Here is a 57,671-nt window from a genome sequence, read left to right on the forward strand (position 1 = left end):
TTTCTTGACAATTTCCCCGACGCGTTAAATACATTTGACACTTTGATAACCGGCAACGTCATTTGGCAGAATCGGACGAAGGGCATTGGTATAATCTCGCGAAAAGATGCTATAGATTGGGGACTGACCGGACCCTGTTTACGAGGGTGCGGTGTCGAATTGGACCTTCGCCGACATAATCCCTACTCGGGCTACGAAACCTACGACTTTGACATCCCGACTGAACCTGATGGGGATGTGTGGTCGCGATTCCTGGTTCGCATGCGGGAGCTTCGCGAATCACATAAGATCGTACGGCAGGCTCTCGAACGGCTGAAGCCAGGCCCGATCAAGGCTGATGCCCCTAAAGTTGTGTTGCCCGACCGTGATGATATGCGAAAACATATGGATTCGCTCATACATCACTTTTTGATCGTTGCGGAGGGGTTCAATGTGCCCGAAGGTGAGGTTTATCACGCGATCGAAGCCTCAAAAGGCGAACTAGGTGTCTATATGAAATCAAACGGAGGCCCAAAACCTGAGCGAGTCCACTTCCGAGGCCCAAGCTTCGTTAATCTATCTGCTCTTCCAGTAATGAGCGAAGGTGAAATGGTCGCGGATGTCGTTGCGATAATCGGAAGTCTGGATATTGTTTTAGGAGAGATCGATCGTTAGGGGGGTCACAGAATTGAGACCGGCTATCGGACAAAGTTTGAATTCAAGCATCTTTAGGTATCTGGTCCCGATTTCCCATTGTTAGAAATGGCAGCAGCAACACCGACAAGCTATACAGACAAGATCGTGGTCACTGACGACGTGGCGGAATTCTCCTCAGAAGTGATCGACGAGATGAGGTCACACCTCGCTAAATATCCACCGGAACGCAGCCGATCGGCACTAATACCATTATTGTTCGTCATTCAGCGAGAGCGTGGTTGGATAGATAACCCGGGTGTAAATTTTTTGGCAAAGTTCCTGGATCTTGAAATCACGGATGTTTGGGAAACGGCGACATTTTACTCGATGTTTAACCTGCGTCCAGTCGGTCGACACCACATTCAGATCTGCAAGACACTCTCTTGCAAGATAATGGGTGAACCGAAGATAACCGATCATATCTGCTCGAAGCTCGGCATCAAGCCCGGTGAAACCACTGCGGACGGCAAGTTCACTGTGTCGCTGGTAGAATGCCTCGGAAGCTGTGGCACTGCCCCAATGATGCAGATCGGATTTGATTTTCACGAGGATTTGACTATCGAGAAGGTTGATCAGATCTTGGCGGATTGTAAATAAATGGAGATCAAAGCAATAGGCTGCGAACCGCTTTCGCTTAAGCGTGTCCATATCGCAAATGGCCACACGCTGCAGGTGTATAAAGACACTGGCGGTTACAAGTCAATGGAGAAAGCCTTTGGGATGACGCAGGATGCGATCATTCAGGAAGTAAAGGACTCGGCACTTAGGGGAAGAGGCGGCGCAGGCTTTCCCACCGGGATGAAGTGGTCGTTCGTTCCGCGTGATTCGCACAAGCCTAAATATATAGTCTGCAATGCCGATGAATCAGAGCCCGGGTCTTTCAAGGACAGGTATCTTCTGCAGTATGACCCGCATGCTCTCATCGAGGGAATGGTCATTGCGGGTTTTGCTCTCGGCGCCTCTGCCGGCTACATCTATTACCGGGGTGAATACAATTATCTTATTCACATAATGGATAACGCTTTGAGGGAAGCACGAGAGGCCAACCTGCTCGGAGAGAACATTCTCGGTTCAGGTTTCTCGATGGAAATTCACACTCATACCGGGGCCGGCGCTTACATTTGCGGTGAAGAGACTGCTCTTTTGAGTTCGCTCGAAGGCTATCGCGGCCATCCAAGGATGAAGCCTCCATTTCCGGCTGTTGAAGGTCTGTACGCCCCGACGAGAACCCGGCAATTGACGTCCGAACCGTTAACGCTTTCTACTTCCAAAGAAAGAGCACCATCATCAAGCAGGATGCGCGTTCCGGAACTGACCACCTGCGGAAGCTGAACGAAGTTGGTCGAAATGCGTGTGCCATTGCAATCTTTTTGTTCAGCTGAAATTATCACCTTCTCTCCGGCGATGAGTTCGATCGGTATCCCGTCCTTTAGTGCACCGGTTCGGATTTTTGGTCCGGAGAGATCAGCGAGAACAGAGATCGGGATTCCAAGTCGCTTAGACGCAGATCGGGCTCTTTCTAGTACCTGGGCGTGTTCTTCATGCGTGCCATGCGACATATTGATGCGAACGGCATTCATTCCGGCTTTTAGAAGCTGTTCGATCGTTAGTTCGCTGCTCGAAGCTGGGCCGAGCGTGGCTATTATTTTTGCTTTCCTCATTGGTAAAGTGACATTCTATCGCAGCGCGAACGCGAAGGGTATTTTTCGGCCCCCGATCTTAACTTACATTTCACGTGTAAGCTCGGCCCAACGGTCCTGAAAGGCCAACACGGTCGAAATGAAAGTTGAGTGTGACCAGGTCAAGGGCGAAACGGATACGTGTTCTCCTGTTTCAGGGTCCAATTGTTCAGCCAACACGCCTGATGTTAGAGCTTGGTCTGCTACCCATTCGATAAGAGAAAGGGCCATCTTCAGGTCGTCAGCGCTTTTTGCTCGGGCGATATAAAACTCGGCAAGCCAAAGAGTGCAGATGAACCAAGCATTCCCCGTAAAATTTCCGTTGCCCTTTTGATAACCGTCATTCTCAAACCGCGCGATACCGCCGCCGACCGAGAGTTTCGACCTGACGGCATCCATCGTATTGATGACCATGGGATCATCAGCCGAAAAACACCCAAAATAAAATAGCCCAAAAAGTGAAGCATCCACAGTCGGATCGGGGAAGGATTCTCCATTGTCCGAAGATTGAAGCGAACGGATGAACCTGCCTAGCTGCTCATCATAGAGATGTCCCTTCATTGCAGTGACCATCGAATCGGCAGCCTTTGAATATCTTTCTGCCCGTTCGTATTCGGCGAAAAGAACTGCAAAATTTGCTGCACCGCGCAGTCCGGCAACGACGGTCGCACATGTAAAGGTGTGAACGCCGTGCCTGTCTTCCCAGAGATTCCAGCTAGGAAGCGGGAGTCCTGTTTCTTCGTCGCGATAGGACAGCAGAAAATCGGCGCAGGGAAGGGTCATTGACGTGTACAGACGATGTGCGAATTCGATATCGCGAAACTTATCGTAGTGTTCCCAGAGTGCCCAAAGGACAAGAGCCGTCTCATCTTCCTGGATAGGAAGAAGCTTTAGTTTATGCCGTGTGTCCCAAGCGGGATGCCATCCGGATGCGACGGTGCCGTCCGGATTATATTTCTGCAGAAAGTAGCCTTCTTTATGAACGATGTCGCCACAAAAGCGGAAGAACTTCCGGGTAATGTGGGAATAACCTGCCGAATCCAGAGCGTGCGCAACAAAGGCGCCATCGCGTGTCCAAAGGTAACTGTAATGATCGGTTGCCCGTTCGGTTACATCGTGATCATTGGCCGCAAGGATCGCCCCGCCTTTATCGATCTGGGTATGGACGATCAAAAGCGAGCGTTTATAAAGATCAACTATTTTCTCCGGCAGTACACCAAAATCTACCTCGTTCTTATTTACCCACGCATGCCAATAATTGGCTGTGTAATCCAAAAATCTCTCGGGTTTTCGGTCTTTGATCATCCGATTCAGCCGAGAGACGCCTTCTATGTCTGTTGCCGCCGCGATCCAATAGTAAAAAGTAGTATCGGTTTCGGCATCGAGCGAAACGTGAACGGCAATGGTTGAATCGACCGACCCTTCGGACGTTGCACCGCCCTGCAGATCGCCATCCTCAGCATCGCGCCACGTTCCCTCTTTTCCTTGAAACGCCTTTCGGCCCGTAGCGAAAGAATCGAAATGAGGTTCAGTATTTATAAGGAAATATCTGTGCTTTTTGTAGTGTATGATCGAATGGGTGCTTGGGTCGTACATCGCCGTATCACCAACGCTGTTCTCATAGATCCTTAGATCATGATGAAAGAACAGCCGTATCGTACGAGGCTCACTATTTTCATTAGTAACTTTTATCCGTCGCAGATAAATATTTTCATGGCTTGCTACGGTATCGTTGCAGTTGATGCGGATACCAAGTTCCGAATTCCTTAGCTCAACATTTGTTACGAGGGTTTCCGGCAGATATTTGAGATCTCGCTCCCAAACCGGATCAGCGATCCAAGAGAATGCTCCATCTACCCAGATGCCGAATCTGCAAGGGAATCCGGATGTGTGATTCTCCTGTCCGACGTGAGGAAAATAGATATCCCGGATCTGGTATTTCCGATCGAAATTGACAAGCAGCGATCCATTTCCGACGCGTATGTCGCGCATAGGTTATAGATTCTCGAACATTGCGATACCTTTTCTTGCAATATTGCGTTCTGCCTCAAAGGCAAGCATCTCTTCAGCGACGGACGGCGAAACCCAACGTGCTTCGGCTACTTCGTGGTCATGATCAGCGACATCGCCTGAGACGTATTTCATCAGGAAAAAGTGCACATATTTGTGGATCCGGGTCCATACACCGTTCCGATCAGCAGAAAACCAATATTCGATCTGCTCGATCGGAGCGATAAGCCTGCATTCGATGCCCGCTTCTTCGCGAACTTCGCGGAGGGACGCCACCTCCGGTGTTTCTCCCGGATCAATTATGCCTTTCGGAAGCTGCCACCGCATTTCCGGAAGCATTTGGATGATAGCGACCTCGTATCCGTCCTTGCCATCGCGAACAGCCACGCCGCCGGCGGACCTTTGGATCGCGACCGGGGCAAATTCTGACCTTTCTTTTTCTGCGCTCATTTTGGTGTCCCGTGCTGAAATGATGTTCGCGGCTACTTTACTAATTGTTATTTTCCGTCGGCAATGGTCTCCGCTAGTGCAGCATCCAGCTGTTGTTGGATCTCGTCGTTGAACCCAACGAATTTCTTGACCAGCGTTCCGTTGCGATCCAGGATAGCGGTCTGCGGGATGGCCGTGTCGGTGCCAAAGATATAGGCAGAAAGTGCATCTTCCGGTGTGCCGAGCGGATAGTCTATCGAGAGCCGCTCGACAAACTCCGGAACCTTTGCACGATCTTCTTCTCCGCCAACGTGAAGGCCGATCACCTCAAGCTGATCTCCATATTGGGCCTTTAATGAACGTAAATGTGGTATGGCTCGAATGCATGGTTCGCAATAAGTTGCCCAGAAATCAAGGATAACGACCCTTCCTTTCAGATCTTTTACCTTCGTTACCCTATCATTGAATCCGGTCCAGCCCATCTCCGTAACCGGTTTCCAAGGGCGTGATTGAGCATCTTTCATCTGTCGGCCATTCACGGCAACCGGTTTTTCGCCGATCGCAACCGGCGTTGCTGCCGATCGGCAGCCGACGATCGATATAAATGCCATACCAATGGCTAAACTAGCAAGGTACCTCATTGTTGCTATTTTACATTGAATACCGGTGATGTCCGAAGACCGAGTATGTTTAGACGGGCACAGAGATGAACGAGCCGTGCTTTACTTAATCCAGCGTGGGGCCTATTTTTATTGAAATGCCCGTCTATCCCGAAAAGATCGCACAGATGCTTTCCACACTTCAGCATTGCGGTGCTCCAAAGGATATTGCCGATATAGGTCGCGCGGTCGATCTAAAGTGTGGCTGCGTTGTCGAATTTCACACAACCATACACGACACGGCGATCAGTTCGATTCGCTTCAGATCAAACGGTTGCGGATTCATGGTAGCTGCGGCTGAGATATTGGCCAAGAACTTTTCCGGTTCCGAATTGAAGGAGTTAGGCGGAGGCGAGATCGAAATACAACAATTACTTTTTGAATTGGAAATAGGCGAAGAATTTGGAGAACGTGTCATATGCGTGGAGACTGCGATAGATGCATTTCGTGCCGCCCTGGCTTCTCATCGTGAAAGAGTGTCGGCTGAATTCGTTGGAGAGAGCCCTCTTGTATGTACCTGTTTCGGAGTTACGGAGGAACAGATCGACGAAATGATCAGCAGTAATAATGTACGAACTTTAGAGGAAATAACGACATACTGCAGGGCCGGATCAGGCTGCGGCTCTTGCCGAATGCTTATCCAGGATCAACTGGAAGGACAAGTATTAAGAGCGCTTGAATGACTTACGTCAGGTTTTTCGAGTATGGTATAATCTGTGGTTAATAAAGATCGGCCTGTAGAGGTGGCCGATAAGAGGAGATGAGTTTACCGGCAGCGATCCGGCACAAAATATCGCCAGTCCATGGACGACCCCGCTAGTTTATCTTTCACCTTATTGTTTGCCGATAGTTCGGCATTGATCGAATCCCCTGACCCGATCTGGAGTATTTTGGGCTTGACGATAGTTGTTTCGCTGGTTCTGGCGAACGGGTTTTTCGTAGCAAGTGAATTTGCCCTTGTTGCAGTTCGGCGTTCGCGAATTGAAACGCAGGCTGCCGAAGGGAGCAAGTCCGCCGAGCGTCTGCTCGGGATGCTCGACAATTTGAATGCTTATATCTCTGCAACTCAGCTTGGCATAACACTTTCTTCACTCGGACTTGGATGGATCGGAGAGCCATTTGTTGCCAGCCTGCTTGACCCTCTTTTTATGTGGGCCGCGTCGGCCTCGGGAATCGCTTTGATATCGTCTCCCGCGGTCGTGCACACTATATCATTTATCGTAGCTTTCTCATTCATAACATTCTTGCACATTGTGTTTGGGGAGCTTGCACCTAAAACAGCGGCGCTCGAGATATCAGAAAAGGTTTCTTATTTCATCGCAGTACCTCTTCAAATCTTTTACAAGGTTTTCTATTATCCGATCCGGCTTCTGGATTGGGCCGGCACGCGCACCGCCAGAGCGTTTGGATTAGAGCCCTCGGGCGAGCACGGAGCAAGTTATACCGAAGAGGAGATCCGACGCCTGATAAACGCCTCCAAGGAAAAGGGCTTGCTTAATGAGGACGAGCAGAGGCTAATAAACCAAGTATTCGAATTTTCAGAAACCACCGTCAAGGAGGCAATGATCCCGCGGACCGAGATAGTTGCGGTACCCGAAACCAGCTCTCTTGAAGATATTGTGAAAACATTTCGCCAGCATGGTTATTCTCGATTACCAGTTTATCGGAATTCACTAGATGATATGGTGGGTTTTATCCACAGCAAAGATATTCTTGCCTATATTCTTCGACCGAAGGCTTTCAGGCTCGAACGCGTGCTCCAAAAGCCGATGTATGTTGTGGATACCGCGCGGCTTGAGGACGTTCTGAAACAGATGCAGCGTGAGAAATTCCATTTCGGCTTTGTCGTGGACGAACACGGCGGTGTCGAGGGAATTATCACGCTCGAGGATCTGCTGGAAGAGATCGTCGGTGAGATATCCGATGAGCACGACGAGGAGGTAAATGAACAGATCCACGAGCAGCCCGATGGTAGTGTATTGATCGACGGCAATACCGCTGTTCGCGATATAAACAAGCGATTGGGCCTTCATCTGCCTGTGTCAGAGGGCTACACGACTCTGGCAGGATTTTTAATGTCAGAATCTGGGCAGTTGCTTGCCGAGGGGGATACCGTTCCCTTCAATGGCCACAAGTTCACCATCGAACAGACTGCCAAAAGACGTGTATTAAAGGTTCGATTGACAGAGAATTCTGCCGAAAAGGTGATCGCGGTGGCTTGAAGCGAAACACAAAATTCGATCACAAAATATATTCGCTCTAGCAAAAGGGGGGCGAATAAGCAGCCTAGATATCCTTCTGTGCCAGTGACAAGTACTTTCATGAATCTTCCTATTGCGTCTATACGTTAAGTGTGGATTGCAAATGCTGTTGGGCAGGAATCTGTTCGACAATGGCTTTACCAATTTCAATCGAGGATGTTGCCGCCGGAGAAGGGGCATTACAAACATGAACAGAATTCTGTCCTTTAATGATCAAAAAGTCATCAACCAATTTGCCATCGTTCATCAAGGCTTGTGCCCGCACGCCCGCATGGGTGGGAACCAAGTCTTCCGATTTGACCTCTGGAATTAGGCGCTGCAAACTACGCACAAAAGCAGCCTTACTGAAGGAGCGAATGATTTCTTTCATCCCTTCATCGGCGTGTTTAGCAGCTAGCTTCCAAAAAGCTGGATAGGTCATGACCTCGGCAAAGTCGCGTAAATCGAAGTCGGTTTTTTTGTAGCCTTCTCGCTTCAGGCTCAAAACCGCGTTGGGGCCAGCATGAACACTGCCATCAATCATACGGGTAAAATGCACGCCCAAGAACGGGAATGCTGGATTAGGAACAGGATAAATCAACCCTTTCACCAAGTACCGCTTTTCCGGCACAAGCTCGTAGTATTCACCGCGAAACGGCACAATTTTAGCTTGAGGATCTACCTTACCAAGCTTGGCGACTCGGTCACTGTGTAAACCAGCGCAGTTGATTACAAACCGTGTCTCAAATGTTCCTTGGTTAGTCTCAAGAACTTGACCTTCTTCGGTTCTAATAATTTTCTCAACCTTAGTATTGAGGCGTAGATCACCACCTTGTTTCTGGATTAACTCTGCATACTTTTGGCAAACGCGCTTATAGTCAGCAATGCCTGTTGAGAATACGCGCACGCCCGCTAAGCAATTGACATACGGCTCGTATTCCTTTACTTCTTCAGCAGTGATCCGAGCTACTTTGATACCGTTTTGCAATCCTCTTTGGTAAAGATTCTCAAGCAACGGCAGTTCTCGTTCTTCTGTGGCAACAATGACTTTGCCACACACCTCATAGGGAATTTCATGCTGCTGGCAAAACTCCACCATTGATTGGCAACCATCACGGCAAAATTTTGCTTTGAAGCTGCCAGGCTTATAGTAAACGCCAGAGTGGATGACTCCACTATTGTTGCCGGTTTGGTGAAAAGCCCAGCGGCTCTCCTTCTCAAGCACTAGAATTTTGGCATCCGGATAACGATTACCCAGAGCCATGCCCGTAGAAAGACCAACGATGCCACCACCGATGATCGCAAAATCGTACATAGAGTTTGCCACCTTCAATTGAGAGACATAAACAACTTAGCCGACAATCGAAAATTTAGGACGTTACCACACCTTCCAGGGTGCCTTGCCACTCTTCCATAAATCTTCCAGGTAGTTTTTGTCCTTGAGGGTATCCATTGGTTGCCAGAAACCATCATGCCTGTAGGCAGAGAGGTGACCATCCTGAGCGAGTTTCCCGAGGGGTTCATGTTCCCACATCGTGGAATCGTCTGCAATGTAGTCGATCACTTCCGGCTCCAGCACGAAATAACCCCCGTTGATCCACGCACCATCCCCACCGGGCTTTTCATGGAATTGATGAATCTTGGTTTGTTCTTTGCCTAGAGAAATGGCTCCAAATCGTCCGGGAGGTTGTACAGCAGTCAGAGTGGCTAGTGAGCCTTCCTGCTTGTGGAACTCAACTAATTTAGTAACATCCACATTGCTGACTCCATCACCATAGGTGAAGCAGAAAGTAGAATTGCCGATATGTTCACGAACTCGCTTCAGTCGTCCTCCGGTCATCGTATTTTCCCCAGTATCTACCAAGGTTACGCGCCAAGGTTCAGCCTTACCAGCATGAATATTCATCTGGTTGAACCGCATGTCAAACGTAACATCCGACATCCGCAAGAAGTAGTTGGCAAAATACTCCTTGATCACGTATCCCTTGTACCCACAGCAAATAATGAAGTCATTGATGCCGTGGGCTGCATAGATCTTCATGATGTGCCAGAGAATGGGCTGTCCACCGACCTCGACCATTGGTTTAGGCTTGATAGACGTTTCTTCACTCAAGCGAGTACCCAGACCACCAGCTAGTATGACTGCTTTCATGCACCTACCTCTTTAAAGATGATGAATTTAGTGTGAATGTGTGCTGTAATCCTTGGTCAATGAAGCTCAAAACATGTCATCCGTAGAATTCCCTGAGCATTTACTGCAGCAACAGGTCTTTATTATTCGACTGGAATATTTTAAATGCGTGCGAAACTTAAACCCTAGAAAAGCTCAGTACACCTTGCTCTCATTCCGTTTCTGACAAATCAGTAGCAGCCAACAATGCTCCCTTGAATTGGAATAAGCCAGCATACAACCATATGACCTCTCCTTGTTTTCCCAGACAAACTGTTCCGAGCTTCATGACTCTTCTATAGAGACTAACAAGAAGCGCGTTAGCAAGCTGTAAAGGCGGGGTGAACAAAGTATTTTTCTCTATGAAAACTGCGTGAAAGCTTCCCCAAGCCCTAAACATTCCATTGTGGCTATCATTAGAATAATAGACGAATAGCTATAATTTCTTGGCTGGGCATAAACCGGCTACTAGATTGTATCGACGCGACACTATCCGTAGCAACGACAAGTGGTATGCTAAAGGTTTTCGCTAAATTGCGTAGAGAAATTGCTCTTTAGATTTGAATAAAGTGCAGTTGCATAAAGTTCAGTTGTATTACTGATATTCTCCAGAAATTTAGGCCAGGTTGAGCTATTTCCCCCCGCATCCTACCTGGTAACTGAGGTGCAAAACCGCAAAGTTACCTGATATATCATCCTGCCTGATGTATTGATAAACAGGAAGAACTGTTACTGCCGATTGTTCATTTCCGTACTATTGGAGTGAACTCTAGGCAAAGTAACAACTTTGCCTCGTGGCAATGCATTAGTTTGTCCAACCTCTAGCGAGTCATAAATATTGAGGAAATACGATGAAGCAAGTCCTTCAACAAGTAGTCAAGTCTTTTGGGTACGAAATTAAAAAAGTGACAGACCAGCCTGAAAAACCTGAACTGCACGATTATCCCTGTATTGATTTGCTTGATTTGCTAATGCAGGACTACATGCAACACCAACCAGATGTCTTCTGTATTCAGATTGGTGCCCATGACGGGATTTCAGCCGATCCAGTTGGTAGACTGATTCGTAAATATCACTGGCGCGGTATTTTGATCGAACCACAACCCATTTCGTTCAAGCAGTTGGTTGAAAACTACAAGGGTGAAGATCAGCTCATATTCGAGCAGTTGGTGATCGGTGCGCAGGATGGAACAGCAACTTTTTATACTGTTCGTGAAGATATTCCAGGGTTACCGTTTTGGCTGCCCCAGTCGGGCGGATTAGACAAAGGCCATCTTCAAGCCTCACTCTACTTCTGGAAGCATGTTAGAAAAGTTGAAAATCTTCCCGATGATCTAGATAGCATGATTGAGGAGATTCCAATTCCTCAAATGACCATCAGCACCCTACTGTCCAAGCACAATATTGATAAGCTTGATTTGTTTGCATTGGCTACACCTGGATACGACTTTGAAATCATCAAGATGTTTCCTTTTGAGCGTATCAAACCCCCTGTTATCTGTTTTGAATACAACTGCCTGCGGGATCGGGAAGCTTGTTTGAAATATCTAGCTGACCTTGGTTACAGCGTAGGTCGATTTGGTTCACGTGCAGTGGCGGCTCTTGATGCACCGATCTGGCGCTGGTCGCTTGGTGAGTACTAATTTTGTAACTATTGACCCATATAGCAATCCTAGAGCTGTTTTGCAATGATCCTGTAGAACATCCAGGTAGTGGATGTATTGCCGATACCACCTTGGCTGTATCTCAGCAGATTGTCACTGGAGAGCCTCACAGCTTCAGCAGGATTGCTATATCTTTGTGGGGGTGCCAGCGGCGAGATATGGCTTTGATTTTCCGTTGGCAGATGATTCAAAAATTCTGAGGCTGACATGGTTGCCGTTTGCTTCTTGATTTAGGAAATATTGATTTAGAAATTAGAGCTTGCAAAGATCTTTAGAGATCCTCTTACAGAATTTATCCCACCCTTATATCGCGTTCATCTAGAAGGCTCTTCAATAGAGATGCAGTACATCACTGGTAGAGTTTAGGACTTTATATGTCTAGTCAGGCAGACAGCTACATCAGGGAAAGCAAAGAGCAAAAGCCAACGCTTAAACAAAGAGCGATTCGAGGTTCCATTTGGACTTTCTTAGGATATGGATCGAGCCAAATCTTGAGGCTGGGCGGCAATTTAGTCCTAACTCGGCTGCTATTTCCTGAAGCCTTTGGGTTGATGGCTCTAGTTCAGACTTTTTTGACTGGGCTACAAATGTTTTCAGACCTCGGTATATTTCCCAGTATTGTTCACAGCAAACGTGGCGAGGATCCAGCGTTTCTGAATACGGCTTGGACGCTTCAGGTAATTCGAGGCATAGTATTGTGGATTGGCACCTGCATCATTGCAGCACCAATTGCTCGATTCTATGATGAACCCATGCTGATGCAGTTATTACCCGTTGCTGGCCTATCAGCGCTAATTGATGGCACTGCTTCTACTAAACTAGCAACAGCAAACCGTCAACTTGCATTGAAGCAATTGACAACATTGGAAATTAGCATCTACGCGATCAGTCTGAGCGTAATGATCGTGGGAGCTTGGCTCTACCGATCTGTATGGGTTCTGTTGCTCGGTGGTTTAATTGGCAGTCTTCTCAAATCTATTGCCAGCCATGTTCTACTGAAAGGTGAGAGAAACTCCTTCTGTTGGGATAAAGAAGCGTTTCATGAACTGCAACAATTTGGACAATGGATTTTTCTCAGCACGATTATTGCCTTTTTTGCACTGCAAGGTGATCGCTTAGTTCTAGGATGGTTACTTGACGTTCGGTTCCTTGGTATTTATACCGTTGCATTAGGCCTGTCTAGTGCAGTTGAGAGTATTGTTACCCAGATGAATAGTAAGGTGTTGTTTCCTTCATATGCTGAGTTAATTCGAGAACGACCGGCAGCGTTATATCGAGTCCTACGAAAAGCTCGTTTGATCCTGATGGCCTTGAGTTCAAGCTTTGCTATTTTCTTGGTCCTTTTTGGTAAGCCCTTGATCGACTTACTCTATGACGAGCGTTACCTAGAGGCCGGCTGGATTCTTCGAGTTCTCGCTATTGGGTTTCTAGGACGTGTTCTTAGCGTTACCTACGAGGACATTCTGCTCGCCAAGGGGCAAACCTTCAAAACAATGCTCCTAACCAGTATTGGCGCTTTATTTCAATTAAATTCGATGCTGCTGGGTTATTCATTGGCAGGTCCTCAGGGGGTAATTATTGGAATTGCAGTAACTGAATGGCTGACCTATATTGCCTACGCGCTCTACTTCAATCGCCTATCTTTATGGCAACCAGAACTAGATTTTCCAGTAGTAGCCTTAGCAGGGTGTCTAACACTAATTGTTTACTACACCTAAGCCAGTGGCAGTGGCAGCAGTAACCAACATCGCTTTAGCAAGATCTCGGCAAGAATGGCACTTATCTAGCCTGAACCGCATACTGAACAAGTTGTACTAAGCGCTGACGCAATGTTTCTAAGCCCAAGCGGTCTGTAGCTGAAATGAAGGCAGCCTGAGGAAACTCGTCTTGCGCAAATTGCAAAGTTTCTCCGCCAACTTGATCAACCTTATTGAACACTAGCAGAATTGGACCAGGCGCAAGCGGCATTTGCTCTAGAAGCCTGCAGCGGGTTCAGCAGTCTTTCCGAATCCAAAATTCTTGCTCAGACGCATATTGACGCTGAAGAATTTCGGTCCGTTTCCATAGTTTCGCGGAATGATCGCATTCGGATCTTTTCCGCCGATATCGCAGAACGAATTGGTGAGCCCAAGCTGAGCACATCGTGCGGCAAGCTCTCCGAAAGTAGGCCGTTCGGTAAACAGCGAGTCAGCATTGCTGTCAAAACCTCGTATGATGTTGAACGGCCGTCCAGAATTCATATTTATGAACGGATTCAGCGATATCTGCCACGGCAAGTTTATATTACCGCCAATGAAGAAATTATGGCGAATATCAAAGCTCGACCTTCCGTATTCGTCGCTCAAGTCATAGCTGTATGCCGGAAAACTACCCGCTCCATCCGCATCACTATTGGCAAAACCAAGTCTGTAATTTCCGAACAGTGACACTCGTGGATTAAAATTCGTCCGGAAATTGATGATCATCTGATTCTGATTCGAAATACCACTCGATTCATACTGGTAAATGTTACCTGCATCTGGTATCGGGCGAATAGCATTCAGACAATCGACTGGTGACGCACAAACAGGAGCATTAACGTTCCTCGTCCGAAGTACGTGATTGGTCCGCGCCCCGATGTAAAATACGGAAAGGTTCGTCCTCATTGGAAGTTGACGCTCCATTCCCAATGCGATCTGCATCGTGTAAGGCGAACGCATATCCGGTGAAATGGTCCTAATAGTGTTCGACTGCGGCAATGCTGCAAGGATCTGGTCTGCTGTCGGAACGTTTGTCACACCGTTTAGGGTAAACACAGCCTGTTGAAGCAGGGCGACCGCTGCCGCACGACGATCCGGATCCGGATCCAAACTGTTTACGATAAGATTTGTCTGCTCAAGGCCATTGAAGCGAAGAGCCTGAAGCGTCAGATTCTCGCTAAAACGGTCATAGAATATCCCAAAACCTCCACGGAAGACCGTCTTCGGTGCACGTGCACCACCGGCTCCGGGGGACCACGCAAACGAAAGCCTCGGAGCAAAGTTGAAATTGTCGCTAATATTGGTCTGATTCTCGTAACGCAAACCAAAGCTCAAGGTCAAACCCGGATTTACGCGCCAATCATCAGTAATAAAGAGTCCGACATCGGTCCTAGTCACTTTTTGCTGCGGATTACCAACGGTTATAGAAAACTGAGACGGATAGCTATTACCCAAGATCGTCTGCCGATAGTTCTCGAGATTGATGAACGTGAAGTTACCGCTAAAATTATTCTCTGAGCGGTCCGTAATATTATTATAACGAAGTCTGCCACCAAACTTGATCGAGTGATTCGAAGCTTTTCCTAATGTCGTCGTTGTGAAATTTTGGATCTCTATCGAACGCTGTTTATTGAAACTCTGTCCTATCTGCGATCCGCCGCCGGAAAATGCCTCTGCAACGCTTACTGTCGGGATAGAATTATCACCCAACTGTTCGCGGTCACTCCAGCTGTATTCAAAACGCGTCTCATTGACCGTCTTCGGATTGATGATCATCGTTTCCGTTAAACGGAATTCGTGGTTCGTTGTTTCGGTCGTGAATGCTCTGGAAAGCAACGAGATTCCACCAACTCCCTGATTCTCAGATGTGAACCTTGAAAAGTTGTAGCGGGCAACTAGGGTATTGTTCTGGTCGATCGCGTAATCGAACCGAGGTCCAATAGAAAATCTCTTACTTGGAACTTTAATGTCTTGAGTTACCGGAACCGTATTTAGGTTTGCATCAAGTATTCGGGCATTCAAAACCGTGTTGTTGTCCTGATCACGGTTGTTGATGTCCATAAAGAAGGACGACTTGCCTTTTTGAACGGGCCCCGAAATATTGCCACCGAAAAATCGGGTCTGGCTTGGAGCACGCGTCGCAACAAACGGATTTCGCGAATTCAAGCGAGCATCGTTGAAATTAAAGAATGCGTTCCCACGGAAACGATCTGATCCAGGACGGGTAAGGATCTCAATACGTCCGAAGCCCAGCCTGTCGTATTCAGCTGAGAATGGATTCTGGTTTATGCGGATCTCACGTATCGCTTCACGAGGCGGAAGTCGTCCGCCTGTAAACCCATCAATGTAGATCTGGCCTCCGTTCGGACCGGCTGAAGGTCCTGCGAGTGCTTGCAACGCAGCTTCGAGCTCGTCGGGATCATCCGGTAATGCGTCTATGTCTGAGCCACGAAGCACAGTGGCACCGAGATTATTTTCGGGGTCTGTCGATACAGAATTATCCGTCTCGACATCTACCTGTTCGGTAACAGCCTCAACCGTTAGCAAGACGAAAAGTTCGGTGCGCTGACCCGCGGTTATCTGGACCTCGGTGTTCTCATAAAGTGCAAAATTTGTAGCAAATACTTTAACGGTATAATTCCCGGGAGCCAATCCTGTTGCAGAAAATTCCCCGCGTTGATTGCTTGTTGCAGTTCTCTGCTGTCCGGTCGGGGAAACAATGGTAATGGTTGCCCCAACGATCACCGCTCCAAGAGAATCCTGAACCTGTCCGGTGATGCTTCCCGTTTGCTGAGCGAATGTCGGAAAGCTGAGTGACAGCGAGATCAGGGAAAGAAGTATGATCCGATTAATGAATTTCATATCGATCCGCCTAATTTTTATTAATAGTCTGAAACGGTTACCGGCTAAAGACCTGCCGGCCCGTAGGTATAAATTTATGGAAAATCAAACCCGTCTAAACCGGGAATCGTAAAATTGCCAAGACCGGCACCGCCTCGTCCGCGACCTCCGGATGCAGCTTGCTGCATTTGCGCCGCTCTGACGAATGGTTCTACTCCCGCAAGAAGTTTTATAGCCGTGATGCCGCTGCCATTTCCATTACGCGAGCTAGAAACGGCTATCATATCGCCGGCCTTGAGGTCGGCAAGAGCTATTGTCGGGAATCTCTCGAACATATCGTCGATACCACCCCGCGTACCATTTGCCATGCCCGGCCGCCCAGCGCCCATGGGCCCTGGCTGACCTCCTGTCTGGCCACCTGGCTGTACGCCAGTCGGAGGACCTGCGGGCCGTCCCATACCCTGGCCGCCCTGTCCCTGTTGCGGACCACCGGCTCCCGACTGGCCGCCAAATGCCGCCATCCGCATAGCCATTTCTTCAGGAAAACGCTTCATTGCCGAGTTGCGGCCGATCTTGACGGTAACATCAGTTTCGGTTCCTAGGTCGGTAATTAATATCTCGTTGGTTTCAAGATTCACGGACTTGATGGTTCCGGCAACGGTACGAAAGGCTCCTGAGACGAGTTCTTCGGCGGCAAAGCTAAGACCATCTGAGCTTCGGTCGCCGAGAACTCTGATCATATCGCCTGCTTGGATATCCTCGATCTTGCTGGCCAAGGCGTCGCTATATTGGACAGAATCAGGCCGATACCTGAGGAACTTCGCTCCCGGTTTTGGTGTAACGGTTACAGACTGCGAGCCCACAAGCCCACGCACTTCGACGGTAAGCTGTCCGGTATCTTTGTTGACCGAAGCGACTCGACCAGACATGCCACGAGCTGCCCATCTCTGGGCTTCGGCTTGTTTAGCCTGAGCGATGTCTGCTTTCGTCATCAGATAAACCGCCCGGGCGGGAAGTGTCTTCTTATCTTCAGAAAGAACGCCCGTTACAACTAGCTTGTCACCTTCGCCTATCTCGGATTTCGAAGAATCAACCGCAGCTCGAAGCGATGGGTTCTCGGGTGGCACCCGCTTGAACTCTGTCTTCTCGGTCAATTTAACCTCGACCAAGCCCTCGTTGGTCTTGAAGCCGATGGAGGAATCTGTGATAGACACAACCTCGCCAGTAAGTGCAACAGGCTTTATTGCTTCCTGAGCTCCAACCGATACTGCAAAAATGAATAGTGCAATTAACGCAAATGATCTTGAAATCATCATTTTGATTTAACGTGTCTTAAAAATGATCTACGATTAAGTGGTGATCGCTATTCTGCAATCACATACGTAGATTATGACGTATTTGGATGCAATCTGGTTTTTATTTTATTGTAAAGATTTGTAAGACCTTGAGGCTCTTACGTTAAGCCCCATTTCGCGTTCCGGTTGGGCGTGAGGTAAACAATAGTCCGATACCGGCCGCAAAAAGGACAACGACCCCCAAAGTCCAAAGAAAGGGTATTGAAAGAAGGATCGCCCAGAGAATTACGCCAATCAATATCGCAATGCTTTCGGAGTGTCTTCCCTCTCCGAGAAAATGTCTTTGAAGATACCTCCCTGCGCTAACCTGAAGGGCGATCCGGCCAAAGCCATAACTCAACATTAGCAGAGCAAAAGACATTAAAAGAACAAGAACCGAAAGATACTCCGGCAAAAAGCTCATTATTACGACTGAGCCGACAGTTGTTAGAACAAACCCGATCAGCCCGAGGCCCAGCACCTTCAGAGGAGACAACTGAAATCGGGCCACCGCCCGCCCGACAGCTCCGGGAGCGATAGAGGCAACCAGCCACGTAACAATAAACCAAAACAAAATAGAAAGTAGCCTTTGGGCAAAGAATGCCCAGGTCAAGGCAGGTGAAAATATCTGAGAAGGGTTCTGAGCAAATTCACGCAATTCACTTTCGAAGACCCCGAAAATAACTGTTTCCTTGCCGCTTTCGCGGAGCGGGAACGCACTGTCAGGCTTATAGGTTCCACCAAGCACTATCACGTCCCCACCTATGTAACCTTCTCCCCGCTGAATGACGTTGCCGCCGATCGAGGCAACATCACCATGAACCTGACCTTCAATATAAACATCTCCGCCCCACGAAAACACCTCTTTTGCTCGGCCGCGAACTACAACTGTCTTTGCGACTGCAATGACCTGCATCTCAGGAGCATCATCGATTATAAGGGTACTGCCATCCTCTGAAGTGGACATTTGGCTGTTGCGAGCTGAGACAGCTAGAGAGCAAAGCAGCAGGATCACTGAAAGACTAAGCAAAATAACGGAGAGCTTGCTGAATAATGAAGTGGATGGGGCCTGCATAATGATCTCTTGATCCTTCCTTAAGCAGATCCTTTACGACGTCCGCAAAACAGTCTGGCGAACAAAAGCATTATCATTGAGAAGAAAACTGCCGCGGCAAACCACACCGAACCCGTGGTGAGCAGATGCGAAGAAAGAGGGCGGATAATTGCCACCATCCCGGATGCTATGAGATAAAGGGTGTGGAAAACGGCTGCAGATAGTGCCAACCCCCTATCAACGACAAAAAAACCTCCTGAGCCTGATGCAACAACGGCGATCGTTGCGAGAAAAGACAAGAGAATGGCGATCAAAATCCCCAGACTTCTTTCCCTTTCACTTCGCAACCCGTGAATGTCATTAACAGCCACAGCAGAAACCGTCCGGGCAAAATCCTTTGGCAAAAAAGTATCTTGATCTTTCTGAAAGGCGTTCTCTAATGCCAGGATGAGTTGCTTTTCTGTATTTAGGAGCAACCTACAACTCTTACATGACGAAAGGTGTTCTTCAATAAGATTCTCTTCCGACTTGGTAAGCTCGCCATCAAGATAACTTTGCAGCTCAACGCCTAAACAACTTTGGCCTTTTTTTGCTGTTGAATGCTTCATTATCGACCTATAGGATCGAATCGGAAGCGAAGGGCTCAGTTTCTAGTAATGCCGCGTTCGACAAGAAGTTTTCGCATCATCTCGCGTGCACGGAAAAGCCTGTTCTTGACCGTCCCTAACGGAAGTCCGGTAACCTCAACCATCTCTTCGTAACTGAGGTCCCGCAAATGACGCAGAGCGAGCCTTGTCGATATGACGTGCCGTGGCTTTGCGGACGAGACCGCGTCGGAATCGCCGGCTCCCGGCGGCGGCTCGATATCGGCGTATTTGGGTGCGCTCGGGGCGGCTCTGGCTGCCATGGTCGCGAATCTTTCATCGCACAAAGCAGGCTGGGACGAGCGTTGGGAAGAGTTCTCCGATTGGGCGGTCAAAGCTCAGCAGATCAAGGACGACCTGCTCGCTCTGGTCGATGAGGACACGGCTGCGTTTAACCGCGTGATGGATGCATTCGGCCTGGCGAAAGGAACCGAAGAGGAAAAAGCAGCCCGCTCCGCCGCAATTCAGGAGGCCACGAAATACGCGACCGAAGTTCCGTTCCGAACGATGCAGCGAGCTTTCGATTCGTTCGAAGTCATCAAGGCGATGGCGGAGCAGGGCAATCCGAACTCGGTCTCGGATGCAGGCGTCGGTGCGTTGTGTGCGCGGTCGGCGGTGATGGGAGCATATCTGAACGTGAAGATAAACGCGGCAGGCCTCAAAGAGCGCGCGTTTGCAAATGACATCATCGCTCGCGGAGCTGAGATCGAAAGGAGGGCGATCGAAGCAGAGAGCGAGATAATGTCGATCGTGAACGGTAAAATCGGCTAAGCCGCAGAGGTCATAAGTGGACAAGATCGTGAGGTCCAAGCTCGCTCGGTACGCTCTCTCGACGTTCGCAGTTTGTGTCGTGGCGGCGATCTTGTCGGCGTTTGAGCCGCACATAAATTTGACGACGGTTGCTCTGGCATTGCTTTTGGTCGTGTTAGCGTCTGCAACCTTTTTTGGACGCAATCCGGCTCTTGTTACGTCGTTTGCGGCAATGTTGAGTTTTAATTTTCTATTTGTCCCGCCTGTAATGACGTGGCATATCGCCGACCCTCAAAATCTGGTCGCATGGGCCGGATTCACAATAACCGCCATAATTGCCGGAGAACTGTCTGCATACGCAGAACGGCGCAAAAGAGAAGCCGAACGGCTCTACGACGAACTTCAGAACGCGTTTGAGACAGCAGCCGAGGCTGAGGCTCTTCGGCGCAGCGAAAAGCTGAAATCGGCGATGTTGGATGCGGTCAGTCACGATCTCCGGACACCCCTTACCTCGATAAAGGCGTCTGTGACAACATTGTTAGAAAGCGAAGGCGGACACCGAACGATCGAATTGAATAGCGAGGGCCGCCAAGAATTTCTTGAGATCATAAACGAAGAGACAGATAGATTGAATACCTTTATCGAAGGCATGATCCATGTCGCACGCGTTGAGGCTAATACTGCGGGCGGCATATCGGAAGGATCGAGTGTCGATGAGATCATATGGTCCGGTGTAGTACGAGCTGAATCTATACTTGCTGGCCACCGATTGGTCGTAAATGTAGAGGGCGGATTACCTGGGGTCGCGGCCGAGCCTCGCTCGATGGCGGAGGCGTTGTATAATCTTGTCGAAAATGCAGTTAAGTACTCGCCCGTCGGTTCGACCGTAACTGTGTCTGCTGGAGCTGACGGGGACGCGGTCAAAATTAGCGTCGAGGATCAAGGCGGTGGCATACCGGTGGCATTGAGAGAAAAAGTTTTTGAGAAATTTTATAGATCCGGTGGCGGGCGAGTGGATGGGCATGGGCTGGGCCTCGCCATCGTTCGTGGGATCGTTGAAGCTCAGAACGGCGAGGTCGAGATCGGAGAAGCGAAAGGCGGCGGGGCGAAAGTAACCTTGACGGTGCCCGTATTGAAGAAAAAGTATGAGCGAAACTCATAAGATATTGGTCGTGGACGATGAACCCCAGATCACCCGTGTTCTAAGGCATAGTCTCGTTGCCCACCGGTTCGACATTCGTACTTCAGCCGATGGCATCTCGGCTCTCGATACGTTTCACGATTGGCATCCGGATCTGATAATCACGGACCTGCAAATGCCTGAAATGGACGGCATCGAGCTTTGTCGGCAGATCAGAAAGATTTCCCGGACACCGATCATAATTCTATCGGTGAAAGGGGAAGAGCGGACTAAGGTCGAGGCACTGGACGCGGGAGCCGACGATTACGTAACCAAACCTTTCGGTATAGACGAGCTTTTGGCACGTGTGCGAGCTGCCCTGAGAAGGGTGCCGATCGAACATGAAGAAACTCGCTTGATCGAAGGAGATATTTTGATAGACCCCGCAACCCGTGAAGTCATTATCCGCGGCAGCAGGGTCTATCTCACTCCCAAGGAGTATGATCTTCTGCTTTTTTTCTTTCGAAATCGCGGCAAAGTGCTTACACATCGGACAATTTTGGCTGCCGTTTGGGGCGGCAATTTTACCGAACAGAACGAATATCTGCGCGTCCTTGTTGGCCAACTAAGAAAAAAGATCGAGGCCGATCCTACAAAGCCCGCCTTAATACTTACTGAACCTTGGATCGGTTATCGATTCAACACCTCTGCCTAAGCTTTTTACGAACTTTTTATACACCTTTTACCCCAATCTTACAGTCGGACGAGTAGCCTGGATCCATGGGCTCACTCTCCGAAAGGCCTGAAACAGACCACCATCCAGCAACGAAAGGAGCGATGAGCGTCAGTTCGCGATACGTAATCGCCTCGATAGCGCTCTTTATGTCGGGCATAACATCAGCTTGTGCCGGATTGCTTCTAAGTGTCGTCAGTCTGTTTCTACCGGGCAGTGTCTGGGTGCCGCGTTTTGTGACGATGGCTCTGATCGCGGCGTTCCCGCTATTGATGTTAGGGGCACATTTCCTCGATATCGACGACAGGGAGTGTCGGCGAAATGTAGTGAGCAAAAAAGGGAATTATGAAAGCTAATGAAAATATCGACGAGATCGTCGGTGACGTAGACCCCGAGGTCCATCTGACATACTCTGACGTGTCAGAGCCGCCCGAGTCTCCAAAGGGCAGCTATTTGGCCCTTTTGTCGCTCGGGGCTATAGGCGTTGTATATGGCGATATCGGCACGTCACCGCTTTATGCAATACGCGAATGTTTCCACGGGCCGCATGCCATCTCAGCGACTGAGGCGAATGTTCTCGGGGTTCTATCGTTGATATTTTGGGCACTTGTAATAATCATCTCGATCAAATATCTGGTGTTCGTTCTGCGTGCCGATAATCATGGTGAGGGCGGCATTTTATCGCTTGCTGCGTTAGCAACTCCGATCAAACCATCGGGACGAACTGAACGCTGGCTGCTGATCGCACTTGGGATCTTTGGGGCCTCGCTGCTATATGGTGATGGCGTGATCACGCCGGCGATCTCAATCCTTGGTGCAATGGAAGGATTGAGCGTTGCGACGCCGACTTTGTCGCCTTTCGTGATGCCGATAACTATCGCGATATTGGTCGGACTGTTTCTGATCCAGAAGCGAGGAACTGCCGGTATCGGCAAGATTTTCGGGCCATTTACGCTAGTTTGGTTCATGGTTATAGGCTTATTGGGTGCGGCTCAGATCTGGCACTTTCCACACATTTTGGTGGCGGTGAGCCCCTATTACGGTGTTCAGTTCTTTATTGACAACGGCTGGCACGGATTCATCATTCTGGGGTCGGTGTTCTTAGTGGTGACGGGCGGCGAGGCACTTTATGCCGATATGGGGCATTTTGGCAGGATGCCGATACGTGTGGCATGGTTCACGGTCGCATTGCCGGCATTGCTGCTGAACTATTTCGGGCAGGGAGCACTGCTATTGGAGGACCCGGCCACGGCCGAGAATCCGTTCTACAATCTAGCACCAACGTGGGCTATGTATCCGCTGATCGCACTGGCGACAGGAGCTGCGATCATTGCTTCTCAGGCCATCATCTCAGGGGCCTTTTCGCTTACTCGACAGGCAGTACAATTAGGCTTTCTGCCACGCCTAAAGATACAGCATACGTCAAGCCGCGAAATCGGCCAGATATATTTGCCGGCTGTGAACTGGGCATTGATGATCGGCTGCATCGCGCTCGTTATCGGATTTCGTACATCCAGCAATTTGGCTGCGGCATACGGCATCGCGGTAACCTCGACGATGGTAATCACGACGATCCTGTTCTACGTCGTGGCGAGGGAGCTTTGGAATTGGCGTGCGGCACCAACGTTGGCATTGTGCTCGATATTTGTCGTGATCGATCTCGCGTTCTTTGGAGCGAATATCATCAAGCTCGCCGACGGCGGATGGTTCCCGCTCGTGCTTGCAACGGCGATATTCACCGTGATGCTCACGTGGAAAAAGGGCCGCAGCATTTTGCAGACGCGCATCTCAGAGGAAACGCAGCCGCTCGAGGATTTCCTATATGAATTTGAGCACAAAGCGATCCATCGTGTGCCGGGGACGGCAGTATTCATGAACGGCAATGCCAGCAAGACTCCGCCGGCATTGATACGCAATCTCATTCACAACAAGGTGCTGCACGAGAAAGTTATATTTTTGACCGTCAAAACCCGACAGATACCTTACGTGTCCCCGACTGAACGCTACATTTGTGAGCCGCTCGGCAATGGATTTACACGTATCAAGGTCTATTACGGCTATATGGAAGATCCGGATATACCACGTGAACTAATGTCGATATCAGAGTCGGAATTCAGATTTGATGCATCTACTGCGACGTATTTCCTCGGGCGTGAAACAGTCATATCTACATCGAAATACTCCACGATGTCCCGCTGGCGTGAGCGGCTATTTTCGCTTTTGCTAAAAAACGCACGGAGTGCGACGTCGTTTTTTTCGATACCGCCAAATCGTGTAGTCGAGCTTGGGGAACAGATCGAGATCTAGCGGGCGTTTTGATTTAGCTTGGCTGACGGTGCAGAATCTAGATTCGGCACCGTTATGATCCCCGATACGATCGAAACATTGGCAAAGGCGATACGTCACGCGGATGGGCGTGCGATGCTTGTCGGTGGATGTGTTCGGGATGAGCTGATGGGCGTGACGGTAAAGGATTGGGATGTTGAGGTTTACGGCGTCGAGCCGAAGATACTGCGCGAGATCATCGCCGAATTTGGCGAGGTCAATGCGGTCGGCGAAGTCTTTGCCGTTTACAAAATCGGCAACGATCTGGACGTGTCGCTGCCGCGACGAGAACGAAAGACCGCCCGTGGGCATCGCGGATTTGCCGTTGAAGGCGATCCCGACATGACCTTTGATGAGGCGTGTTCGCGGCGTGATTTTACGATAAACGCTATTTTGAAAGACCCTTTGACAGGTGAGATCGTCGATCCTTTTGACGGGCAGGGCGATATTGAACGCGGCATTCTTCGAATGGTCTCGCGTGAAACGTTCGCCGAAGATAGCCTGCGTGTGCTGCGGGCGGCTCAGTTCGCAGCCAGGTTTCGTTTTGAGGTCGAGGCCGAAACTGCCGAACTCTGCAAGACGATCGATGTTACAGATCTGCCGCGTGAAAGGATCTGGGGCGAGCTTGAGAAGCTGCTGCTTCTTCCGGACGAACCTTCAATAGGCTTGGAGCTGCTCTATGAGTGGGGCGCGATTCGGCAGCTTTTTCCTGAACTTCAGGCCCTTGTCGGTGTCCCGCAGGAACCCGATTGGCATCCGGAAGGCGATGTTGATGTGCACACGCTGATGGTGGTTGATGAGGCTCGCCGGCTTATTGACGATCTGGATTATCCGCGTCAGGTAACCGTAATGCTCGGGGCTTTAGCACACGATTTTGGTAAACCGGCGACCACTGAATTTATCGATGGCCGAATTAGGTCTCGCGGCCATGATGAGGCAGGTGTCGAACCTACAATCAGTTTTCTTGACCGGCTTGGCATTTTGATTCAAAAGGCTAGACCGATAGCTTCTATGAATAAAACAGATAGAAGAATTTGGAAACCAAAGATCACCGGGCACTGCCAAGACCGATAACGCTATCGGTGCAAGCAATCCACTCAGCAATTCCTTAGATCCTACTGTCAGTGGGCTTACTCTGACGAAATTGAATAACTCTGCGACGAAGGTCAGATTGTCAGCACCTGAAGGCTCGAACAATGCCTCTATCCGCTAAAATCATTACCCTTTCAGCAACTTCTTAGCGCAATCCAGATGTACTTGGCTGTCTCATCACAGATAAATAAGCCAACAATAAAGCAGTTATCAAAAACAATGAAAATAGGTTAAGGGACTGCCATCCTAAGAAAGCAAGCAACCAACCTGCAAACATTGCTCCTGAAGTTGAAAATATATGTACTATCGTATCATTAATACCTTGAGCTTTAAATTTTTCTTCTGATGTGAATATCTGACCGACAATATAACTACTTCCAACATAAAGGAAATTCCAGGATATTCCTAGTAAAAGCAGCGATAGTAAGAAACCAGTATTATCTAAATATTGAAAAGCAATCAAATTGCAAATTACTTGGATGAGTATTCCAATAACTATCAGCTTCTTAATACCAATTTTCTTAATTAGAAAACCTGAGAATAGTGAAGGAAAGAACATCGAGAAAACATGAATTTGAATAATCCAAGTAATTGAGTTAAAATCAAAACCCAGGTTTTTCATTTCCAATGATGAAGCTGTCATAAGAAGATTCATAAGTCCATAAGATAATCCTCCACAAGTAGCTGAGAAGATAAATAATAATGAGCTTGAGATTTTATTGTTATTTACAGATTCATTGACATTTGCCGAATTAGAATTTATTGTGGAAAAACGAAGGAAGCTGATTAGAATTATAATAACAATACATATAAGACATATCGAAACATAGATTGATTTGTATAAACCTATTGGAACTATAGATTCCACATTCCTAGATATAAATGGACCCAGTAATGATGCTAAAACTCCTCCAAAGAGAACAAGGTTGATAGCGTATGGGCGAGCGGCTTCTGGAGTAATCTCCAATACCGAAAATCGATATAAATTAACACTTGTTAGAAAAAATCCTAGTAAAAAATGTGCTCCTATCAAGAGGAGAAAACTCTTTTGATCTAAAGCAATAACTGCTAAAGCTCCTGCAAAAAAGCCAATAAGTGCGGCTAGTAAAAACATCTTTTTTCTACCTATTCTTTCAGCTAACAAGGATAGAAAAGAAGACATTAATATGATTGCAAAAAATTGAAAACCATAAGGGATTGTAGCCAAGGAAGAGCTGCCAGAAATTTCTTCTCCTGCCAATGCGGATACTGTTACAGCAATAACAGCTACTGTAATACCTAACCCCTGACAAATTGATAGCAAGTAAGCTTGCTTTGGAATTTGAATAAAGGTGTTCATAGAATTACTCAATCTTTAACTTATAGTGAAATAATCTTTATCTGAATTACCCTATATAGACGTTCAAAAGAGAAGATTTTTCTTTTAGCAAGGTTCTTAACAAATACCCTTCACCATAGTCATAGGATACTGTCAGGACAACGGAATCTTTAAATTGTTTTGCTATTGATGAAGCTGCATAAAAGTTGGCACCACTTGAGATACCAGGAAATAGTCCCGTCTGTTGAGCGAACATTTTTTGCCCTTCGATAGCTTCTTGTTCAGTAACTGAGATAAGCTCATCTATTAAATCAGCCTCTAGAAAAGGAGGATAAATACCCACCATAATTCCTTCAATATGATGCTCACAGAAAAGTCTCTGTTTAATATCACAATTATCTGGTTGAACAAGAAAAACTTTGGCCTTGTTCAGCTTTTCCTTCAACCTTCGCCCAATACCTGTTACACTAGCACCGGTTCCAGCTCCTTTAACTAGAATAATTTCTTTGTTTGTCAATCCCATTTCTTCTAATTGTTTGACAATCTCAGGACCTGTTTCGTCGTAATGTGCTCTTAGATTCTCAGGATTGTTGAATTGGTCAGTATAAAAATATTTTTCACCATGCTGTTCTAGAATCTGATTTATAATTTGTTTAGGCTGCATACCCTGTTCTAAAAGCTCCTGCCCTATTAATCGAGCACCAAACTGCTCACACAAACATCTCTTTAGGGGAGAAAATGACAGCCCAATGACTAAATCTACACCTATACCTTTCTTTCTAGCCTCGAATGCTAGCCCTAAGCCCAGATTTCCACCACTTTTTTCAATTATCCTTCTTTCTCCATAAGGTGCCAGTTCTCCATCTTTAATCGCTCTATTCACAATGAATTTTGCAGCTCTGTACTTATGGCTACCTGTGGGATTAAACTGTTCAAGCTTAACAAAAATATTCTCAGACACTTTGATTAAAGGTGTTTGCTTCATGGTCTACTTACTCAATTTAAGCCCTGCTCGAAAAACATGTTTGTTCGGGTCTTAGCTGAAGGATTAGCTTAAGCTAGAACTACAAAAAAAATCTTTTTGCAAAATAGCTATCATCTTTTGTAGCGCAAGGGAATTCACTAGAACAACACTGGCGCAGCTATACCTTTTCTTAACCATAAGAGAAACTTTGCTTGCAAACGTCGATGAATTTTTTAATAGTTCAGCATTACAGATAATTCTATAATCAGTATGTTCAATAATTCTTAAATTGATAGAACTAATCTCTTCATGATTTTTATCAATTAACAGTACAGAAACGTCACTAAGTCCCTTGCCCAAAATGGTAATACTTCCAGTATCTACTCCCATATCAATATTATAAATTTCAATTGGTGACGAATACGTTTCGCTTTCACTTGACCGAATAATCTGGTATTCGTTCACAATTAACACTTTGGTGTCACCAGGAATATCGTTATTAATCAAACATCCAGGTCCAATAAAGACATTATTGCCTATAGTGACAGGTCCAATGATTCTACTGAATGCACCTATTTCTACGTTATTTCCTATTGTAGGATGTCTTTTGCTAGTAGGATTATTTGCTATTTTAGACGCGCCTAAAATAACCCCCTGTAAAATATAACAGTCTGAACCAATTTCGCAGGTTTCTCCGATCACCGTGCCTGTCCCGTGGTCTACGACAAATCTTGGTCCTATTTTAGCTGCTGGATGTATTTCTACTGCTGTATGAACTCTTGCTTCTTCTGAAATGGCGCGAGCAACTCTCAAAAGGTTAGTGGTATTTAATGTTTCTGCTGATATTGGAGTGATGCTGTGCTTTAAAATAGCGTGAGCTATTCTGTAATGCATTACAGCTTTGAAGCACCGATAGGAGTTGAGAATATAGTTATAGTCACCTTTTGCTGCTGGATCTTTAACTGAAAAGGCTAACAAGTCTCCAAGTATTAATGGAGCAACCTCTTTGATAAGAAATTCCTTATTGGTATTCCCTACATTCTCTGTATCGAAGTGGCAGCTGAGAATCCGACTTATTTCAAAGTAAATACTTCTTTTGATACTCGAAATACATTCCATAATGCAAGGTCCTCTACCTAATACTTCCTTTAAATAAATTCAGTTGATTAGGCTTGATGTGATTGCACTATTTGAACACTATTTGAAAGATAGTGGAATTGCCTTAGAAGTATGTGTAAAGAGCAGATAACAGTGCTGTCATACTTCAATGGCATTAAAGGGGTATTTTAGTAGAGTTTCGAGGCTAATTATTTAATTGAAAATAGACTTCTGTAGTCAGAGAAATTTATAGAGAAAGGAAAAAATAGGGCAACAAATTAGTCTACTCACTTAAGTAATTAACTGTAGTAAGTAGAACCTGAACAACGCATCTATCTTAAACTTGCTCCTAGTTTTTTAAATCTTCTAGATAAGCATATATACGAGTAGTAGTTTTACCAACCTTCTTTCTCTTAACCCTTATAGGGCCAATTTCTGCGGCACTTTTTACATGAGTACCACCGCAAGGAATGATGATGTCTCCATATCTCCAATAAGATACTTCCCTCGTTGTTGGGTCTGGTTCCATAATGATTTCTTTTCCCTCTGCGATCAGGGAATTAGCAATTTGCGAAACACTAGGAATAAGACTTGAATCTAAACTGATTCCGTAATCAAACCGAGCACTTTCAGAGTATATGTAGCAACCCTCTGTGTAAGGTGACTTCCCATTATCTCCATAAACTTGAGCAACAGCATGATAAAGGAAGTGGGACGCGCTGTGGTAACGCATATGAATGTATCTCAAAGGCCAGTCAAGACGCATCTGGACCTTCTGTCCAACTGAAAAAGTAGATGTTTCTTCAAGAAAGTGAACTACCACAGTGTCTATATGAACTGATGGTACCATAACCTTCGGATGGCTAAGGTGTATTACTTTACCTGGCTGCTTCTGTACATCAACAACACGTGTGTCGTTGATCCATCCTTGATCAGCAACTTGTCCTCCAGACTCAGCATAGAATATGGTTCTGTCGGTAATGACCATATTATCTTGTGCATGCAAGATAGTTGCGTCACACTCTGTCATGTATGGATCATCAATCCATAACTTTTCAGTCGGGGGTAACGGAACTTTGTTGTCTAGTTTTACCATGACAGTAGAACCTTGAGATAAAGCAATTTAAAGCCTTTCAGCCATCTCAGGGAATTTTAATCTGCGATTTTCTACCGGGAAATCACTGCCCTACATAGTAGCCTAAGACATACAACTTCTGCAAGCTTAGTAGAAGAATATGTAGCCATAGAGTTGAATGAATAAAGACATAAATGCAGAAACTAATCTTCTCTATGTTTTAAACCACTATCAGAGCTTCTAAGAAGCTGATCGCCCTTCTGCATTTGCCGGAGCCAAGCTTGGGCGATTGAATCAATTAAACAACCATCACTGCTTTAATAACTTGAATTTTCCTCGATCAAAACTGATCTGCACAGATGCAGTTGCGCTAAATTTTTATGATAACAGTTGAGCCGTGACAAACTGTTATGGTCACGACTGGCGATAACTGTATTGGTTCGCAACCACTGCACCTTACCCTAACCCGCAAAGATCGCCACCCTGCATTACATCCACCCTATGCACTGCGCGCCGGCTCCGCCAACCACCCATCCACCCCTATGGCTATCCAACTACTCGATCATCCCCACGATAAGAACCTGTACGAACAGGTGGCCGACCGGATACAGCGCTTGATTGCCGAAGGTACATTACAAGTCGGCGATCGGTTGCCCTCGGTGCGGAAGCTGCATGAGCAGTGGTCGGTTAGCATCTCAACGGTGCTGGAAGCCTATCGGCTGCTGGAAGATCGGGGATTAATTGCTGCACGGCCTCAGTCGGGCTATTACGTCAAACAACCGACGCTGAAGGCACCCAGCGAACCACAGCAATCTACTCCGCCTCGCAAAGCCTATCATGTCGATAATTCTTTGGGATTTCAGGTGATCTGTTCGATTCGCGATTCCCAAACGGTCAAGCTAGGGGCTGCTGTACCGAGCATGGAACTGTTGCCAATTGCGGCGTTGAACCGTCTCACCGGACAGATTCTGCGGCAGCATCAAGTTTTTGCCCACGAGTATGATGTGCCTCCTGGCTGTGAACCCCTGCGGCATGAAGTGGCCCGTCGCCTGATGGATGCGGGCTGCTCGATTACGCCGGATGAAATTGTCACCACGAACGGTACATTCGAGTCGGTGTTTTTAGCTCTGCGAGCTGTCACCCAACCCGGCGATACGGTAGCGATTGAATCTCCGACCTATTACGGGCTGCTAGAAGCGCTGGTGGTCATTTGACGCCAGTGGTGATGCATTCGGGCCGGGTGGAGGAAGTCGCATAATCCAGCTTGTGGAGCGAGATCAGCAGAAAGGGGCCAGACTAGTCTTGACCCCTTAAGTGACCTAATTTGTATTACCTGCTTACATGCCTATATGCCTTTGCTCAATTTTGCAGAGTTCGAATTAAAGCGTCGTGAAATAGGACGAATTGAGCTGAATGCTGGTATTGTCTTGCACCACGCCAATCAGGTCGCCGCTCTGGAAGATGGCCGTATCTTTGGCCGAAGTGCCAACACCCCAGTCATAGTTCTTCTCTAGGGTATAACCATTCAGTGCACCTTTAACCTGAATTTTATCGCCAAATACAAAGTCTTGAATCGTAGCATAGCCATTGGTGCCATCTCCTTTGTAATACACATTGGTGCTAGAGCCAAGCGCAAATCGATCAGCCCCATACCCGCCTATAAGTTGATCTTTCTCGTATAGCGTGTTGCCGTACCCGTCTAGGTAATCGTTACCATAGCCACCTACTAATGTGTCATTTCCCGATCCACCAAAAAGGTTATCGTTACCATCGCCGCTGTTGATGTAATCGTTGCCGGAGCCGCCTACTAAGCTGTCATTTCCTGATTCACCGTAAAGTGCGTCGTTGCCAGCTCCTCCATCTTGGTAATCATCACCGTAGCCACCTACAAGTGTGTCGTTGCCGGCTTCACCGTAAAGAATATCATTTCCACTGCCGCCGTTGAGATAATCGTTGCCAGCACCAGTACCGCTACCGAAGGCAAAATCGCCGTAGAGGGTATCGTTGCCCTCTTCACCATAGAGATAATCATCGCCCCCACGTCCAGTTAGCACATCATTGCCCGGAATGCCAGTAGTTGAATAGCCACCCAGTTTATAGTCACCGTAGATGTAATCATTTTTTGCACCGCCGGTTAACTGATCGCTGCCGCCTTTGCCCACCATCGTCCAGGAGCGCCATTCATAATAGCCATCAAACGGATTCCACCAATCTCCATCGTTCCATTCCATTGTGGCGGTTTTCACGTTATTTGAATCATTACCAACATAAGTTCCCATTGTTGTTCTCCTTGTAGTAGAAAAGTGACCGTTCTTGAGCTAAAAACTGACAATTCGAGTAATTGCGTGAACACGGGAATGAGGGTTATCACGAGTCGTTGCTGATTGGTTACAGGTGGTTACGGACAATGAACTTGCAGGTATAGCTAGAACTAGGCATTGCTTGTAATTAGCAATTCACAACTAGAGACCAATGACACCTGACAACCCCATCCAACTTTGCGTTCACGGATTGATGATTCAGCGGTATCTGTGGCAGCCGTGATGACCGTGATGACCATGATGACCGTGATGACCATGATGACCATGATGACCGTGATGGCGTCTGTGAGAGGCGAAGGCAGGATCGGCAGCCATTACTGTTAGTAGTGCAAATCCGATTACAGTAGCAGTTACGCGAGCGATTCGATTCGATTTCATTGGTTGTTCTCCTTAAGATTTATAGAATGTTACTTGTGAGAGTCGGTTTACATTTCAGAGAGAGTTCGTTCACCGCTATAGAGCTATTAGAGCCAAGCAGAAGTTTTACCTCGTTATTCACAAAACTTTACGAAAGACGGCCTTAATTGCGATTGCAGTCGTTGAATGATGCAGAATAGGCCGCTGTTTGAGTGAGCAATGGCTGAATTACTGATACGGGTTGCGAAATTATGAGTTGCCAAATGAGGTCCGATAGTTCGTCTGATAGCCCCCTAGAAAATAGTGGAGGGAAGGGACGCGAAGGGTTGCGAGCACAGCTCCACCAGCTCGTGATCCAGGCTTGTCATCACCCACCGGGTAGTTCAGCACGGCAAAAATATCTCACCCGAATTGTCAATCTAGTCCAGCCCAAACTCTGGCGAGATACAACCGCCTATTACCAAGATGCGCTCCAGCAAACCTGGATGTATTTTTGTCAAAACATCTGTGAAGCAAATACAGGCGAAGCTTACGACCCAGAGCGCAGCAGCCTGATCACCTGGTTGAATTTTTATCTGAAACGCCAGTTGCAGCAGTTTTATCTAGAGGTGCAAAAGCAGCAGATCAGAACCATCAGCGCCAGTTCAGTTCCGGCAGATAGCAGCGATCCAGTGACTGACCCGATTGATCGGCTCGCAGCTCCGGCAGATTTACCTCCATTACTGGAAGACGTGCGAGAATGGGTAGAACGGGATGTTACTAGGGAGTTGCGTCGTACCCACATTGCGAATCATCCTGAAGTGAACTGTCAGGTCTTGCTGCTGCGTCGGCTGCCGCCTGAAGTAAGCTGGAAAGACCTCTCGGCAGAATTCAAGCTACCGATCTCAACCCTCAGCAATTTTTATCAGCGTCAGTGTTTGCCGCGTTTGTGTCAATTTGGCAAAGCCGAAGGATATTTAGAGCCATGACTACTACTTTTCCCCAACAGCTTACGGTTACGCTGCCCATGACGCAATTGGCGCGAGCAACGGCCGATCAGTTTGCACAGCAGCAACCCACCCCTGCCAAAGCCGAACAGGTACGGCAAAATACGCTCGCGGTTTATGCGGTTCAAGAGTATTGCCAGATGCTGGGCATCGCTACCGACCTGACTGCAGGTGACAGTTGGCAGCCACTCAAACGGTTGGCCGCTAATGTAGCCGATCTGGAATTGGTCGGTGTGGGTCGCTTGGAATGCCGCCCCGTAGAGCTAGACGAGCCGGTTTGTCTGATTCCGCCAGAAGTGTGGGCCGATCGGATTGGCTATGTAGCCGTGCGGCTTGATCCGGTAAATCTAGAAGCCACCTTGCTGGGATTTGTGCCTACCGTAACGACGGAACATTTGCCGCTGGATCAATTCGATTCGCTTGATGCCTTGATTGACCGAGTTCACATGGAGCAACAAGCGGTCCCCAGCGTTAACCGCATGGCAACCGATTTAGGTCAGTGGCTAATCGGACAGGCGACCGCCGGCTGGCAGACGATTGAATCCCTACTGGATTCGCTCCACACAGAACCAGCCTTTGCCTTCCGCAGTGCTGCGGAAACCACCTCAGAAGATATTCCGGCTGAGTCTGAGGCTCTGCGACGGGCCAAGCTGATTCACCTCAGTACTGCTACTGTCGATTACCCATTGGTGCTGGTCGTCGAGGTGCGGCCCCGCTCTGAGCAACAGCGCAGTGTCTATGTGCAGATCCACCCCATTGAAGCAGGGACAGGTTTACCAGAAGGGCTGCGACTGGTCGGACTGGATCAAGCTGGTTCGGTTGTGTTAGAAACCCGGACACGTCAAGCGGATGATTACATTCAACTGCGGTTTAGAGGCAGACCAGGAGAACTACTGAGGCTAGAAATTGAGCTGCAAGATACGGTGCTGAGCGAGCATTTTATGGTGTGATTTTTGTGATTTGATCTCCGCTAAGGTAGATACAAAAGGCAGATACAGCAAGTGGATACAACAAGTAAATACAGCAAAAGGATGGTTAGAACAAAGCAATTGTGGGTAAGCTCGTCCTGTTAAAGTTAGGCGATGGCAGTCTTGAGCAAGGATTTCCAGTGGCGCTCCAGTTTGGTGAAGAGGGGCAGCATCCCAGTGTGGAAACGATTGGTCGGCTGCCGGCAGCACCAGAGCTGTATCAAGCCTATCAGGACTGGGCTGGGGCTTACCGTAGCTTAAACCAGCGGCTTCGGCTCGATGCGGAAACTATCCAGCATCTGAATGTTTCTAAGCGCGAAGCCTGTCAGAGTGCCGCTCATGCCCTCACCGATGGCCTGAATGGTTGGCTCTATGCTGCCTCATTTCGTCCGATTCGGGAAAAACTGCTGGAGCAGCTCATGCCCTCCGATCAGGTGCGGATGATTGTACAAACCCCCAACCTGGATGTGCGGCGACTGCCCTGGCATCTGTGGGATTTTTGCGACCGCTATCCCAAAAGCGAAATTGCCCTGGGAGCTTCGATCTACGAACGGGTGGCGGCGATCCGGCCCGATAAGCTAGGAGTCAATGTGCTGGCGATTCTGGGCAACAGCAACGGCATCGATACCCAGACCGACCGGCGGCTATTGGAGCAACTTTCGGGAGCGACCGTCAGCTTTTTAGTAGAACCGACCCGTCAAGCCCTCACCCAGGAACTGTGGCGACAAAACTGGGATATTTTGTTCTTCGCTGGCCACAGCTATACTGACGGCAACCGGGGCCAAATTGCCCTCAACCAAACCGACAGCCTCACCCTGGATCAGCTCAAATATGCCCTGCGGCGCGTGGTCGAACGGGGGCTGCAGGTAGCGATCTTCAACTCGTGCGATGGCTTGGGGCTGGCTCGCGAACTCGAGGATCTGCATATTCCCCAGATCATTGTGATGCGGGAACCCGTGCCGGATCAGGTGGCGCAGGAATTTCTTAAGTCGTTTCTGACTGCCTTTGCTCAAGGAGAACCCTTCTATTTGGCCGTGCGGGAAGCGCGAGAAATTCTCCAGGGCATCGAAGACGAATATCCTTGCGCTACGTGGTTGCCGGTGATCTGCCAGAATCCAGCCGTGATTCCACCTACTTGGCAAGAACTCGGTGGCCGTCTGCGCCACTTGGCCGCCCCAACTCAGCCCTTATTAGAGGAAGCCCCCTTCCAGCCGCTGCCGCCTGCCCCAGAGCCAACCCTGATCAACGACCGCTATCAGATTCAGCGCCAGATCGGGCAGGGAGGGTTTGGCCGCACCTATTTAGCTGCCGATACCTACCGGTTTGGCGATTTGTGTGTGTTGAAGGAATTCGCGCCCGCGAATCGGAATCCGACGGTGTTGCAGCGTTCGCGCCAGCTCTTTGAACGCGAAGCCAAAGTGCTCTATCAGATCAGCCATCCCCAGATTCCCAAGTTTTTGGCCTGGTTTACCCAGGAGAATCGGTTGTTTATCGTAGAAGAGTATATTGACGGTAAAACATACCTCGAGTTGCTGGAAGAACGACAGCAGCAGGGCGAAACCTTTTCGGAAGTCGAAGTAATTCAATGGCTGCAGGATTTGCTGCCGGTGTTGCAGTATCTGCATGGCATGAATATTATCCACCGCGATATTTCGCCTGGAAATGTGATCTTGCCGCAGCGGCGCTCGCCTCCGGTGCTGATTGATTTTGGCATTGTCAAAGAGGTCGCCAGCCAGATCTGGGCGCGGCAGCTTGGCAGTTTGCAATCATTGCATCAGGCTTCTCGCATCGGTAAACCGGGCTACGCGCCGCCAGAGCAAATGCAGCTAGGGCAGTGCTTTCCGTCAAGTGACCTGTACAGCTTGGGGATGACGGCCCTGGTTCTGCTGACCGGACGCAATCCGCTGTGGCTGCTAGAGCAAACCAACTCGGAACCACGCTGGCACTCTCAGGTCAGTGCTAAACTGCGTCCCATTTTCGCCAAACTACTATCCGAAAATCCACGTCACCGCTATCCCTCGGCGCAAGCCGCCCTCGCCGATCTACAGGTGTTGTTGTCCTTTCAGCCGTCTCCAGAACAAACCACGGCCCAACCCCAGCCGGACGCAGTCACCCTCGCTCCCCAGCCAGCAGCTCCCGCTCTATCGTCTACCTTTTTGGACCACTGCCAGCGCGAACTCACCCACTGCATCGGACCAATGGCTGCTTATATCCTGGACGATATTTTGACCCAGCAGCCCCAGCTCACTGCCACCGCCCTGATCGAATCCCTCGCGGCGGAAATTCCCGATCTAAAGCAGGCCAACCAGTTTCGAACCAGAGCCTCCCTTTAGGAGCAACTGTCCCGCATCACTCCCAATTCAGTAGAGGTCCTGTGAGTCTTATCGAGTGCACCTTTCAAGAGTCTCAAAATTTTTCCACAAATCTGTTGACAGTTAGGGGAGGGATTCGCTAGATTAATAAAGCGGTGAGGCGAGCGCGAGCGACGAATCGAGAGAGGAGTTAGCGAAGCGCGAACTAAGCTGTCTCGAACCTAGAAAAGAGAATAGTTTGGAAGCCAGAATAGCACTATTATTCCGTCAAAGCAATAGGGCTTGAGTAGCGATACTTGAGTCAATAGAATGAATCCGGGATAGGAAAGGTCCTGGAGTATGAATCAAACACTCTAACAACATGGAGAGTTTGATCCTGGCTCAGGATGAACGCTGGCGGTCTGCTTAACACATGCAAGTCGAACGGAGGTCTTCGGACCTTAGTGGCGGACGGGTGAGTAACGCGTGAGAATCTGGCCTCAGGACGGGGACAACGACTGGAAACGGTCGCTAATACCCGATGTGCCGAGAGGTGAAAGGATTAATTGCCTGAGGATGAGCTCGCGTCTGATTAGCTAGTTGGGGGGGTAATGGCCCACCAAGGCGACGATCAGTAGCTGGTCTGAGAGGATGATCAGCCACACTGGGACTGAGACACGGCCCAGACTCCTACGGGAGGCAGCAGTGGGGAATTTTCCGCAATGGGCGAAAGCCTGACGGAGCAAGACCGCGTGAGGGAAGACGGCCTACTGGTTGTAAACCTCTTTTGATAGGGAAGAACACAATGACGGTACCTATCGAATCAGCCTCGGCTAACTCCGTGCCAGCAGCCGCGGTAATACGGAGGAGGCAAGCGTTATCCGGAATTATTGGGCGTAAAGCGTCCGTAGGTGGATATTCAAGTCAGTTGTTAAAGCGTGGAGCTTAACTCCATAAGGGCAATTGAAACTGAATGTCTAGAGTGCGATAGGGGCAAGGGGAATTCCCAGTGTAGCGGTGAAATGCGTAGATATTGGGAAGAACATCGGTGGCGAAAGCGCCTTGCTGGGTCTGCACTGACACTGAGGGACGAAAGCTAGGGGAGCGAAAGGGATTAGATACCCCTGTAGTCCTAGCCGTAAACGATGGATACTAGGCGTTGTCCGTATCGACCCGGGCAGTGCCGTAGCTAACGCGTTAAGTATCCCGCCTGGGGAGTACGCTCGCAAGAGTGAAACTCAAAGGAATTGACGGGGGCCCGCACAAGCGGTGGAGTATGTGGTTTAATTCGATGCAACGCGAAGAACCTTACCAGGGCTTGACATGTCGCGAATCCTTGTGAAAGCAGGGAGTGCCTTCGGGAGCGCGAACACAGGTGGTGCATGGCTGTCGTCAGCTCGTGTCGTGAGATGTTGGGTTAAGTCCCGCAACGAGCGCAACCCTCGTTTCTAGTTGCCAGCATTGAGTTGGGCACTCTGGAGAGACTGCCGGTGACAAACCGGAGGAAGGTGGGGATGACGTCAAGTCAGCATGCCCCTTACGTCCTGGGCTACACACGTACTACAATGCTGCGGACAAAGGGCAGCGAGCTAGCGATAGCAAGCTAATCCCATAAACCGTGGCTCAGTTCAGATTGCAGGCTGCAACTCGCCTGCATGAAGGCGGAATCGCTAGTAATCGCAGGTCAGCATACTGCGGTGAATACGTTCCCGGGCCTTGTACACACCGCCCGTCACACCATGGGAGTTGGCCACGCCCGAAGTCGTTACTCCAACCCTCGGGAGGAGGACGCCGAAGGCAGGGCTGATGACTGGGGTGAAGTCGTAACAAGGTAGCCGTACCGGAAGGTGTGGCTGGATCACCTCCTTTTTAGGGAGACCTGAACCCAACTTGATTGAACCAATTTGGACTAAATCAAGCTTGAGGTCATCCCAAGGTCGGTCGGAATGGGTGCTAGGGCTTTCAAACTATTTGGTTCGAGGAATGGGCTATTAGCTCAGGTGGTTAGAGCGCACCCCTGATAAGGGTGAGGTCCCTGGTTCGAGTCCAGGATGGCCCACCTTAACAGGAGATTCGAGTTTCGACGCTAGTTCGAGATTCAAGACTCTTGGGATATGGGGGTTTAGCTCAGTTGGTAGAGCGCCTGCTTTGCAAGCAGGATGTCAGCAGTTCGAGTCTGCTAACCTCCACTGGGTAGGACGCCCAAGCGAGATTAATCAAGTTAGTGAATGAAGTTTGCATGTTGTGAATGGATTTGCTAGTATGGTTAATTGTGCGTGAGATAGAGATTTCAGCAATTAGTCTTGAGGCATCGTGAGATGAGGTCAAGATAGCCTGCTGGGATTGGTCCAGCGAGAACCTTGAAAACTGCATAGTGAACAATGTCAGGTAGAAACCTTAGTGACACATTGTTGGTGATGATTGGGCGAAGGTTCAGTCGGGCTAATGAGGTGACATTAAGCGGAAACAGACACCAATGTAGATTGAAAGAATCAAGTGGTCAAGCTACAAAGGGCTGATGGTGGATACCTAGGCACACAGAGGCGAAGAAGGACGTGGTTACCGACGATATGCCCCGGGGAGCTGGAAGCAAGCCTTGATCCGGGGGTTTCCGAATGGGGCAACCCTAAAGATGGCCGTCTGAATCCATAGGACGGCACAAGCGAACGCAGCGAACTGAAACATCTTAGTAGCTGTAGGAGAAGAAAGAAAACTCGATTCCCCTAGTAGCGGCGAGCGAAGCGGGAAGAGCCTAAACCAGAAGTTTTAACTTCTGGGGTTGTGGGACAGCGATATGGAATCTGGCCGCTAGACGAAGCAGCTGAATACTGCACCAGAGGAGGTGAAAGTCCTGTAGTCGAAAGCGTAAGGATACTAGCTGGATCCCGAGTAGCCTGGAGCACGTGGAATTCCGGGTGAATCAGCGAGGACCACCTCGTAAGGCTAAATACTCCTGTGTGACCGATAGCGAAACAGTACCGCGAGGGAACGGTGAAAAGAACCCCGGGAGGGGAGTGAAATAGAACATGAAACCATCAGCTTACAAGCAATCGAAGCCCGATTAAACGGGTGACGGTGTGCCTGTTGAAGAATGAGCCGGCGACTTATAGGCACGGGCAGGTTAAGACGAGAATGTCGAAGCCAAAGCGAAAGCGAGTCTGAATAGGGCGAGATGTCCGTGGTTATAGACCCGAACCCGGGTGATCTAACCATGGCCAGGATGAAGCTTGGGTAAAGCCAAGTGGAGGTCCGAACCGACCAATGTTGAAAAATTGGCGGATGAGCTGTGGTTAGGGGTGAAATGCCAATCGAACCCGGAGCTAGCTGGTTCTCCCCGAAATGTGTTGAGGCGCAGCGGTCATGATTATAGTCTGGGGGTAAAGCACTGATTCGGTGCGGGCTGCGAGAGCGGTACCAAATCGAGTCAAACTCTGAATACCAGATGAACACATGGCTAGTGAGACGGTGGGGGATAAGCTTCATCGTCAAGAGGGAAACAGCCCAGACCACCAGCTAAGGTCCCCAAATCACAGTTCAGTGATAAAGGAGGTGGGAGTGCATAGACAACCAGGAGGTTTGCCTAGAAGCAGCCATCCTTAAAAGAGTGCGTAATAGCTCACTGGTCAAGCGCTCCTGCGCCGAAAATGAACGGGGCTAAACTGTGTACCGAAGCTGTGGGATATATCTATCGATGTATCGGTAGGGGAGCGTTCCGTGGTAGTTAGAAGCATTAGCGAGAGCAGATGTGGACGAAACGGAAGTGAGAATGTCGGCTTGAGTAGCGCAAACATTGGTGAGAATCCAATGCCCCGAAATCCTAAGGGTTCCTCCGGAAGGCTCGTCCGCGGAGGGTTAGTCGGGACCTAAGGCGAGGCCGAATGGCGTAGTCGATGGACAACCGGTCAACATTCCGGTACCGATTTTGGATTGTGCAGAGGGACGGAGAAGGCTAGCACAGCCGCATGTTGGTTAGCGGTTTAAGCATTCGAGGCGATGAGAGACGGCGAAAACGTCTTGAGCTGAGGTGTGAGTACGAGAGTCTACGGACTCGAAGTGTGTGATGTCAAGCTTCCAAGAAAAGCTCTAACCACGTTAATCCAAAATTGCCCGTACTCGAAACCGACACAGGTGGGATGGTTGAGAATACTCAGGGGCGCGAGATAACTCTCTCTAAGGAACTCGGCAAAATGGCCCCGTAACTTCGGAAGAAGGGGTGCCAGCGAGAGCTGGTCGCAGTGAAGAGGCCCAGGCGACTGTTTACCAAAAACACAGGTCTCCGCGAAGTCGTAAGACGATGTATGGGGGCTGACGCCTGCCCAGTGCCGGAAGGTTAAGGAAGTCGGTTAGGGAAACCAAAGCTGGCGACCGAAGCCCCGGTGAACGGCGGCCGTAACTATAACGGTCCTAAGGTAGCGAAATTCCTTGTCGGGTAAGTTCCGACCCGCACGAAAGGCGTAACGATCTGGGCGCTGTCTCGGAGAGAGGCTCGGCGAAATAGGATTGTCTGTGAAGATACGGACTACCTGCACCTGGACAGAAAGACCCTATGAAGCTTTACTGTAGCCTGGAATTGGGTTCGGGCTTTGACTGCGCAGGATAGGTGGGAGACTAAGAAGTTGCCCTTGTGGGGGCAATGGAGTCAACAGTGAGATACCACTCTGTCAAGGCTAGAATTCTAACTCATTGCCGTGACCCGGCATGGGAACAGTTTCAGGTGGGCAGTTTGACTGGGGCGGTCGCCTCCTAAACGATAACGGAGGCGCACAAAGGTTTCCTCAGGCTGGTTGGAAATCAGCCGCAGAGTGTAAAGGCACAAGGAAGCTTGACTGTGAGACTGACAAGTCGAGCAGGGTGGAAACACGGTCTTAGTGATCCGACGGCACTGAGTGGAAGGGCCGTCGCTCAACGGATAAAAGTTACTCTAGGGATAACAGGCTGATCTCCCCCAAGAGTTCACATCGACGGGGAGGTTTGGCACCTCGATGTCGGCTCATCGCAACCTGGGGCGGTAGTACGTCCCAAGGGTTGGGCTGTTCGCCCATTAAAGCGGTACGTGAGCTGGGTTCAGAACGTCGTGAGACAGTTCGGTCCATATCCGGTGCAGGCGTAGGAGCATTGAGAGGAGCCTTCCTTAGTACGAGAGGACCGGGAAGGACGCACCGCTGGTGTACCTGTTATCGTGCCAACGGTAAACGCAGGGTAGCCAAGTGCGGAGCGGATAACCGCTGAAAGCATCTAAGTGGGAAGCCCACCTCAAGATGAGTGCTCCCATGGCATAAGCCAGTAAGGTCACGGGAAGACAACCCGTTAATAGGCACTAAGTGGAAGTGCAGTAATGTACGAAGCTGAGGTGTACTAACAGACCGAGGGCTTGACCTCTTACATTGGTAAATTACGTTCACTATGCAGCCTTCAGGGTTCATTCTTGAACTCAACCCGTTTTCCTGGTGCCTATGGCGGTGTGGACCCACGCTCATCCATCCCGAACTGAGTGGTGAAACGCACCCGCGGCGAAGATAGTTGGAGGGCTGCCTCCCGCAAAAATAGCTCGGTGCCAGGTGATTTATAGAAAGGACTCCTCATTTAAGGAGTCCTTTTTGCATTCATACACTCTTAGTAGCAAGACGAAATCGTTTTTAATAAATGGCTCTGTTGATTTTTGGTTGAAGTGGGGCATGTTGAAAATAGAGACATAACCTAACCAAATCAGGGGGCATCTCTTATGTCAAGTGTTGGATTAAACAAATGGATTGTTAGTGGCCATCTAGCAGCAGATGCGCATTGGCGGTGTTTGCCGCTCCCGTGTTGGCATTCGTTCTGTTGGCCGGCGTTTCGGTTGAAGAACCACCGCACGCGGCAAATGCTATCGAAATAACGAGACTAAAAAGAAGAAAGTAAAATTTTTTATTCATATTTCTGTTTTGCCTGAAATTAACCTTAGAATTATAGGAAAATCGACGATCATGGACAAATATCATGAAACTGAATATCGACGGATCTTCTTTATTGAAGATCTGCCGGAGCCATTGACAAGATCAAGTACTCATCTACAGATCTTCGACAATTATTTGCCGGGAACAAGGCTCAGGCTGCGCTCGATCCGTGTGCCTGAAACAAAGGAGTGGATGTATCTATTTCAACAATCGATGCCGGCATCAGATGTCGTGAACGGTGTGCGCCACATCGCAGAAATTCGGCTGAACAACGCAGAACACACATTGTTAGAACATCTGGAGGGCAACGAGATCCGCAAGAATCGATATTTTCTTGACGTCGAAGGTGTAAGGGTTGAATACGATGTTTACTTGGGTCCGCTTTGGGGATTGAATCGGGCCATCTATACGTTTTCTTCAGAAAGGGAAATGAGCGAATTCGTGCCAGGAAATGGCTCTGATCTGGAGATCACAAACCAAGGCGATCTGCAGGATGAACAGATCTACGACAAGGATTTTGCATTTATACAAGAACGCGTTGCGGACCTTGTCGGCTCATAGAAATTAAAAAGGCGGCATCTTTTGCCGCCCTTCCGGATCAGATAAAGCTTTTACCGAGCACGCGGCGTCATCGGAACATGTGCTTCTATCGAATCGTAGATCTGCAGGTATATCCTTGTTTCTCTTGGGATCAGAGATGCCCAATTCTCTCCGCCTCGCGTTATGTAACCAGGAAGACGAGCCGGATTCGAGTTGTAGCCGGCAGCTAACAGGTGCTTCTGTGTGGCAAAACCCGAGATCATCGCATTCTGAACTGCCGGGCTTCGGGCGAGGTCATTCCAGGTCCGTTGCATATAAAGAAGCATCGCCTGCGAGGCATTGATGTGGTTTCGCATTCCTTCGACGAAATCTTCCATCAAGCCGACATTGGGGTGCCACGATCTTACCATTCGATATGTTGACGGGATCATCTGTACCATGCCGCCTGCTCCTGCGGTGCTAACAGCATAGCGATACGTATCACCTTCGTTCAGAGCGAATAAGGTATAAATGTCGTCATAGATCTTTGAATGCGGTTCTGTTCGGAATCGGAGATGATCTACATGCTCGACCGCAGCAAGCCGCTCAGCAATATCTGCGATAACCGGGTCGATCCTTATGCCTTTTTCGCGAAGTCTCTCGCGTGCTATCTCGATCACGTTCCGAACATAAAGCTTGCCCGCGTTAACCACTTCAGGTGTTACCAGACCCGGATGCGTGGAAACATAATAGGCAGTTTCCTCATATCGGCGATTCGTAACACGCGGGTACTGAACAAGCAGAGGAAAATGTTGGGTGCCGTCCGGTTCGGTAATGATCACGGGTGTATTGACGCCGTTGCCGCGAATGGTGCGAACAATTAGCGGCTTCCCGTTCATCGAGGTCACGTATTTATCACTCGCGGTCGAAAGGAAGGCAGCCTTTTCAAGCGTTACAAAGTCGATATCCTGTGTTCGCTTATCAAGGAAAGCGACGCGTACCATCTCCACACCCTCATAAATGCTGCCCGCCGAAGCTATCGTGATCGGGCGGGTCTGCAGCTGGCGCTTTGCATCGGCAATAAGAGATTTGATCTCTCGGAAGCTTAAGTTCTCTGCATTTTTTACTTCGCGCGGACGTTGCAGCGACGCATTCTGCTGTCCGGCTCCGACGACCACGGTTGTTTGAGCTGGCTCTATCTCATTCGCTTCGGAGGAAGCAGTCTTGCCGACAACTATCGGTGTTGGCCGCGGAGACGGGATATTCTCTGTTATTACCACACGGACCGGCGTCGGCGTCGGCTCAACAGCAGACTGTCCCGCGGTAGCGAGTGAAAATGAGAACGACAATGCGATGCAGAAAACTACTCTGACCATAGGCATAAGTATTTAGGAGAGAATGTCTCGTGATTTACGATGGAATCGAGGTATGAAGGCCCCGGTAGTATATAGATTCCACGATTCAACAAAGAGTTGTCAAATCAATTTGATCAGTTTATCGATAGCACAAGGAAAATTTATGGCAATGGGATTTTGTCATTGGCCTGCTTCCTGCAAAAATTGAATATCAATTTACTTTGAGATGATTGGAAAACTATTTGGAACGGATGGAATAAGGGGAAAGGCCGGCGAATGTCCGTTGGATGATCGTTCGGTATTTGGTATCGGAGCAGCTCTGGCTGAATTCTTCAGGCAAAGCACGTCTCGGGAGCCGAAGTTTGTAACTGGTCGGGACACGCGCGAATCAGGACCTCATATCGAAGGCCTGCTCCACGCGGGTATGAAAGCGCGTTCTGCGAATGTAATATCTGCCGGCGTCATAACTACGCCGGGTGTTGCATTTGCGGCACGCGCCTTCGAACAAGATGCCGGGGTCGTGATCAGTGCCTCACATAACCCGTTCGAGGATAACGGAATAAAGATCTTTCTCCCAAACGGACATAAAGCTCCCCCGGAAACTGAAGACTTTATTGAAAAGGCCATCGGAGGATCAGATCTGATATTGCCGATAGATGCTCATCCGGTTGGAATAGACGAGCGGATGTCTGATGAAATCCATAAAGGATATCTCATTTTTCTCGCTAGCCGGTTCGAAGGACTTGACCTGTCAGGGAAAAAGCTCGTCATCGATTGCGCAAATGGGGCTGCATCGGGTTTTGCTGATCAGTTATTCAGCGGTTTTGGTGCAGAGGTCGTTACCATATTTGATCAGCCCACGGGTCGGAATATAAATGCAGGATGCGGTTCGCTTCATCTTGGACCACTTCAGTCGCGGGTAATTCAGGAAACGGCATTCTGCGGCATTGCGTTTGACGGCGATGCGGACAGAGCACTTTTTGTCGATGAGAATGGGGAAATAGTAGATGGCGACTCAACGTTATGGGTTATCTCCCGTTTATTGAAAGGTTCCAGCAAACTAAAGAATAGAACTGTTGTTGCGACCGTGATGAGCAACATTGGGCTTGAGATAGCGCTAAATAAAGAAGGCATTACATTGGTCCGAACCGCGGTCGGCGACAAGTATGTTCTTGAAGAATTGCTTCGGAGCAATGCAGAGATAGGTGGCGAGCAGTCAGGGCATATCATCTATCCGGAGGTTAGCATCGTTGGCGATGGAATGCTTACTGCTCTATTGATGCTGAATGCGGCAGTAGAGAACCAAGCGAGTTTTTCAGATCTGACCAGTGGATTCCAACGGTTTCCTCAGACGCTTGTTAACGTGAAAGTAAGAGCGAAATTGCCGTTTGCGGAAAACGATCGCATCAGTATTGAATCTGCTCAAGTGGAGGAACAGCTTAAAGGCCGCGGTCGGTTGCTTCTTCGATATTCAGGCACCGAGAATCTTGCGCGGATCATGATCGAAGGTCCAGAGGAGAACGAGATCGCTATGCTTGCGGATCATTTGGCTAAGGTGATCAAAGAGGAATTAGGCTGATGTTTACAGTACTCTATAGGTGGCGGATCGAGCCGAGCCAAGAGGACGACTTCGTTGAAGCATGGGAACTTGTGACCAAGCATTATGTCTCAAACTTTGGAGCGTACGGGTCACGTCTTCATCGCGGCAGCGACGATATCTTTTATGCCTATGCGCAATGGCCAAGTGTTGAAGCTCGCCAGATCGCATCGGGTGACGCGGAAATGTCCTTCGCTCGGCAAACGATGTCCAGGGCGGTGACAGAAGCATTTCCTGAGGTCCAACTGGAAATAATTGCCGACCATCTTCAGACACAGAACATTAGTTGAAAACAAATGGATCACGAGATCACTGTAAAAATCTCCCGGAAAAGCACAAATTACCCAATAAAGGTAGGATCTGGAGCTCTTGCGGCGGTGCCACGGTGGGTGAATGGTAAGTCAGGGCAAAGACATCAGAAAATCTTTCTGATATCGAATAAGCGTGTTTTCGGTTTTTATGGTGATAGTTTATTGAAGGAGTTGGACCGATCATCATTTGATACGTATATCCATCTAATTGGTGATGGTGAACGCTTTAAGGACCTTAGGACCATAGGTCAGCTGCTTGATGCATTCGCGCAAGCAGGTCTCAAACGTTCTGATCTTATATTAGCCCTCGGCGGCGGTGTGGTAGGTGATGCAGCAGGATTTGCTGCTTCTGTCTATCAACGCGGTATTCCCGTCGTTCAGATTCCGACCACGCTCGTTTCAATGGTCGATTCATCCGTTGGTGGGAAAACAGGCGTAAATCTAAGCTTTGGAAAGAATCTCGCCGGGACATTTTCTCAGCCTGATGCGGTTTTCGTAGATATCTGCCTGCTTTCCACGCTGCCGCGGCGGGAGTTGAATGCCGGGGCGTATGAAGTACTTAAACACGGTATATTGTCTGGTGGGAAGCTGTTTTCGGCTAGTGTAGATACACTGCAAGTCATTAAAAAAAAGGGAGTAAAGGAAGTTCTCACGAAGGATGTGCTGCGTGAGCAGATGAATGCCCTGATCGCCGAACAGATACGGTTCAAGGCTCGGGTGGTTCGGGGTGACGAGATGGAGGATCCGGCTCGGACAGATCCGCGGTCAAGGAAGATATTGAATCTTGGACATACCTTCGGCCATGCTCTTGAAAAGGTGACCAATTACCGATACCTAAAGCATGGAGAAGCGGTCGGCTATGGACTTCTATTTGCTGCGGAACTATCAAAAAAGCTTGAACTGCTAGATAAAAATACGCTAGAATTGTTGAACGATGTTGTGCATCGGGTCGGTGTTCTGCCGCCGATAAAACACATCGATCGAGACGAACTATTGAATGCCTTTCAATCCGATAAGAAATCATCCCCGAACGGCATCAACTGGGTGGTTCTCAAAGACATCGGAAAGCCCTTGATCCTGTCGGAAAAAGACATCGGACGAACTGCAATAAGCCACACTCTTAGAAAGTTTGTTTCGTGATCTAACCTTAGACTCCTATGTCGCCTGAAGTATAAGGAGTGTCAGAAATGAAAGAACAAAATTACGAATCGTACTCCGAGCGCGGAAGCGCAGGTGTAAAGTTTCTTGCAGTATTTTTATTGATCGTTCTTGTAGCAAACGCGGGGTATAACTACATTCCGGTTGCCTATGATGGTGCGAGTTTCAAACAGGAAATGGATGTTGCTGTCGTAAAGGGGCTCGCCGCCAGCGGTAACATAAAGCCTTTGGAAGCCGTCAAGGCGACGATCCAAAAGGCGGCGTACGATTACAACGTGCCGTCCGATGCTTTTATCGAGATAAAGCCCGCCGGCGGTTATATTCAGGCGCATGTTGTCTATTCAAAGCCTGTCAGCATACTACCCTTCGGTATTTACACATATACCTATAACTTCGATTATCGGGCTGTTCCGAGCGGTTATCTGACAAAACAATAATGCTATGAAGCCAGCGCTGCCTTAACGCTTGCTGGCTGGATCTGAATAAGCGAGGGCGGAGCATCGGCAAGCCACGTACTTGGACAGACTCCGCAGATCGTACATTTTTCAACAGCAGGGCAAGGAAGGCTCGAGAGTGATTCTCGGGCTTTTTCATGTTCGTTTCGAAGGAATCCGAAGGATAATCCGGGATCAACTATGGTCGCCGCCATGGAACTGCTGAAAGAAGGCGTGAACCCTGGACAGCAAAGAATTCGGCTCGTTCGGGTCCGGCGGGAATGCGGTCAGTAGCGTAGTCGGCATCGCCAGCACGGATGACGCAAAGATCACCGGGATAACACCGCCCATGTTGATCTTCAGCGGAAGACTCGTTTCTTGTCCGCGGAATGTTTGGTTTCCGATGCGTCGGCTTGCATAGCTGATTGCGATCTTGCGCCTCGCGGATTCCACGTAAACGATCAAAGCGATCAAAGCGATGAGCACCGCAACAAGGAAAATAACACCAAGCGTTTGATACGGATCACCACCCCTTACCCTATCCGATACCTGAATGACCGCGTTCGGAAGTCCGATAACTATACCGGCAAAGATCAGCAGCGAGATACCATTACCAACGCCTCGCTCCGTGATCTGCTCACCGAGCCACATTACAAAAACAGTTCCGGTTGTAAGCGTAACAACTATCATCGCGGTTGCCCACCAGCTTTCGGCAATGATACCGTTCCGGCTGAGCCAGGTCGCGACAAAGAAGGTCTGCACAAGACACAGGACCACTGTCAGATAGCGAGTGTATTGATTCAGTTTCTGACGCCCGACCTCGCCCTCTTCCTGGATCTTTTTGACCGCAGGCGAGAGCACCGGCATCAGCTGCATAATGATCGATGACGTTATATACGGCATTACGCCTAGAGCGAATACTGATATCGTCTGAAAGTTACCGCCTGAAAACAGGTCAAGCACGCCCAAAAGCGTACCGGCAACTTCACCCCATACCCTTTCAAGCTGGGCTTTATTAATTCCCGGCGCCGTTACGTGAGCGCCTAGGCGATAGATGGCAAGCATTCCAAGCGTGAACAGAATCCGCTTCCGCAGCTCCGGAATGCTGAACATATTTTGAATTGCGGCGAGAAACTTCTCCATATACTTCCGCTAATTTGTCGCAATAGCTGCGCTGAACCTCAAAAAATCCATAATCAACCAAATACAAAGCGGCATTTACGCATCAGCAGCAACAGCCTTTGCTATCTCACTGATGCTTCCGCCTGCCTTTTCGATCTTTTCTTTTGCGGTTTTCGTGAAACGATGTGCGGAAACCTTCAGCGATTTGGTTACATCGCCGTTCCCAAGTATCACAAGATCGTGTTTCGCTTTCTTGATCAGCCCCCGTTCATGAAGTATTTCAGGGGTGATCTCATCTCCGGCATTGAAATTAGCATCTATCTTCGCCAGGCTGATCTCGATCCACTGTTTCTTGAACTTATTTGTGAACCCACGTTTAGGCAGACGTCGCTGCAAAGGCATCTGGCCGCCTTCGAAACCTGCCCGGCTACTGTATCCGGACCGTGACTTCTGTCCTTTGTGCCCGCGGCCTGCGGTTTTGCCAAGCCCTGATCCTGGACCTCTTCCTACGCGCTTCTTTTTATGGGTCGACCCCGGAGCTGGTTTGAGATTATTAAGTGATAATGCCATTTTTGCTTCCCCTTTTCAGGAAATACCTGCCGCCTGCCACACGGAGCATAGCTCTGAACGTATTTGGCAGCTATCCTCTTATTTTATTCCACTATCCGCAACAGGTGCGGTACCTTTGCCACGATACCCCTCATCGAAGGTGTATCAGGCCGCGTAACTTTTTGATTAAGTTTTGTGATACCTAGGCTTTTAACAATATCCTTTTGCTTTTGCGCGTAGCCAATCGAGCTACGGTAATATTGGATCGTTATCGTAGCCGCCTCATTTTTCTCTGTCTTCTTTGCCATCTTCATATTCCGGACCTGAAATCGCTTGCGATCAGTAGACCGTCAAAACATTATTGGCCCAAGACCTCAAATTAAACCAATTCCTCGACCTGTTTTCCGCGAAGCCTTGCGACCTCAAGCGGATCCTTCATTCTCATCAGACCGTTGAACGTAGCACGAACAACGTTATGAGCATTGCTTGAACCAAGGATCTTCGTTCGCACGTTATGAACGCCGAGTGCCTGCAACACCAAACGCACCGCCCCTCCGGCAATGACGCCGGTTCCTTCAGCTGCGGGCTTCAGAAGCACCCGACCAGCGCCATATTCACCGATAAGTTCGTGCGGAAGCGTGCCATCTATCAGCGGAACACGGATCAGATTATTCTTTGCCGCCTCAACAGCTTTTTTGATGGCGTTCGGGACCTCCTTAGCTTTTCCGGTCCCAAAACCGACGTGACCATCTTCATCACCGACGACCACGAGGGCTGCGAATGACATATTCTTGCCGCCCTTTACGACCTTGGTAACACGATTGATCTGTATAAGCTGGTCCTTAAGGATAAGGCCGCTTGGCGAAATTCTCTGTTTACTCTTCATCGTTCTTTGTTTCGCTCACGGCCTTTGCAGCCGTCTCATTCTTGTTCAAACCTGCCTCACGAGTAGCATCAAGTAATGCCTTGACTCGGCCGTGATATACATATCCGCCGCGATCGAAAACCACGCTGGAAATTCCTGCAGCTACCGCACGCTCGGCAATGGTCGTTCCGACCTTTCGGGCTGCGTCAATGTTACCGCCTGTCTTTCCATCAAATGCCTTCTCTGTGGTTGACGCTGTGGCAAGCGTTCGCCCGCTGTCGTCATCAATGATCTGAGCGTAAATGTGATTCAGGCTGCGATAAACTGCCAGGCGCGGACGTTGCGCCGTTCCCCGCACTTTCTTTCTGATTCGGCTGTGGACGCCCTTGCGAATCTCTGCTCTGCTCTTCTGTGCCATAATCTTTTTATTCGTCGATCACAGGCCATAGACAACGGCCTTTATTCACGATCTACGATCCACTATTTCCCTGTTTTACCGGGCTTCAACTTATAGAATTTATCAGCGTACCGGACACCTTTACCCTTGTAAGCATCGGGTTTACGCAGGCGGTTAAGTTCCGCAGCGACCTGTCCAAGTTTCTGCTTATCGATGCCGCTGAGCGTGATCGTCAGCTGATATTGATTTATCGAGGTTTTAGTATTGACCCTTTCAGTTTTGGCCTCAATTCCATCTGGAAGCAAGTATTCGACCGGATGTGAATACCCTAACGCAAAAACGATCTTTTTGCCCTGTACTTCCGCCTTGTAACCAACCCCAACGACGTCTAGTTTTTTCTCGAATCCTTCTGTCACGCCAACAACAGCATTATTGGCAAGAGCCCGAGCTAGGCCATGAAATGCAGCAAACTCATCTCCCTGCCGCTCGGCAACTAGAGCCCCATCTTCTTGGGTAAATTTAACACCGGAAGGGATCGGCGTACTAAGCGTACCCTTGGGGCCTTTTACTTCAAGGTTCGAATCCCCGATAGTAACAGTAACACCGGAGGGTATCGTGATCGGCTTTTTTCCTACTCTAGACATAACTTTGTTTTATCGTTCCCGAATTGCGTCCAACCATAAGAAAGAGCGAAATATCCGGCAACCTTGTATCACAACTTAATAAACTTCCGCCAAGATCTCACCGCCGACATTAGCCTTTTTGGCATTTTTGCCGCTCATCAGGCCTTTTGAGGTCGAGACAATGTTGATCCCGTAACCACCAAGAACTTTTGGAATATCCGAGGCCCCAACATAAACACGACGGCCTGGTGTTGAAACCCGCGAAAGATGCGTTATCGATGATGTGCCCTTCGCGTCATATCTCAGAAAAATTCGGATAACATACTTGGGGCCTTCGCCCTTTGTCGTAAAGTTATTGATGTACCCTTCTTCCTTAAGGATCTTTGCGACTTCAAGCTTTAACTTCGAACCCGGTATATCGACGCGCGGATGATTCGCGGCTATCGCATTCCTGATTCGCGTAAGCATGTCGGCTATTGGATCGGTCATTCTTTTCTACTCCGTCAATCTACTTTCGATCTTTTTAGATCAGAAATCTTATTACCAGCTCGATTTAACAACACCCGGTATCTGGCCCTCGAGAGCCAACTCGCGAAGAGCAACTCTTGAAATACCAAACTTTCTCAAATAACCACGCGGCCTTCCGGTCTGCGAGCATCGGTTCCTTACACGAACAGGGCTTGCATCCCGCGGCATCTTTTGAAGTTTCACAACCGCCTCATCGACTTGTTCAGGTGTCGATCGCGGATCATTGATGATCTTTTTGAGTGCCGCTCTTCGCTCTGCCCAAAGCTGGACCTTTGCTTTTCTTCGGTCGTTCTTTACAATTTTGCTGATCTTTGCCATGCCTTTATTATTGCCTGAACGGCATTCCCATTGAACGCAGCAACGAGCGAGCCTCTTCGTCGTTCCTGGCCGTAGTAACTATTGAAATATTCATTCCTCGTGTTTTATCGACCTTGTTAAAATCGATCTCCGGAAATATAAGCTGTTCCCGGATCCCAAGCGTATAATTCCCCCGGCCATCAAAGGCTTTAGCGGAGATGCCACGAAAATCGCGGACACGAGGCAGCGCAACCGAGATAAGACGGTCGAGAAATTCGTACATCCGGTCGCCGCGAAGCGTTACCATGGTGCCGATGCTCATTCCCTGCCGCAGTTTGAATGCTGCGATAGATTTCTTCGCCTTTGTAACCACAGGCTTTTGCCCTGTAATGGCCTTCAGCTCCTCTGTCGCCGTATCAAGTATCTTTGCGTTTGAGCTCGCCTCACCAAGCCCCATATTGACAACGATCTTCTCGATCTTCGGCACCGCCATCGGATTCTTGATATCGAACTCTTTAGCCAGAGCTGGTGCAACCTCTTTCCTGTATTTTTCTTTAAGTCTTGCCATTGTTTGACCTTTCCTCGCCCGGGACCTGCGTTACCGCATTACCGGACATCAAACTGCCTATTCGGCGGTCTCGTCCTTTTCTTTCTTGCTCTCTTTGATCCCGAATACGTCCGGTTCTGGGATGACCTTACCGCTCTTTGCAACTCTAACCTTTTTACCGTCGCGCTCTTCTATACGGATCCGCGTCGGACGTCCCGTGTCTGGATCAACTACCGCGACGTTCGATACATCTACCCAAGCTTCCTTTTCAATGATCCCGCCTTCGCGATTCATTTGAGGAACAGCCTTTTGATGTCTTTTTACGATCATAGCGCCTTCAACTTTGACCTTGCCGTTACGCGCATCAACGGCTATAACACGCCCGCGAAGAGGTTGTCGCCTGCCATTGCTGTCATAACGGTTATATTCCTTACCCGCAATGAAGACGACCTGATCGCCGCGTTTGATCTTGCTCTTTACCGTTCCTGTTCTTGCAGTTCTCATTTTTTTATCAGACATCGGACTCGCTCATCCGATCCAATTTACCTAAATCTAGATCACTTCTGGGGCCAAGCTCACGATCTTCATAAAATTCTTCTCACGAAGTTCGCGGGCAACCGGTCCAAAAACGCGCGTTCCTATCGGCGTACCATCGTCTTTTATCAATACCGCGGCGTTCTCATCAAACCTGATATAGGTTCCGTCCTTTCGGCGAACCTCCTTTCGGGTTCGAACGATAACAGCGTTATAGACCTTTCCTTTCTTTGCTGTGCCATCCGGCGCCGCCTCTTTTACGGTAACCTTTATCTTGTCGCCGAGCCGTGCGATCTTGCTTGTCGAGCCGCCGATCGGCATTATCATTTCAACCCGCTTTGCTCCCGAATTATCCGCGACGGTCAGCGAGGTTTGCATCTGAATCATAACTTTCTCTCCAGTGAGCCTTTATCCGCAAGCCTTAGTCGAAACGTTCTTAATATGAACAGCTTACGCTCCCTGAGTTCGGCAAGCATATACTTCGCAACTTTATCCCCGCCCGATGTTAGATTGATGGTGCGTTCAAGTTCCTTGGCAGCATCCTCGTCTTGGCCGATCTGCAGATAAAGGGCGGCTCGATTCAGACTGATAGAGACATTATTCGGGTCCAATGCTGCCGCACGATCAAGCGCAGGTCGAGACTTCTCTAGATCGCGCTGACGAAGCAGAAGAACGCCATAATTATTCCATCCGGCCGGCTCATTCGGAGCAAGCTTTATGGTCTTTTCAAGTTCGCTGCGAGCCCGTCTGTCATCACCGACGTCCAGCGCGGCAAGACCGACATAAAAGCTCCTTATCGCCTCAGGATCAGCATTGATCCGTGAGGGATCGGAGTCTCCGCATGCACCAAGCCAGAAGGTAATAAGTAATATTAAGCAGCAACGTTGGAACATTTTAGTAAGCGTGTTCAGGGTTCGATCCGCTTCTCTCCTGGGATAAAGCCAACAGGCTCCGCTCCTTCGCGGATGTAATAGAAACCATTTCTACTTATATTCGTTATCACCTGTTTTTCGCTGCCCGGCCAGTAGATCGTCAGCTCATCGATCCTCTCAGCATCAGCCAATCCAAAATGCAGCCTAAGATCACCCACCGAAAGATAACTTTGAGCACCCATAACCTGTCGTTCGATAGAGCGCTCCCCCATCTTTGCTACGACACGTGCTCCGATAGCGCTTCGATTAGCTTTCTTTCCCTCCAACCAGAAAACCACAAAGCCCCCGGCTTTTTCGGTCGCATTAAAAGCAACTTGCGCCGTTCCGCCGTTATTATTCACAACATAGTCGATCAACCCATCACCATTAAGATCGCCCGTCGCCAGCCCGCGGCTCACCTGGACGTCGCTTAGCGCATCTCCTGCTGCTCCGCTTATGTCTCGAAATTTCCCACCGCCCAAATTCTCGAACAGTGAATTCTGCTGGGCAAAAGTAACTGTATCTGAATTCAAATGAATGTTGTCCTCGATATGGCCATTTACGAACAGAATGTCTTCGAGACCGTTGTTATTGGCATCAAATGCATCTATACCGAAACTCAAACGTTCGCGTGAAGTTCTGCCCATTCCGGACACGTCTGACCGCTCCGCAAATAAACCTTTGCCGGTTTGCAAATATAAACTTGTAACTTCTGTCTGGAAATTCGTCACAACGATATCCGGCAACCCATTCCCGTCAAGATCAGAGAAGTCAGCCCCCATGCTGCCCTCTTCTCGTCCCATCTCGTCGTAGGCGGCCCCGGCAAGCTGTGCAACGTCTTTGAATCGGCCATCAGTGTTCATCCAAAGCTGATTTGGGGTAGTGTCATTTGCAATATAAACATCGGAATGGCCATCCAGGTCGATGTCACCGATGGCAAGAGCAAGTCCTTTTTGCGGCGAGTCTTTGATCCCGACCGGTTCGGTAATATCTGTAAACCGCCCATTCCCGTCATTCCGCCAAACTCGATCCGGCACCGCATCGAACAGCAAAGGGGTCGGATAAATTAGTATTCGATTTCGGAATGACCTCGGAGACGATATTGGCGAGAATTCAACATACCGTACGACATAGATATCCAGATCGCCGTCATTATCTATATCAATGAAACCCGCGCTTGTTGACCATTTGCCGTCAGGGGTTATCCCCGCCTTTGCGGTCACATCTTCAAATCTCTCGCCCGTATTCCGCAAGAGAAGGTCATTGCCATCAAAGTGTGTAAGAAGAACATCCGGGAAACCGTCGTTGTCAAAATCACCAACAGCCGCACCCATTCCATAACCCCGGCTTGGAAGCTGCCACTCATCCGTCTTATCGGTAAAATTACCTTTGCCGTCGTTTATGTACAGTCGGTTTCCATGGGCAGCATTCCTAACCTCCGAACTCAATGCTCCACTATTAACCAATAAAACATCCGGTGCTCCGTCCCGATTTAGGTCGGCCACCAAAAGACCGCTACCCATTATCTCCGGCAAAAGCTTCTCTTCGGTTCGGGTTGGTTCATGACGAAACGTTATGCCGCTCGTTCTTGTAACATCATTAAAGCGGATAAATGTAGAAACCGTTTCATCGGTTCCTGGATTGTTCCCGGACCCCTCGTCTTGGCATCCAAAGATCGCCAAACTGCCTAAAAGGGCGGCATGAATCAAAAAACGTTTCATTGTTTCTGTTTAAGACGTTCGATCTCCATCAGCGCGGCGCGCGCATCTTGCGGTCTGCCCAGTTTCGAATAAGACTCCGCAATATATTGATACAATACCGGCTTATTAGATTCAGTTGCAGATTCGATCGCTTTGCGTGCGATTATGATCACATCAGTGAATTTTTGCTGTTCCCACTTATCCTGCAGTTCATAAAGCATTTGGACCTGATGATGCGCACGAGCCGCTTCTGCTGCTTGTTTTGCCTGAGCAGCCTCATTCCGTCTCCGAAACTCTTCTGCCCGTGCAAGGTCACCGTGGGCATTGTATATCCTGCTGAGCGTGTTCAGAGCCGTGATATTGTCAGGCGAAAGTTCAGCGGATTTTAATAGTACCTCAATGGCCTTTTCATCATTACCCTGCCGATGATGAATAAGGCCGCGAAGCGTGATCTCAGAAATGCGCTTCTGGTCAACAATCGCAGACCAATGCCGATCGAAAATGGCAGCGGATTCATCCATACGGCCAATATTATAGTAGCCAGAGGCCAATATACTGGCTGTATCCACATCATTCGGATCTTCATCTACTAGCGGCTTCGCCGTTGTGATCACGTCATCGTATCGACCAAGTCTAAGAGCCGCTCGGGCAAGATTCGCTCTGTCTGTCCTAGACAGTTTGCCCGGGGGCTGAGCAATAAGAAAATCAGCCAATGCCGCCCAATCCTCTCGCTTGATCAGGGCAGATTTATAGGATTCTATGACCCTTGTGGTATGCGGGAACTTAGCCAAAATGGACTTAAGCGATTCGAAATCTTTTGGAAGAAATGGTTGTCCGGAGCTAAGGACCTTTTCTATTCGGGCTAATTCGGAGTTCGATGCAGAATCTGCAACCAGCAAACGTGCCTCTCTCTCCTCCGCACTCGTACACCCTGACGACAAAAAAACAATCGTCGCAATGCAAAGTGCAGCCGCCGAGATCGCAGTTAGACGGCACAGGTTCACTAGCACAGGACAAAAATACAGGGTTTCTAGTTGGCTTTCAACAAATGTTTGGCGATTACGAGACGCTGTATCTCGCTGGTTCCTTCGCCAATAGTGCAGAGTTTTGCATCTCGCCAATATTTCTCGGCAGGATAATCTTTCGTGTAGCCGTAGCCACCGTGTATCTGGATAGACTCTTCCGCTACGCGAACAGCAGTTTCGGAAGCGAAGAGTTTTGCCATGGCAGATCGTTGAGTAACAGGCTTCCCGGAATCCTTTATCGCAGCAGCCTGCAGGGTCAAAAGGCGAGCACACTCGATCTGAGTTGCCATATCCGCAAGCTTGAACTGGATCGCCTGAAATTCAGCGATCGGCTTGCCGAATTGCTCACGCTCTTTTGCGTATTTCGCAGCAGCCTCATAAGCTCCCTGAGCAATCCCAACAGAAAGTGCTGCGATCGATATCCGCCCGCCATCAAGTATCTGCATTGCCTGAAGAAACCCCTCGCCTTCATTCCCTAGCATATTTTCTTCAGGGACATAGCAATCCTCAAAGACGACCGACGCGGTTTCCGATGCGCGCATCCCGAGCTTGTTCTCCTTTTTGTCAGGGCGAAAACCCTCCATCGATTTGTCGAAGATAAAGGCCGAGATGCCGCGGTTACCTTTCTCTTTATCCGTTACTGCAACGGCAACAAGCGTATTGCAGGCGATGGCATGGGTAATGAAATTCTTCGAACCATTTACCTTCCAGCCGCCGTTCGAGCGAATAG

Annotated in this window: 56 protein-coding genes, 2 tRNA genes, 3 rRNA genes and 1 pseudogene (2 of these 62 running past the window's edge); 28 read left to right on the forward strand and 34 right to left on the reverse strand. The window is 48.9% G+C overall.

Features of this window, described 5'->3' with window-relative positions; translation table 11 throughout:
* From nuoD to JVX88_RS09565, 3 genes are all read left to right on the forward strand, one after another.
* On the forward strand, positions 1-654 hold the 3' portion of the coding sequence (gene nuoD / locus JVX88_RS09555; protein ID WP_211627100.1) for an NADH dehydrogenase (quinone) subunit D. It extends 567 nt beyond the left edge of the window; only the last 654 of its 1,221 coding nucleotides appear in the window; its start codon lies beyond the left edge, outside the window; it ends in the stop codon at positions 652-654.
* 87 nt (positions 655-741) lie between these two features.
* Positions 742-1,272: an NADH-quinone oxidoreductase subunit NuoE gene (nuoE, locus tag JVX88_RS09560; protein WP_211627101.1), complete on the forward strand. Its 531-nt coding sequence runs from the start codon at positions 742-744 to the stop codon at positions 1,270-1,272.
* 123 nt (positions 1,273-1,395) lie between these two features.
* A complete protein-coding gene (locus JVX88_RS09565) occupies positions 1,396-2,007 on the forward strand; it encodes a hypothetical protein (RefSeq protein ID WP_410503778.1) in 612 nt (203 codons plus the stop codon).
* Here JVX88_RS09565 and JVX88_RS43965 read toward each other — a convergent pair.
* The 4 genes and pseudogenes from JVX88_RS43965 to JVX88_RS09580 all read right to left on the reverse strand — a co-directional run.
* Positions 1,950-2,336, reverse strand: a pseudogene (locus tag JVX88_RS43965) (pyruvate kinase); the annotation flags it as partial. The gene JVX88_RS09565 and the pseudogene JVX88_RS43965 overlap by 58 nt on opposite strands.
* 63 nt (positions 2,337-2,399) lie before the next feature.
* Complete coding sequence (locus tag JVX88_RS09570; protein ID WP_211627103.1) at positions 2,400-4,346, reverse strand: glycoside hydrolase family 15 protein; 1,947 nt, start codon at positions 4,344-4,346, stop codon at positions 2,400-2,402.
* A 3-nt stretch (positions 4,347-4,349) separates the two neighbouring features.
* On the reverse strand, positions 4,350-4,814 hold the full coding sequence (locus JVX88_RS09575; protein WP_211627104.1) for an NUDIX hydrolase: 465 nt from the start codon (positions 4,812-4,814) through the stop codon (positions 4,350-4,352).
* Positions 4,815-4,861: 47 nt separating this feature from the next.
* A complete protein-coding gene (locus JVX88_RS09580; protein ID WP_211627105.1) occupies positions 4,862-5,434 on the reverse strand; it encodes a TlpA family protein disulfide reductase in 573 nt (190 codons plus the stop codon).
* Positions 5,435-5,529: 95 nt separating this feature from the next.
* Here JVX88_RS09580 and JVX88_RS09585 point away from each other — a divergent pair, with 95 nt between their 5' ends.
* A complete protein-coding gene (locus JVX88_RS09585; protein WP_211627106.1) occupies positions 5,530-6,135 on the forward strand; it encodes a (2Fe-2S)-binding protein in 606 nt (201 codons plus the stop codon).
* 120 nt (positions 6,136-6,255) lie between these two features.
* Positions 6,256-7,674: a hemolysin family protein gene (locus tag JVX88_RS09590; protein WP_211627107.1), complete on the forward strand. Its 1,419-nt coding sequence runs from the start codon at positions 6,256-6,258 to the stop codon at positions 7,672-7,674.
* A 118-nt stretch (positions 7,675-7,792) separates the two neighbouring features.
* On the opposite strand, the gene lhgO is transcribed toward JVX88_RS09590, so the two are convergent.
* Positions 7,793-9,007, reverse strand: coding sequence for an L-2-hydroxyglutarate oxidase (gene lhgO, locus JVX88_RS09595; protein ID WP_211627108.1), 1,215 nt, complete (start codon positions 9,005-9,007; stop codon positions 7,793-7,795).
* 63 nt (positions 9,008-9,070) lie between these two features.
* The gene (gene rfbF / locus JVX88_RS09600; RefSeq protein WP_211627109.1) at positions 9,071-9,844 is read right to left on the reverse strand and encodes a glucose-1-phosphate cytidylyltransferase; all 774 of its coding nucleotides are present in this window, start codon (positions 9,842-9,844) and stop codon (positions 9,071-9,073) included.
* An 869-nt stretch (positions 9,845-10,713) separates the two neighbouring features.
* Here rfbF and JVX88_RS09605 point away from each other — a divergent pair.
* The gene (locus JVX88_RS09605; protein WP_211627110.1) at positions 10,714-11,505 is read left to right on the forward strand and encodes an FkbM family methyltransferase; all 792 of its coding nucleotides are present in this window, start codon (positions 10,714-10,716) and stop codon (positions 11,503-11,505) included.
* A gap of 29 nt (positions 11,506-11,534) precedes the next feature.
* Here the strand turns inward: JVX88_RS09605 and JVX88_RS09610 are convergent, their stop codons facing one another.
* Positions 11,535-11,735 carry a hypothetical protein gene (locus JVX88_RS09610; RefSeq protein ID WP_211627111.1) on the reverse strand — a complete coding sequence of 67 codons (201 nt, stop codon included), beginning with the start codon at positions 11,733-11,735 and terminating at the stop codon, positions 11,535-11,537.
* Between the two features lie 165 nt (positions 11,736-11,900).
* Between JVX88_RS09610 and JVX88_RS09615 the strand changes: the two genes are divergently transcribed.
* A complete protein-coding gene (locus JVX88_RS09615) occupies positions 11,901-13,244 on the forward strand; it encodes an oligosaccharide flippase family protein (RefSeq protein WP_211627112.1) in 1,344 nt (447 codons plus the stop codon).
* Between the two features lie 255 nt (positions 13,245-13,499).
* On the opposite strand, the gene JVX88_RS09620 is transcribed toward JVX88_RS09615, so the two are convergent.
* The 5 genes from JVX88_RS09620 to JVX88_RS09640 form a co-directional block, all read right to left on the reverse strand.
* Positions 13,500-16,127 (reverse strand): TonB-dependent receptor, encoded by a 2,628-nt coding sequence (locus JVX88_RS09620; RefSeq protein ID WP_211627113.1) that lies wholly within the window; start codon positions 16,125-16,127, stop codon positions 13,500-13,502.
* 74 nt (positions 16,128-16,201) lie between these two features.
* On the reverse strand, positions 16,202-17,422 hold the full coding sequence (locus tag JVX88_RS09625) for a hypothetical protein (RefSeq protein ID WP_211627114.1): 1,221 nt from the start codon (positions 17,420-17,422) through the stop codon (positions 16,202-16,204).
* A gap of 142 nt (positions 17,423-17,564) precedes the next feature.
* Positions 17,565-18,407, reverse strand: coding sequence for a hypothetical protein (locus JVX88_RS09630; RefSeq protein WP_211627115.1), 843 nt, complete (start codon positions 18,405-18,407; stop codon positions 17,565-17,567).
* Between the two features lie 128 nt (positions 18,408-18,535).
* Positions 18,536-19,102, reverse strand: a complete 567-nt coding sequence (locus JVX88_RS09635) for a zf-HC2 domain-containing protein (protein WP_211627116.1) — start codon at positions 19,100-19,102, stop codon at positions 18,536-18,538.
* A gap of 35 nt (positions 19,103-19,137) precedes the next feature.
* Positions 19,138-19,401 carry a sigma factor-like helix-turn-helix DNA-binding protein gene (locus tag JVX88_RS09640; RefSeq protein ID WP_211627117.1) on the reverse strand — a complete coding sequence of 88 codons (264 nt, stop codon included), beginning with the start codon at positions 19,399-19,401 and terminating at the stop codon, positions 19,138-19,140.
* Between JVX88_RS09640 and JVX88_RS09645 the strand changes: the two genes are divergently transcribed.
* The 6 genes from JVX88_RS09645 (at position 19,295) to JVX88_RS09670 (ending at position 25,140) form a co-directional block, all read left to right on the forward strand.
* Positions 19,295-19,909, forward strand: coding sequence for a cyclodeaminase/cyclohydrolase family protein (locus tag JVX88_RS09645; protein ID WP_211627118.1), 615 nt, complete (start codon positions 19,295-19,297; stop codon positions 19,907-19,909). The two genes, JVX88_RS09640 and JVX88_RS09645, sit on opposite strands and share 107 nt — an antisense overlap.
* Before the next feature lie 16 nt (positions 19,910-19,925).
* Positions 19,926-21,050 (forward strand): ATP-binding protein, encoded by a 1,125-nt coding sequence (locus JVX88_RS09650; RefSeq protein WP_211627119.1) that lies wholly within the window; start codon positions 19,926-19,928, stop codon positions 21,048-21,050.
* Positions 21,034-21,723 carry a response regulator transcription factor gene (locus JVX88_RS09655; RefSeq protein WP_211627120.1) on the forward strand — a complete coding sequence of 230 codons (690 nt, stop codon included), beginning with the start codon at positions 21,034-21,036 and terminating at the stop codon, positions 21,721-21,723. Before JVX88_RS09650 ends, JVX88_RS09655 begins: the two co-directional genes overlap by 17 nt.
* A 122-nt stretch (positions 21,724-21,845) precedes the next feature.
* Positions 21,846-22,097, forward strand: a complete 252-nt coding sequence (locus JVX88_RS09660; protein WP_211627121.1) for a hypothetical protein — start codon at positions 21,846-21,848, stop codon at positions 22,095-22,097.
* Positions 22,087-24,048 carry a potassium transporter Kup gene (locus JVX88_RS09665; protein ID WP_211627122.1) on the forward strand — a complete coding sequence of 654 codons (1,962 nt, stop codon included), beginning with the start codon at positions 22,087-22,089 and terminating at the stop codon, positions 24,046-24,048. The genes JVX88_RS09660 and JVX88_RS09665 overlap by 11 nt, the downstream gene beginning before the upstream one ends.
* Positions 24,049-24,066: 18 nt before the next feature.
* The gene (locus JVX88_RS09670) at positions 24,067-25,140 is read left to right on the forward strand and encodes a hypothetical protein (RefSeq protein WP_211627123.1); all 1,074 of its coding nucleotides are present in this window, start codon (positions 24,067-24,069) and stop codon (positions 25,138-25,140) included.
* A gap of 163 nt (positions 25,141-25,303) precedes the next feature.
* Here the strand turns inward: JVX88_RS09670 and JVX88_RS09675 are convergent, their stop codons facing one another.
* The 4 genes from JVX88_RS09675 to JVX88_RS09690 all read right to left on the reverse strand — a co-directional run bounded on the left by JVX88_RS09675 (position 25,304) and on the right by JVX88_RS09690 (position 29,634).
* On the reverse strand, positions 25,304-26,497 hold the full coding sequence (locus tag JVX88_RS09675) for an MFS transporter (RefSeq protein ID WP_211627124.1): 1,194 nt from the start codon (positions 26,495-26,497) through the stop codon (positions 25,304-25,306).
* A 46-nt stretch (positions 26,498-26,543) separates the two neighbouring features.
* Entirely contained in the window at positions 26,544-27,461 is a 918-nt protein-coding gene (locus JVX88_RS09680) for a PLP-dependent cysteine synthase family protein (RefSeq protein ID WP_211627125.1), read from the reverse strand.
* A 63-nt stretch (positions 27,462-27,524) separates the two neighbouring features.
* Positions 27,525-28,559 (reverse strand): serine O-acetyltransferase, encoded by a 1,035-nt coding sequence (locus JVX88_RS09685; protein WP_211627126.1) that lies wholly within the window; start codon positions 28,557-28,559, stop codon positions 27,525-27,527.
* 328 nt (positions 28,560-28,887) lie between these two features.
* On the reverse strand, positions 28,888-29,634 hold the full coding sequence (locus tag JVX88_RS09690; RefSeq protein ID WP_211627127.1) for an alanine--tRNA ligase-related protein: 747 nt from the start codon (positions 29,632-29,634) through the stop codon (positions 28,888-28,890).
* Between the two features lie 521 nt (positions 29,635-30,155).
* Here JVX88_RS09690 and JVX88_RS09695 point away from each other — a divergent pair.
* Positions 30,156-30,827 carry a PLP-dependent aminotransferase family protein gene (locus JVX88_RS09695; protein WP_211627128.1) on the forward strand — a complete coding sequence of 224 codons (672 nt, stop codon included), beginning with the start codon at positions 30,156-30,158 and terminating at the stop codon, positions 30,825-30,827.
* 165 nt (positions 30,828-30,992) lie between these two features.
* Here the strand turns inward: JVX88_RS09695 and JVX88_RS09700 are convergent, their stop codons facing one another.
* On the reverse strand, positions 30,993-31,892 hold the full coding sequence (locus JVX88_RS09700) for a calcium-binding protein (RefSeq protein WP_211627129.1): 900 nt from the start codon (positions 31,890-31,892) through the stop codon (positions 30,993-30,995).
* Positions 31,893-32,111: 219 nt separating this feature from the next.
* Here JVX88_RS09700 and JVX88_RS09705 point away from each other — a divergent pair, with 219 nt between their 5' ends.
* The 9 genes from JVX88_RS09705 (at position 32,112) to rrf (ending at position 42,096) form a co-directional block, all read left to right on the forward strand.
* Positions 32,112-32,258: a hypothetical protein gene (locus JVX88_RS09705; protein ID WP_211627130.1), complete on the forward strand. Its 147-nt coding sequence runs from the start codon at positions 32,112-32,114 to the stop codon at positions 32,256-32,258.
* A gap of 296 nt (positions 32,259-32,554) precedes the next feature.
* Positions 32,555-33,259 carry a sigma-70 family RNA polymerase sigma factor gene (locus JVX88_RS09710; RefSeq protein WP_225931372.1) on the forward strand — a complete coding sequence of 235 codons (705 nt, stop codon included), beginning with the start codon at positions 32,555-32,557 and terminating at the stop codon, positions 33,257-33,259.
* Complete coding sequence (locus JVX88_RS09715; RefSeq protein WP_211627131.1) at positions 33,256-34,227, forward strand: DUF1822 family protein; 972 nt, start codon at positions 33,256-33,258, stop codon at positions 34,225-34,227. Before JVX88_RS09710 ends, JVX88_RS09715 begins: the two co-directional genes overlap by 4 nt.
* A 101-nt stretch (positions 34,228-34,328) precedes the next feature.
* Entirely contained in the window at positions 34,329-36,578 is a 2,250-nt protein-coding gene (locus JVX88_RS09720) for a protein kinase domain-containing protein (RefSeq protein WP_211627132.1), read from the forward strand.
* Positions 36,579-36,915: 337 nt separating this feature from the next.
* A 16S ribosomal RNA gene (locus JVX88_RS09725) occupies positions 36,916-38,405 on the forward strand.
* Between the two features lie 116 nt (positions 38,406-38,521).
* A tRNA-Ile gene (locus JVX88_RS09730) sits at positions 38,522-38,595 on the forward strand.
* 57 nt (positions 38,596-38,652) lie between these two features.
* A tRNA-Ala gene (locus JVX88_RS09735) sits at positions 38,653-38,725 on the forward strand.
* Between the two features lie 309 nt (positions 38,726-39,034).
* Positions 39,035-41,915 (forward strand): 23S ribosomal RNA (locus JVX88_RS09740).
* Positions 41,916-41,979: 64 nt separating this feature from the next.
* A 5S ribosomal RNA gene (gene rrf, locus JVX88_RS09745) occupies positions 41,980-42,096 on the forward strand.
* The 16S, 23S and 5S rRNA genes sit together here with 2 tRNA genes alongside, the layout of an rRNA operon.
* A 193-nt stretch (positions 42,097-42,289) precedes the next feature.
* Here rrf and JVX88_RS09750 read toward each other — a convergent pair.
* Entirely contained in the window at positions 42,290-42,448 is a 159-nt protein-coding gene (locus JVX88_RS09750) for a hypothetical protein (protein WP_211627133.1), read from the reverse strand.
* A 51-nt stretch (positions 42,449-42,499) separates the two neighbouring features.
* Between JVX88_RS09750 and JVX88_RS09755 the strand changes: the two genes are divergently transcribed.
* Positions 42,500-43,030 carry a hypothetical protein gene (locus JVX88_RS09755; RefSeq protein ID WP_211627134.1) on the forward strand — a complete coding sequence of 177 codons (531 nt, stop codon included), beginning with the start codon at positions 42,500-42,502 and terminating at the stop codon, positions 43,028-43,030.
* Between the two features lie 50 nt (positions 43,031-43,080).
* On the opposite strand, the gene JVX88_RS09760 is transcribed toward JVX88_RS09755, so the two are convergent.
* Positions 43,081-44,364, reverse strand: a complete 1,284-nt coding sequence (locus tag JVX88_RS09760; RefSeq protein WP_211627135.1) for a hypothetical protein — start codon at positions 44,362-44,364, stop codon at positions 43,081-43,083.
* Between the two features lie 205 nt (positions 44,365-44,569).
* On the opposite strand from JVX88_RS09760, the gene glmM reads away from it, so the two are divergent.
* Genes glmM through JVX88_RS09780 form a run of 4 tightly spaced genes read left to right on the forward strand, consistent with a single transcriptional unit; the run spans position 44,570 to position 47,846 of the window.
* Complete coding sequence (gene glmM / locus JVX88_RS09765; RefSeq protein WP_211627136.1) at positions 44,570-45,922, forward strand: phosphoglucosamine mutase; 1,353 nt, start codon at positions 44,570-44,572, stop codon at positions 45,920-45,922.
* Positions 45,922-46,230: a hypothetical protein gene (locus tag JVX88_RS09770; protein ID WP_211627137.1), complete on the forward strand. Its 309-nt coding sequence runs from the start codon at positions 45,922-45,924 to the stop codon at positions 46,228-46,230. Before glmM ends, JVX88_RS09770 begins: the two co-directional genes overlap by 1 nt.
* 6 nt (positions 46,231-46,236) lie before the next feature.
* Entirely contained in the window at positions 46,237-47,391 is a 1,155-nt protein-coding gene (gene aroB, locus JVX88_RS09775) for a 3-dehydroquinate synthase (RefSeq protein WP_225931373.1), read from the forward strand.
* A gap of 47 nt (positions 47,392-47,438) precedes the next feature.
* Complete coding sequence (locus JVX88_RS09780) at positions 47,439-47,846, forward strand: hypothetical protein (RefSeq protein ID WP_211627139.1); 408 nt, start codon at positions 47,439-47,441, stop codon at positions 47,844-47,846.
* A gap of 192 nt (positions 47,847-48,038) precedes the next feature.
* On the opposite strand, the gene secY is transcribed toward JVX88_RS09780, so the two are convergent.
* The 15 genes from secY to JVX88_RS09855 all read right to left on the reverse strand — a co-directional run.
* Positions 48,039-48,986: a preprotein translocase subunit SecY gene (gene secY, locus JVX88_RS09785; RefSeq protein ID WP_211627140.1), complete on the reverse strand. Its 948-nt coding sequence runs from the start codon at positions 48,984-48,986 to the stop codon at positions 48,039-48,041.
* A 75-nt stretch (positions 48,987-49,061) separates the two neighbouring features.
* Entirely contained in the window at positions 49,062-49,535 is a 474-nt protein-coding gene (rplO, locus tag JVX88_RS09790; RefSeq protein WP_211627141.1) for a 50S ribosomal protein L15, read from the reverse strand.
* Positions 49,536-49,618: 83 nt separating this feature from the next.
* Positions 49,619-49,822, reverse strand: a complete 204-nt coding sequence (rpmD, locus tag JVX88_RS09795; RefSeq protein WP_211627142.1) for a 50S ribosomal protein L30 — start codon at positions 49,820-49,822, stop codon at positions 49,619-49,621.
* A gap of 71 nt (positions 49,823-49,893) precedes the next feature.
* Entirely contained in the window at positions 49,894-50,400 is a 507-nt protein-coding gene (gene rpsE / locus JVX88_RS09800; protein ID WP_211627143.1) for a 30S ribosomal protein S5, read from the reverse strand.
* Positions 50,390-50,800: a 50S ribosomal protein L18 gene (gene rplR, locus JVX88_RS09805; RefSeq protein ID WP_410503779.1), complete on the reverse strand. Its 411-nt coding sequence runs from the start codon at positions 50,798-50,800 to the stop codon at positions 50,390-50,392. Before rplR ends, rpsE begins: the two co-directional genes overlap by 11 nt.
* A 59-nt stretch (positions 50,801-50,859) precedes the next feature.
* Positions 50,860-51,420, reverse strand: a complete 561-nt coding sequence (gene rplF, locus JVX88_RS09810) for a 50S ribosomal protein L6 (protein ID WP_211627145.1) — start codon at positions 51,418-51,420, stop codon at positions 50,860-50,862.
* A gap of 75 nt (positions 51,421-51,495) precedes the next feature.
* Complete coding sequence (gene rpsH / locus JVX88_RS09815) at positions 51,496-51,888, reverse strand: 30S ribosomal protein S8 (RefSeq protein WP_211627146.1); 393 nt, start codon at positions 51,886-51,888, stop codon at positions 51,496-51,498.
* A gap of 51 nt (positions 51,889-51,939) precedes the next feature.
* Positions 51,940-52,245 carry a 30S ribosomal protein S14 gene (gene rpsN / locus JVX88_RS09820; protein ID WP_211627147.1) on the reverse strand — a complete coding sequence of 102 codons (306 nt, stop codon included), beginning with the start codon at positions 52,243-52,245 and terminating at the stop codon, positions 51,940-51,942.
* A 7-nt stretch (positions 52,246-52,252) separates the two neighbouring features.
* Complete coding sequence (rplE, locus tag JVX88_RS09825) at positions 52,253-52,792, reverse strand: 50S ribosomal protein L5 (RefSeq protein WP_211627148.1); 540 nt, start codon at positions 52,790-52,792, stop codon at positions 52,253-52,255.
* 57 nt (positions 52,793-52,849) lie between these two features.
* Complete coding sequence (gene rplX, locus JVX88_RS09830; protein ID WP_263975486.1) at positions 52,850-53,290, reverse strand: 50S ribosomal protein L24; 441 nt, start codon at positions 53,288-53,290, stop codon at positions 52,850-52,852.
* A gap of 33 nt (positions 53,291-53,323) precedes the next feature.
* The gene (gene rplN, locus JVX88_RS09835; RefSeq protein WP_211627149.1) at positions 53,324-53,692 is read right to left on the reverse strand and encodes a 50S ribosomal protein L14; all 369 of its coding nucleotides are present in this window, start codon (positions 53,690-53,692) and stop codon (positions 53,324-53,326) included.
* Positions 53,689-54,198, reverse strand: coding sequence for a tetratricopeptide repeat protein (locus JVX88_RS09840; protein WP_211627150.1), 510 nt, complete (start codon positions 54,196-54,198; stop codon positions 53,689-53,691). The genes rplN and JVX88_RS09840 overlap by 4 nt, the downstream gene beginning before the upstream one ends.
* 14 nt (positions 54,199-54,212) lie before the next feature.
* Positions 54,213-55,937: a CRTAC1 family protein gene (locus JVX88_RS09845; RefSeq protein ID WP_211627151.1), complete on the reverse strand. Its 1,725-nt coding sequence runs from the start codon at positions 55,935-55,937 to the stop codon at positions 54,213-54,215.
* A complete protein-coding gene (locus tag JVX88_RS09850) occupies positions 55,934-56,815 on the reverse strand; it encodes a tetratricopeptide repeat protein (protein WP_211627152.1) in 882 nt (293 codons plus the stop codon). The genes JVX88_RS09845 and JVX88_RS09850 overlap by 4 nt, the downstream gene beginning before the upstream one ends.
* Before the next feature lie 131 nt (positions 56,816-56,946).
* Positions 56,947-57,671, reverse strand: the 3' portion of a protein-coding gene (locus JVX88_RS09855; protein ID WP_211627153.1) for an acyl-CoA dehydrogenase family protein. It continues 421 nt past the right edge of the window; only the last 725 of its 1,146 coding nucleotides appear in the window; the start codon falls outside the window, past its right edge; it ends in the stop codon at positions 56,947-56,949.

The sequence above is a fragment of the Leptolyngbya sp. 7M genome, from assembly GCF_018128485.1.

Bases quoted from the DNA above. Each gene is read 5' to 3' on its own strand.
- nuoE (WP_211627101.1), top strand. From the start codon at position 742: ATGGCAGCAGCAACACCGACAAGCTATACAGACAAGATCGTGGTCACT.
- JVX88_RS09565 (WP_410503778.1), top strand. From the start codon at position 1,396: ATGACGCAGGATGCGATCATTCAGGAAGTAAAGGACTCGGCACTTAGG.
- JVX88_RS09570 (WP_211627103.1), bottom strand. From the start codon at position 4,346: ATGCGCGACATACGCGTCGGAAATGGATCGCTGCTTGTCAATTTCGAT.
- JVX88_RS09575 (WP_211627104.1), bottom strand. From the start codon at position 4,814: ATGAGCGCAGAAAAAGAAAGGTCAGAATTTGCCCCGGTCGCGATCCAA.
- JVX88_RS09580 (WP_211627105.1), bottom strand. From the start codon at position 5,434: ATGAGGTACCTTGCTAGTTTAGCCATTGGTATGGCATTTATATCGATC.
- JVX88_RS09590 (WP_211627107.1), top strand. From the start codon at position 6,256: ATGGACGACCCCGCTAGTTTATCTTTCACCTTATTGTTTGCCGATAGT.
- lhgO (WP_211627108.1), bottom strand. From the start codon at position 9,007: ATGTACGATTTTGCGATCATCGGTGGTGGCATCGTTGGTCTTTCTACG.
- rfbF (WP_211627109.1), bottom strand. From the start codon at position 9,844: ATGAAAGCAGTCATACTAGCTGGTGGTCTGGGTACTCGCTTGAGTGAA.
- JVX88_RS09605 (WP_211627110.1), top strand. From the start codon at position 10,714: ATGAAGCAAGTCCTTCAACAAGTAGTCAAGTCTTTTGGGTACGAAATT.
- JVX88_RS09610 (WP_211627111.1), bottom strand. From the start codon at position 11,735: ATGTCAGCCTCAGAATTTTTGAATCATCTGCCAACGGAAAATCAAAGC.
- JVX88_RS09615 (WP_211627112.1), top strand. From the start codon at position 11,901: ATGTCTAGTCAGGCAGACAGCTACATCAGGGAAAGCAAAGAGCAAAAG.
- JVX88_RS09620 (WP_211627113.1), bottom strand. From the start codon at position 16,127: ATGAAATTCATTAATCGGATCATACTTCTTTCCCTGATCTCGCTGTCA.
- JVX88_RS09625 (WP_211627114.1), bottom strand. From the start codon at position 17,422: ATGATGATTTCAAGATCATTTGCGTTAATTGCACTATTCATTTTTGCA.
- JVX88_RS09630 (WP_211627115.1), bottom strand. From the start codon at position 18,407: ATGTCCACTTCAGAGGATGGCAGTACCCTTATAATCGATGATGCTCCT.
- JVX88_RS09635 (WP_211627116.1), bottom strand. From the start codon at position 19,102: ATGAAGCATTCAACAGCAAAAAAAGGCCAAAGTTGTTTAGGCGTTGAG.
- JVX88_RS09645 (WP_211627118.1), top strand. From the start codon at position 19,295: ATGACGTGCCGTGGCTTTGCGGACGAGACCGCGTCGGAATCGCCGGCT.
- JVX88_RS09640 (WP_211627117.1), bottom strand. From the start codon at position 19,401: ATGGCAGCCAGAGCCGCCCCGAGCGCACCCAAATACGCCGATATCGAG.
- JVX88_RS09655 (WP_211627120.1), top strand. From the start codon at position 21,034: ATGAGCGAAACTCATAAGATATTGGTCGTGGACGATGAACCCCAGATC.
- JVX88_RS09660 (WP_211627121.1), top strand. From the start codon at position 21,846: ATGAGCGTCAGTTCGCGATACGTAATCGCCTCGATAGCGCTCTTTATG.
- JVX88_RS09665 (WP_211627122.1), top strand. From the start codon at position 22,087: ATGAAAGCTAATGAAAATATCGACGAGATCGTCGGTGACGTAGACCCC.
- JVX88_RS09675 (WP_211627124.1), bottom strand. From the start codon at position 26,497: ATGAACACCTTTATTCAAATTCCAAAGCAAGCTTACTTGCTATCAATT.
- JVX88_RS09680 (WP_211627125.1), bottom strand. From the start codon at position 27,461: ATGAAGCAAACACCTTTAATCAAAGTGTCTGAGAATATTTTTGTTAAG.
- JVX88_RS09685 (WP_211627126.1), bottom strand. From the start codon at position 28,559: ATGGAATGTATTTCGAGTATCAAAAGAAGTATTTACTTTGAAATAAGT.
- JVX88_RS09690 (WP_211627127.1), bottom strand. From the start codon at position 29,634: ATGGTAAAACTAGACAACAAAGTTCCGTTACCCCCGACTGAAAAGTTA.
- JVX88_RS09695 (WP_211627128.1), top strand. From the start codon at position 30,156: ATGGCTATCCAACTACTCGATCATCCCCACGATAAGAACCTGTACGAA.
- JVX88_RS09700 (WP_211627129.1), bottom strand. From the start codon at position 31,892: ATGGGAACTTATGTTGGTAATGATTCAAATAACGTGAAAACCGCCACA.
- JVX88_RS09710 (WP_225931372.1), top strand. From the start codon at position 32,555: ATGAGGTCCGATAGTTCGTCTGATAGCCCCCTAGAAAATAGTGGAGGG.
- JVX88_RS09715 (WP_211627131.1), top strand. From the start codon at position 33,256: ATGACTACTACTTTTCCCCAACAGCTTACGGTTACGCTGCCCATGACG.
- JVX88_RS09750 (WP_211627133.1), bottom strand. From the start codon at position 42,448: ATGAATAAAAAATTTTACTTTCTTCTTTTTAGTCTCGTTATTTCGATA.
- JVX88_RS09755 (WP_211627134.1), top strand. From the start codon at position 42,500: ATGGACAAATATCATGAAACTGAATATCGACGGATCTTCTTTATTGAA.
- JVX88_RS09760 (WP_211627135.1), bottom strand. From the start codon at position 44,364: ATGGTCAGAGTAGTTTTCTGCATCGCATTGTCGTTCTCATTTTCACTC.
- glmM (WP_211627136.1), top strand. From the start codon at position 44,570: ATGATTGGAAAACTATTTGGAACGGATGGAATAAGGGGAAAGGCCGGC.
- JVX88_RS09770 (WP_211627137.1), top strand. From the start codon at position 45,922: ATGTTTACAGTACTCTATAGGTGGCGGATCGAGCCGAGCCAAGAGGAC.
- aroB (WP_225931373.1), top strand. From the start codon at position 46,237: ATGGATCACGAGATCACTGTAAAAATCTCCCGGAAAAGCACAAATTAC.
- JVX88_RS09780 (WP_211627139.1), top strand. From the start codon at position 47,439: ATGAAAGAACAAAATTACGAATCGTACTCCGAGCGCGGAAGCGCAGGT.
- secY (WP_211627140.1), bottom strand. From the start codon at position 48,986: ATGGAGAAGTTTCTCGCCGCAATTCAAAATATGTTCAGCATTCCGGAG.
- rplO (WP_211627141.1), bottom strand. From the start codon at position 49,535: ATGGCATTATCACTTAATAATCTCAAACCAGCTCCGGGGTCGACCCAT.
- rpmD (WP_211627142.1), bottom strand. From the start codon at position 49,822: ATGGCAAAGAAGACAGAGAAAAATGAGGCGGCTACGATAACGATCCAA.
- rpsE (WP_211627143.1), bottom strand. From the start codon at position 50,400: ATGAAGAGTAAACAGAGAATTTCGCCAAGCGGCCTTATCCTTAAGGAC.
- rplF (WP_211627145.1), bottom strand. From the start codon at position 51,420: ATGTCTAGAGTAGGAAAAAAGCCGATCACGATACCCTCCGGTGTTACT.
- rpsH (WP_211627146.1), bottom strand. From the start codon at position 51,888: ATGACCGATCCAATAGCCGACATGCTTACGCGAATCAGGAATGCGATA.
- rpsN (WP_211627147.1), bottom strand. From the start codon at position 52,245: ATGGCAAAGATCAGCAAAATTGTAAAGAACGACCGAAGAAAAGCAAAG.
- rplE (WP_211627148.1), bottom strand. From the start codon at position 52,792: ATGGCAAGACTTAAAGAAAAATACAGGAAAGAGGTTGCACCAGCTCTG.
- rplX (WP_263975486.1), bottom strand. From the start codon at position 53,290: ATGTCTGATAAAAAAATGAGAACTGCAAGAACAGGAACGGTAAAGAGC.
- rplN (WP_211627149.1), bottom strand. From the start codon at position 53,692: ATGATTCAGATGCAAACCTCGCTGACCGTCGCGGATAATTCGGGAGCA.
- JVX88_RS09840 (WP_211627150.1), bottom strand. From the start codon at position 54,198: ATGTTCCAACGTTGCTGCTTAATATTACTTATTACCTTCTGGCTTGGT.
- JVX88_RS09845 (WP_211627151.1), bottom strand. From the start codon at position 55,937: ATGAAACGTTTTTTGATTCATGCCGCCCTTTTAGGCAGTTTGGCGATC.